This window comes from Streptomyces sp. NPDC047453 (assembly GCF_040643155.1).
Lineage (GTDB): Bacteria > Actinomycetota > Actinomycetes > Streptomycetales > Streptomycetaceae > Streptomyces.
Genome location: NZ_JBEYTS010000047.1, coordinates 1 through 55,346 on the forward strand (window position 1 = coordinate 1; position 55,346 = coordinate 55,346).

Sequence of the window (55,346 nt, forward strand, 5' to 3'; positions counted from 1 at the left end):
CAGGCTCATGGTGTCCGGCACCCGGGCCAGTTCCAGGACCTCGACCTCCAGCGACCAGCCGTCCTCCGTCTGCTCGAAAGTCGTCACGGACTCCGCGCTCAGACCGGTCAGCTCGGCGAACTGGGCCCGCGCCTCACGCAGCACCTCCAACGGCCCCGGCCGGGACACCGACTCTCCTGAACCTTGCGACTCCGCGGTGTTTTCTCTCTTCACCATGGCCACCTCTTCTTCTTCGGGTGGCCGCACGCTCCACGGTCAAACCTGTACGAACGCGGGCTTCCCGCACGTATAGTTGCGAAATCCCCAAGGAAAGCCAATGCGCACCGTAGGCGGCCCGTCACTCACCGAACGACCGCCTCCTCCACCAGCAGCCGCGCGGCGGCCGCGATCGACTCGGCGTCGATGCCCGCGGCGTGCAGCTGCTCGGCGGGTGAGGCCGAGCCCGGCATCTCCCGGACGGCGAGCCGCACCAGGCGCGGCACCGGGCGTCCGTCGGTGAAGGCGTCGAGCACGGCGTCGCCGATGCCTCCCTCGGCGTGGTGGTCCTCCACGGTGAGCAGGCAGCCGGTGTCCTCGGCGGCCTCCCGGAGCGTGTCCCGGTCGACCGGTTTGACCGAGTACAGGTCGATCACCCGGACCGCGATGCCGTCCTGGCCGAGGACGTCGGCGGCGGTGAGCGCCTCGTGCAGGGTGACGCCCGCGGCGACGACGGTCAGCCGGTCCCGTGCGGAGGAGCGCAGCACCTTGCTGCCGCCGACGGGGAAGTCCTCCTCGGGCCCGTAGAGCACCGGGCTCGCCCCGCGCGAGGTGCGCAGATAGCGGACGCCGTCCAGGTCGGCCATCCGCGCGACGAGCTCGGCGGCCTGGTTGGCGTCGCACGGGTAGAGCACGGTCGAGCCGTGGACGGCGCGCATCATCGCCAGGTCCTCCAGGCCCATCTGGCTCGGCCCGTCCTGTCCGATCGCCGTGCCCGCGTGGGAGCCGTTGAGGTTGATGCCGGAGCCGCTGACGGAGGCCATCCGTACGAAGTCGTGCGCGCGGGTCAGGAAGGCCGCGAACGTCGAGGCGTACGGCACCCAGCCGCGCCGGGCCATTCCGACGGCGGCGGCGACCATCTGCTGCTCGGCGATGTAGCACTCGAAGTAGCGCTCGGGGTGCTCCTTGGCGAAGAACTCCGAGCGGGTGGAGTCGCCGACCTCGCCGTCAAGGGCCACGACGTCGCCGCGCGCGGTGCCGAGCGCGGCGAGCGCCTGGCCGTAGGCGTCGCGGGTGGCGACCTTCTCGCCCTTGTCCCAGCGGGGCAGTTCGAGGTTGCCGTCGCCCACGGCGTGCAGCGAACGGGCCGAGCGCGGCTCGTGCACGCGGACGCGGATGTCCCGGACGCCGCCCAGTTCCTCGACCGCCTCGTCGGGGTCCTTCAGCGGCTTGCCGTGCAGGCCCTCACGGTCCTCGGCGTCCTTGACGCCCCTGCCCTTGAAAGTGCGGGCGATGATCGCGGTGGGCTGCCCCCGCGTGGAGATCGCCTCGCCGAAGGCGCGGTCGACGGCGTCCACGTCGTGGCCCTCGATCTCGATCGTGTGCCAGTCGAAGGCGCGGAAGCGGCGGGCGTAGGCGTCCAGGTCGTGGCCGTGCCGGGTGGGGCCGCGCTGGCCGAGCCGGTTGACGTCGAGGATCACGGTCAGGTTGTCCAGGTGCTCGTACCCGGCGTGCTCGGCGGCCTCCCAGATCGAGCCCTCGGCCAGCTCGCTGTCCCCGCACAGCACCCACACGCGGTAGTCGGCGTGGTCCAGCCGCTTGCCGGTGAGCGCGATCCCGACGCCGATGGGCAGGCCCTGCCCGAGGGATCCGGTGGCGGTCTCCACCCACGGCAGCCGCCGAGGGGTGGGGTGCCCTTCCAGGCGGCTGCCCAGCTCGCGGAAGGTGAGCAGTTCCTCGTCGTCGATGGCGCCCGCCGCCTTGTAGGCGGAGTACAGCAGTGGGGAGGCGTGTCCCTTGGACAGGACGAAGCGGTCGTTGCCGGGGTGCTCGGGCCGGTCGAAGTCATAGCGGAGATGGTTCGCCAGCAGGACCGCCATGATGTCGGCGGCGGACATGGAGGACGTGGGGTGCCCGGAGCTCACCGCGGCGGCGGCGCGCACGCTGTCGACGCGCAGTTGCTGGCCGAGTTCGACGAGTTCGTCGGTGTTCATGAGTCTCCTTCCGCGGGTATGTCGTCTCGCTTGACCGGGCCGGGGGCGGGGTGCGCTCCGCCGGGCGCGGCGTCGGCCGGCTCTCCCGGTCCGGAGCCGGCCGTCGTCCTCGCCTGCCACTCGGGCCCGACCGGTACGCGGGCCAGCTCCGGGGAGGCCGTGTCCAGGGGCACGGACCAGGACCGTACGAGGCCCAACTGGACGAACTGGCGCGGCAGTACGGCGTCCAGCAGCCAGTCCGCGGCCACCCGGACGCGGTTGCCGGGCATCGCCGCGAGGTGGTAGGCGCGGGTGACCACGCCGGCCACCGGCCCGGACAGCGGGACGCCGAGCGGGTCGGCGGCGGCCTGCGCGCCGCCCAGGTCCACGACGAAGCCCAGGTCGCGGTGGCGGTAGGGGCGGGCCTCGCCGACGCCGAGCGAGGCGGCGACGTTGACCGCGGCGGTCCTGCCCTGCCGCCAGGCGTGCTGGGCGGTCATCGGGGTGTACCGGCCGGGGTTGTCCAGGTCGGGCACGGCGGCCGCGTCCCCGCACGCGAACACCTCCGGCCGCCCCGGCACCTGGAGGAAGGGGTCGACGACGAGCCGTCCCCGCTCCAGCGGGTGCCCGGTGCTCTCCACGAGCGGGTCGGGCCGTACGCCGACGCACCACACGAGCGTGCGGCTGCGGACGAACTCGCCGTCCGTCAGCAGCACCCCTTCGTGCGTGGCCTCCTTCACGGAGGTGCCCATGCGCACCTCGACGCCCCGCCTCCGCAGCACGCGGTCGGCGGTGGCCGAGAGCCGCTCGTCCAGCTCGGGCAGCACGCGGGGCGCGATGTCCAGCAGCAGCCAGCGCGACCGGATGCCCTGCCGGGGCGGGTACCTGCGCGTCAGCGAGTCGGTGAACATCTTCCCGTGCGCGGCGACCTCGGTGCCGGTGTAGCCGGCACCCACGACGACGAACGTGCAGCGGGCCGAGCAGGTCTCGGGGTCGTCCTCGCTGCTCGCCAGTTCGATCTGGCGGGTCATGTGGTCCCGCAGGTACAGGGCCTCGGGCAGGCCGCGGAACCCGTGCGCGTGCTCGGCGACGCCGGGGATCGGCAGCAGCTTGTTGACGCTGCCGACGGCGAGCACCAGCCGGTCGTAGGCCAGCGTGCCCTCGCCGCCCTCGGGGCCGGTGTAGTGCACGGTGCGCGCGTCCATGTCGATGGCGTCCGCCTCGCCGAGGACCAGCCGTACGTGGCGCAGCGTGCCGGCGAGGGAGACGGCGGTCCGGCGCGGCTCCAGGAGGCCCGCGGCGACCTGGGGCAGCAGGGGCAGGTAAAGGAAGTAGTCGGTCGGGTTCAGCAGGGTGATGTCGGCCTTGCCCCGGGACATCCTGGACAGGGTCCGGGCCGTGCGGTAGCCGGCGAAGCCGGCGCCGACGATCACGATGCGGGGTCGACTCACGGTTCGCCTCCGGCGCGGTCGCGTACCTGGTGCGGAACCTTCCGCGTCCCCCTGGCCGGGGCACCCAAACGTCTCCCGGCACCGGGCCGGCCGCCCGCGACTGCCGCGGTGCGGACACGGACGGGCGCCCGCGGGCCGGGGGCGAGCGGGTGCCCGGTGTCATGTCACGCTCCAACAGGTCGGGACGCGGTTCGGAACACGACGGGGAACCCGACAGGGAACGCGACGCGGTGTCAGGCCCGGTGGCCCGTTCCCGGGTCGGTCTCGCCGGGGCGTTCCGGCCGGGTCGCTCCGGACGGAGGCGCGGGCGGCATCGGCGGCACGGGCGGGTGCGCCGCACCCACCGTCCTGCCGGCCGTGCCCGCCACCGCTCCGGTGCCGCCCGCGGGCGGGGCGCCCGGGTCGTGTCCGGCCGCGAGGTCCACGGCGCGGTCCGGGGCGGGCCGCGGCTCCGACGGCCGGGCGGCCTCGCGCAGCGCGTAGGCCGCCACGCCCAGGATCGCCGCGGTGATCAGTGCGGCGGCCCAGCCGGGCAGCCCGATCGCGAGGGCCAGCCCCACGGCGAGCGCGAGAGCCGCGCCCGCGTACAGGGCGACGGCGCCGGACGCGGCGTAGAGCGTGGCGGTGCGACGCCGCCTGCGGGTCTGGTCTCGCAGTTCGTCGCGCACCGTCTCACGCGCCACCTGCGCCAGTTCGTCGACCAGTTGCTTGTCCAAGTGCTCCAAGTGATCCAAGCCCTTCATGAACCGCGAGTACCCGCACCGGCGTACGCATAACGCCGTCCGGGGATGTCCGGGGATGTGGCGGAGGGGGTGGGCGTTGCGGGCGATCCGGTGAAACGATCACCTCCCCGGACGCCCCCAACTACGCTCGTGCGCATGGAGATTCTGGGAACCACCCTGCGCGTCTGCGTCGACGATCTGGACACCGCCGTCCCGTTCTACGAAGGTCTCGCGGGCGCCAGAGCTCTCCGCTTCGAACAGGGCGGCGTCCAGGTGGCCGCGGTCGGCTGCTTCCTGCTGATGAGCGGCCCCGAGTCGCAGCTGGAGGTGCTGCGCAAGGTGGCGGCGACGATAGCCGTGGAGGACGTCGACGAGGCCCACCGGGTGCTGACCGGGCTCGGCGCGCACATCGTCGCCGGGCCGGTCCCGACACCGGTGGGCCGCAACCTGATCGCCCTGCACCCGGACGGGACGGTGTACGAGTACATGGACCGCCGGGGCTGAGCGGGCGCGGCGATATTCCGTGGCCGGCGCGTCGCGGGCGCCGTAGAGTCGGCCGGTCGCCCCCTGTGGCCGATGGCCGAGCATGGAGAAGTACGGAGATCCGATGAGCGAGCAGCACACCTACCGGGTGATCGTCCGGGGCACCTGGGACGCACTGACCGACGAGGCACAAAAACGGCTGCGCGCGGAGGCGGACGAGCACGGCATGCTCAGCATGCGGTTCACCGAGGAGGGCTCGCTGTCGTACGAGCCGTCCCCGCTGAAGCACTTCTCGATGCGCTACGTCGTGGTGAGCGACGCGGAGGACGGCGAGGAGATGGCGGCCGCGATCGCGGAGGACCGCGCGGAGACCGCCCTGCGCGGCCTCGGATACGGCTTTCGTGACCTGCGGTCGACCGTGACGGACCTGGACACCATGAAGGTCAACTTCAAGCCCGCATCCCGGCGGTGAGCGCCCACCGCTCGTGGTCGCGCCAGGCCCCGTCGATGAAGAGCATGTCCGGCGAGAAGCCCTCCAGGCGGAAGCCGCAGGCGCGGGCCAGCGCGATCGAGGCGGTGTTCAGCGGCTGGACGTTGATCTCCAGCCGGTGCAGCCGCATCGGGCCGAAGGCGTACCCGATGACGAGGTCGAGGCCCTCGCGCATCAGGCCTCGCCCGGCAGCGTGCGCGAAGGCTCCGTAGCCGAGTGCTCCGGACCGGAAGGCGCCGTGCACGATGTTGTTGATGTTGACGAACCCGGCGAGTGTGCCCGCTTCCTTCTCGCAGACCAGGAAACCCGCCTTCGCCGGGTCCTCGATCAGTCGCCGGGCGTAGGCGGCGTACGCCTCGGCGGTGGCCGGCGGGAAGAGCCACGGGTGGTGCAGGTCCTCGCTCTCCCGGACCCGGGCGGTGAACTCGGCGCCGTCCTCCCGGGTGAAGGGGCGGATGCCCACGCGGGGCCCCTCGGCGAGGAAGCGGGCTGCGGTGTGCGGCATGCCGTCACCCTACGCGCGGCGCGCGCCCGGCCGCCGCACGTCAGCGAAGGGCGGGCTCGCCGAGCGTCAACGTCCCCTCGTCCGCGTCGAGTTCGGCCGCGACACCGAAGGGAACCGTCAACGCGCCCTCGCAGTGCCCGAAGCCGAACTCCTCGACGACGGGCACCCCGAGTCCGCCCAGCCGGTCGGCGAGCAGGGCTCGCACCCGGTCGGGGGTCTCGCAGTCCTTCCACGAGCCGAGCAGCACCCCGCGCACCCCGTCGAGCCAGCCGGCCCGCAGCAGTTGGGTGAGGTAGCGGTCCAGGCGGTAGGCCTCCTCGCCCACGTCCTCCAGGCACAGCAGACCGCCGGCCGCGCCGGGCCGCGCGTGCGGTGTGCCGAGGTCGGCGGCGAGCAGGGCCAGACAGCCGCCGAGGGTGACGCCCCGGCCCCGCCCGGGAACCAGGGCCGGGCCGCCGGAAGCGATCGTGCGGACCGTCTCGGGCGCGAACAGGGTCGCTCGCAGATGCCGTTGCGCCCGGTCGTTCTTGACGAAGTCGACACCGGCGGCCATCGGGCCGTGCAGCGTGACCAGGCCCAGGCGGGTGGCGAACGCCTCGTGCAGCGCGGTGATGTCGCTGAACCCGACGAACACCTTCGGGCCGGCCGCCCGCATGGCCTCCCAGTCGAGCAGGTCCACCATGCGCTGCGCGCCGTAGCCGCCGCGGGCGCACAGCACCGCGTCCACGGACGGATCGCACCAGGCGCCCTGGAGGTCGGCGGCGCGGTCGCGGTCCGTACCCGCCAGATAGTCGAACGTGCCGTGCCGGGCCGTCACGTGCGGCGCCACCACCGGATCCAGGTCCCAGCCGCGCAGCACGTCCAGGCCCGCCTGCAACCGCTCCTCGGGCACGGGCCCGCTGGGCGCGACGACGGCGACGCGGGCACCGGGGGCGAGCCGGGTGGGGCGGACGAGTTCCTTCACGTGCTGAGCTCCAGGGTGGGGATGCCGGCCGGGTCCAGGCCGAAGACCTGAGCGTACAGCGACAGCTCCGCCTCCAGTGCCCGCACCATGGTGTCGGCCCGGCGGAAGCCGTGCCCCTCGCCCTCGAACGCGAGGTACGCGTGCGGCACCCGCCGGCCGGCCAGCCGGGCGAGGAACCGCTCGCACTGGGTCGGCGGGCAGATCACGTCGTCCAGGCCCTGGAGCAGCAGGAAGGGCGCCGTGATCCGGTGGGCGTGCTCGGCGGGTGAGCGCTCCGCGTACCGGCCGGGCACCTCGGCGAGCGGCCCGACCAGGGACTCCAGGTACTGCGACTCGAAGTCGTGGGTCTCCCCGCTGCCCCAGCCGGTCAGGTCGAGAATCGGGTAGCTGATCGTGCCGCAGGCGTACACGTCGGTCGTGGTCAGGGAGGCCGCCGTGGTCCAGCCGCCCGCACTGCCGCCCCGGATCGCCAGCCGGGCGCGGTCGGCGGTGCCCTCGTCGGCGAGGGCGAGCGCGACGGCCGCGCAGTCCTCGACGTCGACGACGCCCCACTGCTCGCGCAGCCGGTTGCGGTACTCGCGGCCGTGTCCGGTGGATCCGCCGTAGTTGACCTCGGCGACCCCGATGCCGCGCGAGGTGAAGTAGGCGATCTCCAGGTCGAGCACCAGGGGCGCCCGGCTGGTGGGTCCGCCGTGCGCCCACACGACGTACGGCGGCAGCTCGCCGGCGGGAGGCACGCACTCGGGGTGGTGCGGCGGGTAGATGTGGGCGTGGACCTCCCGGCCGTCCGGCCCGGTGAAGGTGCGGATCCGCGGCTCGGGGTAGTAGGCGGGGTCGACCGGGTCGTCGTGGGCGGCCCCGATCACCCGCGCCCGGCCGGTGCGGGTGTCCAGCTCGACGACCTCGTACGCGCTGCGGGGGCCGGCGGCCACCGCGACGACCCGGTCGCCGTGCGCCGCCGGCGCCGCGTCGAACTCGGTCCAGGGGCCCGCCGTGTCGACGACCTCACCCGTCTCCGGGTCGAGCACGCCGAGGGCGGTGGCGCCGCGACCGTGCACGACCGCGATCAGACCACAGTCCAGCGGCGCGAACCAGCGCTGCCCCAGCTTCCACAGCGGGCCGCCGAACTCCTCCTCGCGCACGCACAGGGGCTCACCGTCGCGGTAGAGGTTCCACCAGCCGCTGCGGTCGCTCGCGTACAGCAGTGAGCCGTCGGCGGCCCAGTCCGCCTGGGCGATGGACTCCTCGGGGCCGCCGGCCACCGTCCGGGGCGCGCCGAACGAGCCGTCGGCGCGCACCTGGGCCACCAGCAGCTCCGTGCCGTCCCACGGCATCCGCGGGTGGTCCCAGGCCAGCCAGGCCGCGCGCCGTCCGTCGGGCGAGAGCCGGGGGCCGGTCACGAACCGGTGCCGGTCGTCGGTGAGTTCGCGCACCGCGGTCCGGTCCTCGGCCGCCGAGCCGTCCAGCGGTACGGCGGCCAGGACCCGCCGTACGTCGGTGGGTGCCTCCCCGGTGAACTCCTCCAGCACGCACCACACTTCGCCGTGCTCCAGGCGCAACTGCGGTTCGACCCAGCGCAGTCCGCCGCCCACCGCCGAGAGCGGGGTGAGCGGGCGGGGCTCGCCGCCGGGCTCGTACCGGTACAGGCGCTGGTCGGCGAAGTGCACGAACACCAGCAGCGGCGTGCCGTCCACGACGGCTCCCGCCCAGGGCCGGCCGCCGTACTCGATGACGCGGCTGCGCACGTTCCACGGCTCGGGCAGCACCGTGGACTGCGAGCCGTCGGCGTGCCGCCGTACCAGCGCCCGGCGTCCGCCCTCGGCGGGCCGCGGCTCGGTCCACCACACCTCGTCGCCGACGAATCCGGGGAACTCCGGCCTGCCGTCGTGCGCGGCGGCGAGGGCCGCGTCGATGGGCGAGGGCCAGGATCCGCAGGGCAGGGTGCGCACGTTTTCCCCCATCGGCTCAGGCGGTCCGCAGGAAGCGGTCCAGGACGCGGACGCCGAAGTGCAGCGCCTCGACGGGGACGCGCTCGTCGACTCCGTGGAACAGGGCGTTGTAGTCGAAGCCCTGGGGCAGCTTCAGCGGCGAGAACCCGTACCCGGTGATGCCCAGCCGGGAGAACTGCTTGGCGTCGGTGCCGCCTGGCATGCAGAACGGCACGACATGGCCCTCCGGCGCGAACTCCTCGACCGCGGCCCGCATCGCCGCGAAGGCCGGTGAGTCGACCGGCGACTGGAGCGCCACCTCGCGGTGCTGGAACTCCCAGTCCACGTCCGGTCCGGTCAGTTCGTCGAGGGTGGCGCGGAACTCCTCCTCGCCGCCGGGCAGATACCGCCCGTCGACGTGGGCGACCGCCTCCCCCGGGATCACGTTGATCTTGTAACCCGCCTCGAGCATGGTGGGGTTGGCGCTGTTGCGCAGCGTCGCCTCGACCAGCCGGGCCGCCGGGCCCAGCTTGTCCACCAGCGCGTCCACGTCCCGCAGGTCCGCCTCGATGCCGTACAGGGCTGCGAGTTCGGTGAGGGCCGCGCGCACGGTCGGGGTGAGCCGTACGGGCCATTCGTGGGCGCCGATCCGGGCGATCGCCGCGGCGAGCCGGGTCACCGCGTTCTCCCGGTTGAGCCGGGAGCCGTGGCCCGCCCGCCCGTGCGCGGAGAGCCGCAGCCAGGCGGTACCGCGCTCACCGGCGGCGATCGGGTAGATCTGCCGTCCGGCGCCATCGTGGTAGGTGTACGCACCCGACTCGCTGATGCCCTCGGTGCAGCCCTCGAACAGCCCCGCGTGATGCTCGGCGAGGAAGCCGGAGCCGTCCTCGGCGCTCGCCTCCTCGTCGGCGGTGAAGGCGATCACCACGTCACGCCGCGGCCGCATCCCCTGCCGGGCCCAGGCGCGGACCACGGCGAGGACCATCGCGTCCATGTTCTTCATGTCGACCGCGCCCCGGCCCCACACGACCCCGTCGCGGACCTCGCCGGAGAAGGGGTGCACGCTCCAGTCCTCGGCGCGCGCCGGCACCACGTCCAGATGACCGTGCACCAGCAGCGCGTCCGCCGCCGGGTCGGCGCCCTCGATCCTGGCCACGACGTTGGTGCGGCCCGGGGTCCGCTCCAGGAGCACCGGTTCCAGTCCCGCCCCGGCGAGTTGCTCGGCGGCGTACTCGGCCGCCGGGCGCTCCCGGCAGTCGCCGCCGCCCCGGTTGGTGGTGTCGATGCGGATCAGGTCGGACGTGAAACCGACGACCTCGTCCAGCGCCTGCGCGTCAGCCATACTGCTCCTCGATCGCCGACGAGGCGATCGTGGTGACCGCCTTGAAGGTGCGGATCGCCTCGTACATCGTCGCGCTGGTGTACGCCACCTTGCGCTCCCCGATGCGGCTCACTCCCGGCACGACGGTGCAGGCCATGGCGAGGTGCTCGGCGTCGAACTCGACGGCGACGGTGAACGGGCCGCCCTGCACCGGCTCGTGACGGACCGCCAGTTCGGCCGCCTGCTTGGCCGCGGCGCGGATGTCGGCGGCGGTGCGGGTCGGCGTACGGCACACGGCCGCGTACCGCGACACGTGGTCCTTCACGGCGACCTTGAGCGCCCCGGGCGCGTAACCGAGGGCGTCCTCGCAAGCCACGTCGTCCCCGGTGACCAGCACCACCGGCACCCCGTACTCGGCGACCACATGGGCGTTGAGCAGCCCCTCGCTGGCCCGTACGTCGTTCAGCCACACCCCGGTGATGGAGTTGGCGAGATAGGTGTGGGCGAGGACGCCCTCCATGCCGGCGCCGGCGTGGTAGCCGACGAAGGCGATGCCGTCGACGACGTCGTGCTGCACGCCCTCCACCATGGACAGCGACTTGTGCCGTCCGGTGAGCATCTGCGCCCGCTCGTCCAGCCGCTCCAGCAGCAGGTTGCGCATGGTCCAGTGCGCCTCGTTGACGAGGACCTCGTCGGCGCCCCCGTCGAAGAAGCCGCGCACGGCCGCGTCGACGTCCGAGGTGAACATCGCCCGGCACCGCTCCCACTGCGGCGTCCCCGGCAGCACATCGGCAGGCCAGGTGACACCGGTGGCGCCCTCCATGTCGGCGCTGATGAGGATCTTCATGGAGCGTCACGTTACGCGCCGATCAGCGAACCGGCTACGGAGAGACGGTGAAAGTCGGCGGGTGGGCGAACGGCGGAGACACACCCCTCGCACCTCCGGCGCCCCGGGCACCGGGGCGCCGGGGGCGCGGGCGGCGGGCAGTGCGGTCCTCAGCGTTCCAGGAAGTCGAAGAGGTCTTCCCAGCGCTGGGTGATGACGTCCGGGTCGAAGCGGTGGGCGCTGCGCAGGGCCTCGTCGCCCATCGTGTCGCGCAGTCGCTCGTCGGCCATCAGGCGCACAAGGTGACGGGCGAGTTCGGAGGTGTTGCCGGGGCGTGCGAGCAGACCGTTCTCCTCGTGGGCGACGATCTCGCGGACGCCGGGCGCGCAGTCGAACGCCACGCACGGCAGGCCGGTCGCCATGGCCTCCAGCAGGACCAGCGGGAAGCCCTCGCCGCGGGAGGACTGGACGAAGACGGAGGAGGCGCGCAGCGCGCCGGGCACGTCGTCGGTCTGCCCGGCGAAGTCGACGGAGTCCTCCAGGCCGAGCTCCGCGCACTGCCGCTTGAGCTGCGCCTCGGCCTCTCCCTTGCCGTAGATGCGCAGGGTCCAGCCGGGCTGCTTCGGCGCGGCCTCGGCCCAGGCGTCCAGGAGCATGTCGACGCCCTTCTCGTGGGAGAGCCGGCCGACGTTCACGACGACCTTCTCGGTGCGCGGCGAGGGGCTGTCGGGCACGATGGACAGCGGGTTGGGCATGAAACCGACGTTGTTCATGCCCTCGACCCCCCAGTGGTCGGCGTCCTCCCGGGTGAGTGCCAGCAGCCGGTCGACGTCCTTGAAGTACCTCTTCACGCGCGCGAAGCGGGACGACTTGCGGGACGTCTCGAAGGACTCGTGGGTCATGCCGATGACGCGATGTCCGGCGGTGTCCGCGAGGGCCACCCACTCCATCGCCCACACCTGGGCGACGATGATCACCGCGCCGGGCCGGGCGTCCTGGAACAGCGACGAGAGCCGGCTCGCGGCGGTCCGCATGTGAGTCTCGTGGCGGCGCACGGCCGGGTCGAAGCGGCCGAGCAGGCGGCGCGGCCTGGGCCGGCCCGGCGGGCGGCGGGCGTACAGCGTCACGGTCCGGAACGGCGGCTGGTCGCCGAGGGCCATCGGATGGTTGGGCGGGGTGATACCGACGACGGTGACCCGGTGCCCGCGCTCGGCCAGCAGCCCGGCCATCTGGATCTGCCAGCGGCCCACACCGCCGAGTTCGTTGACCTCGTTGGCCACGAAGAAGATGTCGCGCTGGGTCATCGGGTCTCTCCTGCGGGGCCGAAGAAACGGTCCACGATCTGCGCCGCGGCGTCCCCGCGGTCGTACTCGCCGTACTTGTCCACGAACTCCTTCAGCCGGGCCTCGTACTTCGACTGCATGGTGCTCAGGTCGCCGATCACGGTGAACAGTTCGTCCTCGGTGCGCGGGACGGGGCCCGGCGCCTCGGCCAGCAGGTCGAAGTAGGTGCCGCGGGTGTCCTGGGCGTACTGCTCCCAGTCGTGGGCGTAGAACACGATGGGGCGCCGGAGCAGCGCGTAGTCGAACATCACCGACGAATAGTCGGTGATCAGGGAGTCGGCGAGCAGGAGCAGCGGCGTGATGTCCGGTTCGGCGCTGACGTTGATCACGCGTCCCGCGACCGACGGCGGCAGGGTGAGCCGGTTCAGGTAGTGCGCGCGAACGAGGAGAGTGTGGTCGTCGCCGAAGCGCGCGGCGAATTCCTCGATGTCGAAGGGGAACTCGAAGTCCTGTACACGGCCGTCGGGATGGGCGCGGAACGTCGGCGCGTACAGCAGCACGCGCCGGTCCGGGGCGAGGCCCAGCCGCTCGGCCAGCCGCTGTGCGTCGGCGGGCAGCGGTGCCCCCTCGCGGACCCGCACCAGGGCGTCGTTGCGCGGGTAGCCGGTGCGCAGCAGCTTCTGCTCGGGGATGCGGTAGGCGCGGGCGAGGGTGCGCACGTCGTGCTCGCCGCGGACCACGAAGTGGTCGAAGCGGTCCAGCGCCTGCTGGTAGGAGCGCTGCTCCGGTTCGGGCAGCATCCGGTAGGTGGGCTCGTCGAAGCCCATCCGCTTCAGCGCCGAGCCGTGCCAGGTCTGGATGTACGTCGTCTCCGGGCGTTTGGCGAGCCGCAGCGGGTAGCCCTGGTTGTCGATCCAGAACTCTGCCTGGGCGAGCGCCTTGAGGTAGCGCCAGGACCAGCGGCGGACCAGTTCCACGTCCTGCGGGAAGCCCGTGGGGCGCTCGCCGGCGTACGACCAGATCGGGGTGATCGGCGTCTTGCGGCGGCGCAGTTCCTCGAAGATGGCGCGCGGGCTGTCGCTGTACTGCTTGCCGAGGTGGCTCTCGAAGACGACGGTGCCCTTGCGGACGGGCAGCCTGCGCAGCATGCGGTCGTAGACCTGGAGCTTGCGGGTGCCGGAGTTCAGGTCGCGGCGCACGGCCCGCAGCGTGCGGTAGGCGCGCTTGGCGGCCCGCGCCGGGCGCCCGTGCAGATTGCGCTCGACGGCGGCACGGCCGGTGCGGGCGAGCCGGCCCTGCTGGACGAGCCGGAAGGCCAGGTGGCCCTTGGCGGACACCTGCGCCTCGAGCCGGTCGGCCATGAGCCGGGTCAGGCGGGGCCGGACGGGCAGGGACGCGGCGTTCTCCAGGTCGACGGCGCCGACGGTGAGCCGGCTGGTGGTGCGCTTGCCGCCGGCGGTCAGGTGCAGCCGGACGTCCCACACGTCGTCGATGATGCCGAGAGGTCTGAGCCGCCGGGCCAGCGGCACCTGGGCCCGCCAGGCGATCACGTCGCCCTCGTGGCGCGGGGCGGGCACCGGGAAGCGGAAGGTCTGGAGGCTGCGGCGGCGGGCCCGGAACTCCAGCTCGGCGCTGAGCTCGGCGCCGGCATCGATGGTGTGCAGCGGGTTGACGATCTCGCCGGCGAGCACCACGTCGCCGCCGTGGACCGCGTACTCGGTGAGCCGGTTGCGCAGGGCCATCCGGTTCAGCGGCCGGGCGTGGTAGCCGAGGGTGGTGACGTCCAGGACGGCGCGCATCTCGGGGTCGTCGAGGTAGCGGTCGGTCCAGTAGACCCGGCCGCCCCGCTCGGCCAGCGGTGCGGAGATCTTGTGCCGGTTGATGAGGGTGTCGATGGCCGGCATCAGGTCGGTCCAGTCCTCGCGCAGCAGCAGCTGGGCGCAGATGGCGTGGACGCGGTCGAGCTCGGCGTAGGCCGCGTCGGGGAAGTCCTGGACGTAGCCGCGGGCCAGTTCGGCGAAGCGGTGGCGGTAGTCGTCGTCGAGGAAGGGCAGATCCCGCAGGTACAGCACCAGGTCGTGCTTGAGGAACTTGATGTCCTTGCGCAGCTTCAGCTCGTCCTGGCCCTGGCGGTCCAGGATGGCGTCGATACGGCGGTGGATCTCGACCCGGTCGGCGAAGTTACTGATCTCACCGCGCCGGTTGCTGATCGACTTGACCGCGGTCTTCTGGACCACGTTCCAGTGGTAGACCGTGTTGGGGATGAGGGTGATCCGCTGCGCGGCCAGATAGGCCTGCGCGGAGAAGAGCAGGTCCTCGTAGTGGATGCCCCGGGGGAAGACGAGGTCGTTGTCGATCAGGAACCGGCGCCGGTAGCACTTGTTGGTCGACAGGGTGTCGAAGACGAACAGGTCCGGCAGCTCGGCGACGGAGTCCAGTGTGCGGGTGCTCCGGTACAGCCAGGGGTACCAGAGCACGCGCTTGTCGTGCCGGCTGTCGGTGTGAACCCGGACACACAGGCCGGAGACAAGGTCGGCGTCGGTGCGGTCGGCGGCCTCGATCATGTTGCGGCAGGCGTTCCGCTCCAGGGTGTCGTCGCTGTCCAGGAACATCACGTACCGGCCGCGGGCCACCTTGACGCCCTGGTTGCGGGGCTCTCCGCAGCCGCCGCTGTTCTCCGGGAGCCGGATCGCCCGCACCCGGCCGGGGTGGGCCGCGGCGAGCGCCTGCGCGACCTCGTGGGAGCCGTCCGTCGAGCAGTCGTCGGCGATGATCACCTCGACATTGCGAAGTGTTTGCTCGAGGACGGAACCTACGGCTGTCGGAAGTCGCTCTTCGTCGTTGTAGACGATGACGACGACACTGACGTCCGGCTCCGGCGCGACGATCGACACGGCCACCTCTCGTCTCTGTTCCGTTCGGTCTGCGGGGGGGTTGGGTGTAACCCTACAGCGTGTAGGGGTCGGTTCGACTCCCACCCCCTTCAAATTACGCCAATGCGACAATACGCCGTCCCACTGACACGCAGAGCACGACCGCCGGGCCGGTCAGTGGGCGCGGCCTGCCACGAACCACTGCGACGGCAGCTCGATACGGGTGCCGTCGGAGGTGAACTCCGCGGTGACCAGGGGCATTTCACCGCCTGCCAGGACGGTGAGGCCGGCCGAGCCGAGATACTGCGGCACGGCGGCGTCGGCGACTTCGCCGGGCGCGATGCCGTGCCGGAGGACCGGGGCGAGCTTGGGCGGCGGACCGGCGGGGTCCCGCGCGAGTCCGCCCAGGACCAGGCGGGCGGACTCGGACGGTTCGACGAGGAAGACCCGGCCGCGCGTGCCGACAAGGGTGGCGATCCCGTCGGCGAGCGCCTGCCGGTCGTCCGGATCGCACTGGTGCAGCACGCCCCGCATGTAGACGTTCACGTCGCCCATCTCGGCGTGCAGCGTCTCCACCTCGCTCTTGTCGGCGGCGTCCAGCACCCGGTACGCGGCCCGGCCCGCGCGGTCGCCGCGCCGGGCGTGCCCGACGGCCGCCGCGGCGATGTCGACGCCGACGACGCGTCCGAAGCGCTCGGCGAGGAACCGGGTCTGTGTGCCGTTGCCGCACCCCAGGTCGACCAGGGGCAGCGCCGGGTCGGCCAAGTGCGGTCGGAGCAGCGGCAGATGGAGGCCGGCGGTCACCTCGGGCCCGGCGTCCCAGAACACCGACCCCGGCTCCTCGGGAGCCTCACTCCAGAATCCCTCCCACGCCTGCCGGTAACGGCTCGTCGCACTCATGCCGAACTCCCCTGCAAAACAGCCTTGTTCCGTCACAACCGACGGGTTCTTCCGGTCTACCGGCCAGGGCCCGGCCCCACAACCGCCGGATGCCGGAGCGGGACCGGGGGCACGGGACGCTCGAACGGTGGCGTGCCGGGGCCGGGTCAGCGGCGGGGCAGGGCGAGTTCGAACCAGACCGTCTTGCCGGTGTCCGTACGGCTCGTGCCCCACTCGCGGGCGAGGGTGCTGACCACCCGCAGGCCCCGGCCGGACTCGTCGGCCGGGCCGGCGCTCAGCAGGGTGGGCAGGTCGTGGTCGTCGTCCTCCATCTCGCACAGCAGGGTGTCGCCGCGGACGAGGCGCAGTTCGACCGGTCTGCCGTGGGAGTGCCGTACGGCGTTGGTGACCAGCTCGCTGACCATCAGCTCGGTGGGGTCGGTGAGCCGGGCCAGGCCCCACTCGTGCAGTTGCTCACGGACCACGGCGCGGGCCCGGCCCACCTCGGCGCGATCGCGGGCCAGACGCCATTCGGCGACGTCGTCCGGCTCGATGCCGTTCAGGCGGGCCATCAGCAGCGCCACGTCGTCCTTGCGGCCACCACGCGTGTTCAGGGCGCGGATGATCGTGTCGCAGGCGTCGTCCATGGACGCGGCCGGGTGGGCGGCGGACTCGCACAGTGCGGCGAGACCCACACCGATGTCCTCGCCGCGCACCTCGACCAGCCCGTCGGTGCACATCACCAGCCGGTCGCCGGTCCGCACGGGGACGCGTACCGCCTCGAAGGGCACCCCGCCGACGCCGATGGGCGCCCCCGTGGGCAGGTCCAGCAGCTCGCTGCGGCCGTCGCCCGCGCGCACCAGGACCGGCGGGATGTGGCCGGCGTTGGCCAGGTGCACCTCGCTCGCGATCGGGTCGTACACGGCGTACAGGCAGGTCGCCAGGTAGGTGTCGCCGAGCCGCTGCGCGAGGTCGTCCAGGTTGCGCAGCAGCTGGGCGGGCGGCAGGTCCAGCGCGGCCATGGTCTGCACGGCCGTACGCAACTGCCCCATCATCGCGGCCGAGTTCAGGCCGTGCCCCATGACGTCGCCGACGACCAGGGCGGTGCGGGCCCCGGGCAGCTTGACCGAGTCGAACCAGTCACCGCCGACCCGGCCGAGCAGCGTGCCGGGCAGATAGCGGGTGGCGACGTCGCAGCCCGCCATCCGCGCCGGGATGCTCGGCAGCATGCTGTCCTGGAGGGTCTCGGCGACGCTCTCCTGGTACGTGTACATGCGCGCGTTGTCGAGCACGAGGCCCGCGCGGGCGGCGAGTTCGGCACCGGTGACCCGGTCCATGTCGTTGAACTCGGCGCGCTCCGGGTGGCGCAGCAGGACCATGAAGCCGAGGACGACGTTGCGCGCCTTCAGCGGCACGACGAGCATGGACCGGTGGGTGATCAGCGGCCGGATGTCGCGCTTCTCGAACTGCGAGGCGACGGCATGGCCCATCTCCTCGCTGATCCGCGGCACGAGCACGGGCTCGCCGGAGGTCATGCACTGGAAGAACGGCGTGTGCGCCGGGAACGGCATGGCCTCGCCGACCGGTACGACGTCGTCCCAGCGGCCCGGTTCGTCGTTGTGCTCCACGGCCACCCGGTGCCACATGGTCCTGGTGTCCGGCACGCCCTCCGGGAACCCCTCCCCGGCGACGACCTGTTCGCGCAGATAGGTGCCGGCGACGTCGGTGAAGCGCGGGACGACGGCCCGGCTGACCTCGACGATGGTCCGCGCGAGGTCGAGCGAGGTGCCGATCCTGCCGCTGACCTCGTTGAGGAACTCCAGGCGCTCGCGCACGGCGGCGTACTCGAGATCCTCGCCCCCGTCGTCGGCCGGTTCCTCCGGTAAGGACAGTCCCTGGGCCGCCGCCCGCGCGGCCCGCTCGCGGCGCGCCCTGCGCTCGACCCGCCGCGGCACACCCCAGTCGGGGGTGACGGGCACCCGGTCGTTCTGGCTGAACTCCAGTACCGGGTAGCCGAGTTCGAGCACCTGCGCGACGATGCGGGCGCTCTCTCCGACGCTCATGCTGGGCAGGATCTCGGGCAGCCGGCGCGCGAGTTCGTCGGCGCCGGGGAAGTCGGTGTGCAGGGCGAAGGCCGGCGCGATGCGCTCGAACTCGCCCGCCTCCACGACCTGGTCCGCGTCCTCGTCCGCGTCCGCGTCAACGTGTCCGTCGCCGTGGCGCAGCCCGTCCGCGTCGGCGGCGAGCACGAGCAGCCGCTCCCGCCCCGGGCCGACCAGCGGGTACGCCCACCACAGGACGTCCACCCGGTCCCGTTCCGGCACGGCGAGCCGGGCCCGGCCGGCGGCTGGGTAGGACAGCCGCCCGTCCAGCGAGGACTCCAGACCGGGTCCTAGCCCGTCATAGCCGCCGTGGGACCGGTAGGGGGCACCGTCCGCCTCGTCGGGCAGGGCGCCGGAGACGGGCAGCAGGTCGGCCGCCGGAGTGCCGATCGCCTGTTCCTTGGCTCTGCCGAGCAGCCGCCGCGCGCCCCTGCTCCAGTGCGACACCAGGCCGTCGTCGTCGACCACGACCACGGCCAGCGGGACCCGTCCGGCCGGGACGTCCGCCGCCACCGCGCGGCCCCCGGCTCCGCGGCCCGGAGGTACGCCCCATTCGGTGCCACGGTCCATGACCCAGGCCCCTCTCCCCACGGCTGCGCAAGATCTGCTCCCCCGGGCACCACGGTACGGCGACGGCCCGTCACGATGTGCGGCAATACGCGAATTGGTCTCAGGGTGAGCGCACCTGCGCGCGGTGGTGCGCTCCCCCCGACGAGCTGCTCAGTCCTCGTGCCCGAGCTGGAGATCCCGTTCCGTACGTCCACCGCCCGCCACCTGCAGCACCGTGGCGACGGGCGGGTAGCCGGCCGCGATCACGGTGTACTCGCCGGAGGACAGGTCGACGAACCGGAACGTCCCGTCGGGTCCGGTGGTGAGCGTGTCGACGACGTTGCCCGCGGCGTCGAGGAGGGTGACGCGCGCATCCTCGACGGGCCGCCCGCCACCGGCCCGGACGGTCCCGCGCAGCACGGCCCCGCCCGCGAGCTCGACGTCCTGGCGGGTCTCCCGCGCGGCCTGCACGCTGACCGGCAGCGCGGCCGGGCGGAAGGCGGGCGCGCTGCCGGCGAGGGTGTACTCCCCGGCGACGAGCTCGGTGATGGCGTAGCCGCCCTCGCGCCCGCTGCGAGTGCTGGCGACGACCTCGCCGTGCACATTGGTCAGGGTGACGGTGGCGTCGCGCACGGGGCTGCCGTCGGCGGTGCGCACGGTGCCCGTGAGGCGTCCGGCGCCGCCGAGGACGACGTCGAGTTCGACGGGCCGCTCGCCGACCGTCACGGAGACGGCCTGCGGCTGGTGCCCGCCGGCCGCGGCGATCAGGACGTACGACCCGGTGCCCGGCGTGGACAGCGCGTACCGCCCGTCGTCGCCGCTCGCGCCCCGGCCGATCTGCTGTCCCGCGACGTCGATCAGGGTGAGCGCCGCGCGGGGCACGACGGTGCCGTCCGGATGCTGCACGGTGCCGCAGACGGGCACGCCGGCGGCGAAGGGTGAACGGGCCTGCGGCACGGTGGGGTTCAGCGGCGCGGTCTCCGGGTCGGTCACATGGGCGTTGTGGGACACCAGCGGTTTCTCCTTGAGGAAGAAGGCGATGAGCAGGCCGAGGACGAGCACCGGCACCAAATAGAGGAAGATCCGCGGCATGGCGTCCGCGTACGCCCCCACGTAGGCGTCGCGCAAGGCCGGCGGCAGTGCCCGCACGGCCTGCGGGGTGATCGACTCGGGGTCGGGGAGGGCGGCACCCGCGCGCGCGGGGACGCGGTCGCGCAGGGCGTCGGTGAGCCGGCCTGCGAACAGGGTGCCGAAGACGGCGGCGCCCACGCTGCCGCCGATCTGCCGGAAGTAGTTGTTGGCGCTGGTCGCCGTGCCGAGGTCGGCGGGGCGCACCGAGTTCTGCACGGCGAGCACCAGCACCGGCATCACCAGGCCGATCCCGGCGCCGAGTACGGCCATCCAGATGCTGTACTGGAGCCGGGACGTGTCGACTTCGAGCCGGGACAGCAGCCACATGCCGAGGGCGGACAGGGCGCTGCCGAGGACGGGATAGATCCGGTAGCGGCCGGTGTGGCTGATGAGCTGCCCCGAGACGATGGACGCCCCCACGATGCCGCCCATCATGGGCAGCATCAGCAGTCCGGACTCGGTGGCCGAGGCGCCGTCGACCATCTGGAGGAAGGTGGGCAGGTAGCTGGCCGCCCCGAACAGCGCGACGCCGACGACGAGTCCGACCAGGCCGCTGACGTTGAAGACGGAGTCGCGGAACAGCCTGAGCGGGATGAGGGGTTCGACGGCGAAGCGCTCGGCGACGAGGAAGAGCGCGGTGGCCGCGACGGCGCCCGCGCCCAGCCCCAGGATGACCCGTGAGCCCCAGGCGTACTCGGTGCCGCCCCAACTGGTCAGCAGCACCAGGCAGGTGGAGGCGGCAGCCAGCAGCAGGGCGCCCAGCACGTCGAAGCCGGCCCTGACCCGTGGCCTGGGCAGCTTCAGCACGACGGTGATCACGGCCAGGGTGACCAGGCCGAACGGCACATTGATGTAGAAGCACCACCGCCAGGACAGGTGGTCGGTGAAGTAGCCGCCGAGCAGCGGCCCGGCGACGGAGGCGAGTCCGAAGGCCGCGCCGATGAGTCCCATGAACCGGCCGCGCTGCCGGGGCGGCACGATGTCCGCGATGATGGCCTGCACGCCGATCATCAGTCCGCCCGCGCCGATGCCCTGCACCGCGCGGAAGGCGATGAGCTGGTCCATGGTCTGCGCCCGTCCGGCGAGCGCGGAGCCGGCGACGAAGACGGCGATGGCGAACTGGAAGACGCCCTTGCGGCCGATCAGGTCGCCGAGCTTGCCGTAGATGGGCAGGCCGATGGTGGAGGTGAGCAGATAGGCGGTGATCGCCCAGGACATCCGGTCCAGGCCGTGCAGCTCGCCGACGATCTTCGGCAGCGCGGTGGCGACGATCATCTGGTCGAGCGCTGCCAGCAGCAGCGCGAGCATCAGCCCGACGAAGACCAGCCGCACCCCGCGGGGGCCGAGCCGCGGGGCGGGGGCCGGCGGCGGGGCGGGGACCCTGGGGGGCGCCGCGACCGGCTCGTCCTGCACCAGAGTGATCCCGCCCACGTACCGCTCCCTCGTCGCACCTGCCACACAATTGCCGCGCAATGCGACAACTGTGGGCAAGACGATGAGTTACGGCGGGCCTCCAGTCCGGAGGGAGATCCACTCGAACCGGTGAGGCGCCAACGACGCTCGTCGGCAGAGGAGTTGCTCCAGAAAGGCTACTTCTCGACCTCGGTGGCGAGCTTGGCGAGCATCGCGTCGTAGATCCGGGCGAGGCCCTTGGGGGCGAACGTCCTCTCGAAGAAGCCGCCGATGCCCCCGGCCCCCTTCCAGGTGGTGGTGACCACGACGCGGGACTTGCCCTCGCCGGCCGGGGTCACACGCCAGACGGTGACCATGGAGGAGTTGCGGTCCTTCTCGATCAGCTCGCCGTCGGAGGGCTCGGACACCTCCATCAGGCAGTCGCGGACCCGCTTGCTGGTGGCCTGGAGCTTCCAGTGGACGAGGGTACCCTCGCCGTCGCCACCCTCGCGCACCTCGTACTCGCTGAAGTGCTCGGGCAGCACCTTCGGGCGGGTGCCGCTGTAGTCGGCGACCGCGTCGAACACAGTCTCCGCGTCGGCGGCGACGACCCGCTCCGTAGTGGCCTCGACCTGCGCCATGGCTTCCTCCAGGACATCCGTTCTCAGGCTTGGGGCAAGCCAATCACCCCGCTGCCCGGGGCCCCAAATCGGGGCCCGGCAAGTGATCGAAAACGGCACAGCGGGCGATCGGGAACGGCGTCCGTACGGTCACCCGCACGATCAAGGGAACATGTGTTCTATTCTGTGGGGAGCACTATCGAGGAGGCGCCATGCGCTGGGACAACCTCACCGTGGACCCGGGGAACTCCGGGGACTCCGGTCACGGCCGGGCCGACGCCGCGCTCTTCGGGGCGGACGCGGTCGTCACACGTACGTTCGACACTCCCGAGTTCCGCGGGATCACCTTCCACGAGATCCGGGCCCGCTCGATCATCAACCGGGTGCCGGGCGCCTCGCGCATGCCCTTCGAGTGGACGGTCAACCCGTACCGCGGCTGTACGCACGCGTGCGTGTACTGCTTCGCGCGCAAGACGCACAGCTATCTGGACCTCGACACGGGCATCGGCTTCGACACGCAGATCGTGGTCAAGGTGAACGCACCGGAGCTGCTGCGCCGCCAGCTGGCCTCGCGCCGCTGGCACGGCGAGCACATCGCCATGGGCACGAACGTGGACTGCTACCAGCGGGCCGAGGGACGCTACCGGCTGATGCCCGGCATCCTGAGCGCGCTGCGCGACCACGCGAACCCCTTCTCGATCCTGACCAAGGGCACGCTGATCCTGCGCGATCTGGACCTGCTCACCCAGGCGGCCGAGGTCACAGAGGTGGGCGTCTGCGTCTCGGTGGGCTTCACCGACACCGAGTTGTGGCGCACCGTCGAGCCGGGTACTCCCGCACCCGAGCGACGCCTGGACGTCGTGCGCACCCTCGGGGAGCACGGCATCGGCTGCGGGGTGCTGATGGCGCCGGTGATCCCGTTCCTGAGCGACCGTCCGGCCCAACTGCGCGACACCGTAAGGGAGATAGCGGCAGCCGGGGCCACCTCCGTCACCCCGCTGGTGCTGCATCTGCGACCCGGCGCCCGCGAGTGGTTCATGGCCTGGCTCGAACAGCACCACCCGCACCTCGTGCGCCACTACGAGCGGCTCTACTCCGAGGGCGCCTACGCCCCCAAGTGGTACCAGCGCCGGATCACCCGTCAGGTGCACGAGCTGGCACGGGAGTACGGGATCGGCCCGGCGCGCGCGGGAGCGGCCCGCCGCATCCAGCCGGCCGAGCCGACGCCGCCCCCGATGCCCGAACCGACTCAACTCACGCTCATTTGAGATCGTTCGAGCGCTTCACCCGGCCCAATTGGGTCAAGAATTGTCAGAACGCGTTCTTCCGCTAGATCTTTCCGGGACTATGCGGCGAGGACCGCGAGACCGCGGTCCGCAGCCTCTCCGTCCTGGGAGGACCTATGAGAAAAAGCGCTGCCGTGCTGTGCGGTGCCGCCGTCGTCATGGCCGGATCCCTCACGGCCGTCCCCGCCGACGCGAGCACGCCGCATCCCGCAGCCGCCGTATCCGCCGCCAAGGTCACATGGAAGAAGTGCGGCACCACCAGGTATCCGGCCCTCCAGTGCGGATCCGTGAAGGTGCCGCTCGACTACAGGCATCCGTCCGGGAAGAAGATCACGCTGGCGCTGTCCCGCGTCCCGCACACCGCCAAGACCTACCAGGGCCCCCTGCTGGTCAACCCCGGCGGCCCCGGCGGCAGCGGCCTCTCACTCGCCGGTTTCGTCGCCTCCTCCCTGCCCAAGGAGGTCGCGGCCCAGTACGACGTCATCGGCTTCGACCCGCGCGGCGTGGGCAAGAGTTCCCCGGCGCTCGACTGCAAGCCGGGCTCCTTCAAGCCGGTGCGCCCGGATTCGGTGCCGAACACTCCCGCGATCGAGAACGCCAACCTCGCACGCGCGACGTCCTTCGCCGCCGCCTGCGGCAAGAAGTACGCGAGCGTGCTGCCGCACATCAACACGGTCAACGCGGCGACCGACATGGACGCGATCCGCCGGGCCCTCGGCGCGAAGAAGATCAATTACTTCGGTTACTCCTACGGCACCTATCTCGGCGCGGTGTACGCCAAGCTCTTCCCCGAGCGGGTGCGCCGGCTGGTCCTCGACTCGATCGTGGACCCGACGGGCGTCTGGTACGAGGACAACATCAAGCAGGACTACGCCTTCGAGGGCCGCCAGCAGGCCTTCGTCGCGTGGATCGCGAAGCACGACTCGACCTACAAGCTGGGCACGGACCCGGCGAAGATCGAGGCCAAGTGGTACGCGATGCGGGCGGCACTCGCCAAGAAGCCCGCGGGCGGCAAGGTCGGCGCCTCCGAACTGGAGGACACCTTCATCCCGGGCGGCTACTACGACGGCTACTGGCCCTACCTCGCCCAGGCGTTCGCGGCGTACGCGAACGACAAGAAGACCGGGCCGCTGGTCGAGGCGTACGACAACTTCGCCGCCGTGGACGCCTCCGGCGACAACGGCTACAGCGTCTACACCTCCGTGCAGTGCCGGGACGCCTCGTGGCCGCGCGACTGGCGGCAGTGGCGCAAGGACAACTGGGCCGTGTACGCCAAGGCACCGTTCATGACCTGGAACAACGCCTGGTACAACGCGCCCTGCGCCTTCTGGCCGGTCTCGTCCAAGCGCGCGGTGAACGTCGCCAACGGCAAGCTGCCGCCGGTGCTGCTGTTCCAGGCGACCGACGACGCGGCCACCCCGTACGAGGGCGGTGCCACGGTGCACCGGCTGCTGCGGAACTCCAGCCTGGTGGTGGAGCAGGGCGGCGGCAACCACGGCATCACGCTGAGCGGGAACGCCTGCCTGGACAAGCACCTGGCGACGTATCTGACGAACGGCAAGGTGCCGCGCGGGCACGGTGTCGCGGACGCGGTGTGCCAACGGCTGGCCGAACCGAAGCCGCTGGGCGCGGCGGCGGCCGCCGCGGCCGCCTCCCCGTCCGGCGCGGCGCGCGGGGCGGCGCTGCACGACCTCGTCCGCTTCCGCGGCTGAGCGGCGGAACCGGCTCCGCCGGGCCGCCGCAAGCGGTCTGACGGCCCGTCGGGGGCGGTGACCGGATCGTGGTTGCCGGACGCATGGTCCACCATGGACGCATGAGCGAGCCAACCAGGATTCCCGCCCCCGACGGGGTCGCCCCCGCCGCGCACTACTCCCATGTCGTCATGGGCACCGGCCGTTTCGTCGCGATCTCCGGACAGGTCGCCCTGGACGAGAACGGCGAACTCGTGGGCGAGGGCGACCCGGACGCGCAGGCCCGGCAGATCTTCGAGAACCTCCGTCGCTGCCTGGCCGCCGCCGGCGCGACCTTCGACAACGTCGTCAAGTTCACCTACTTCCTCACGGACACGGCCCACCTCCCGGCGATCCGCGCCGCCCGCACGGCCCACCTGGCCGACGACCGCCTGCCCGCCTCCTCGGCCGTCCAGGTCGCGGCCCTGGTCCGCCCCGATTTCCTGATGGAGGTCGAGGCGTTCGCCGTACTGCCCGAGTGAGGTGTTCGCGCGCCCGGCCGCCGGACCCGTCCGCGTGCTCCCGCGGGTCCCGGCTGCTCACCCGGACTTCGGGATACGGGCCAGGGCGTCGACCGCCGCCTCCGCCAGGGCCGGGTGGGCGAGGGCCTCGGTGAGGACGGGGCGGGCCCGGCCGTCGCCCAGCTCGCCCAGGCCCTCCACACAGGCCAGGGCCACCCGGCGGTAGGGGTCGTGCGGGCGGAGCCGGCGCTCCAGCGTGGTGATCAGGGCGGGCACGGACTCGGGGGCCCGCAGCTCCACCAGCAGCCGTACCGGATGCAGCGCGTAGGCGACACGCAACTCGTTGGTGGCCAGGGCCGCCGCGGCGCGGGCGGTGCGGGGATCGCCGAGCCGGGCCAGCGCGTACGCGGCACCGACGCAGCGCTGCGGGTCGCGGTGGTTCAGCAGCAGCACCAGGGACTCGAAGGCCCGCCGGTCCCCCGCGAGGCCGAGGCGGAACGCGGCCAGTTCCCGGGCCCACAGCGGCTGCCCGGGCGCCGTGAGCACCTCCGCCAGCTCGCCCGGGTCCCGGGTGGCCGCCAGATGCTCGTACGCCGCCGATCCGCCCGTCTCCTGCCGTATGCGCTCCGTGAGCGATCGCAACTCTTCGTCCACGAAAACAGCCTAGGGTCGCGATCCGTCGCGCGGGACGTACATCACAAACCCAGGGGGGTGGCGCGCTCGTTACCCACCGGTTAAGCTCAGACGAGCGAGACACCCTCTCGCACCCTCTCGCAGTGGCCTGGTGACGCAGCCACCGCGAGTGTTGTCGGTTCGGTACCCCGAGTACCGCAGTACGACCCGGCTTCGGGACAGAGCCGGTCGGCTTCGCCGGCTGCCGGGCGCTCAGGCGCCCGCGGCGACCGGCACCGGGCATGTGCGCTCACGGCCCGGCGACACCCGCAACCTCTTCCTTCCGCACCTGGTGCGCCCGTCGGCGCACCAGGGACGCGTTCCCAGTCGTCACCCTCATTTCTGGAGTCCCGCGATGGCCACTCCCCTCTCCGACATCTCCCTGTCCCCGCTGAAGACGATCGCCGTCGTCGGCCTCGGCACCATGGGCACCGGCATCACCGAGGTCCTGGCCCGCGCGGGCCGCGAGGTCGTCGGCATCGACATCAGCGAGGCGGCGGCCGCCAGGTGCGTCGCCGCCCTGGAGAACTCCACCGCCCGCGCCGTGGAACGCGGGCGCCTGACCGACCGGGAGCGCACGGACGTGCTCGCCCGCGTGCGCACCTCCACCGACCTGGCCGCGGCGGCCGACGCCGACCTGGTCGTCGAGGTGGCGCCGGAGTCGTACGAGACCAAGCAGCAGATCCTCCGGGAGCTGGACGGCATCGTGCGGCCCGGGGCGATCCTGGCCACCGGCACCAACGCCCTGTCGGTGACCCGCCTGGCAGCCGACTCGGCCCACCCGGAGCGGGTGCTCGGCCTGCACTTCTTCAACCCCGCGCAGGCCATGAGGCTGGTCGAGATCGTCGCCTCGGTGCTGACCGCCCCGCAGGCCGTCGAGGCGGTCACCGACCTCGCCCTCGAACTGGGCAAGGAGCCCGTCGCGGTCGGGGACCGGCCCGGATTCGTCGCCGACGGGCTGCTGTTCGGCTACCTCAACCAGGCCGCCGCGATGTACGAGGGGAGGTACGCCTCCCGCGAGGACATCGACGCCGCGATGCGGCTCGGCTGCGGACTGCCGATGGGCCCGCTGGCGCTGCTCGACCTGATCGGCGTCGACACCGCGCGCACGGTCCTGGAGGCCATGTACGCCGAGTCGCACGACCGGCTGCACGCCCCCGCGCCGATCCTGAAGCAGCTCAGCGAGGCCGGCCTGACGGGCCGCAAGGCGGGCCGCGGCTTCTACACCTACGAGGCCCCGGGCAGCGGCACCGTCGTGCGGGACGCGCTGACCCCGCCGGCCGGTGACGTGCTCGGCCCCGGCCGCCCCGTGCGCTCCGTCGGCGTCGCCGGCTCGGGCACCATGGCCTCCGGCATCGCCGAGGTGTTCGCGAAGGCCGGGTACGAGGTCGTGCTGGCCGCCCGCAGCGCGGAGAAGGCGCAGGCCGCCAAGGCCCGTATCGGCAAGTCGCTTTCACGCTCTGTCGACAAGGGCCGGCTGACCGCCGAGGCCGCCGCGCAGACCCTGGACCGGATCACGGCGACCGGCAGCCTCGACGACTTCGCCGAGGTGGACCTCGCCGTGGAGGCCGTCGCCGAGGACCTGGCGGTCAAGCAGCAGTTGTTCGCGGCGCTGGACAAGGTCTGCAGGCCGGGCGCGATCCTGGCCACCACCACCTCCTCGCTTCCCGTGGTCGCCTGCGCCCGCGCCACCTCGCGGCCGCACGAGGTGATCGGCATGCACTTCTTCAACCCGGCGCCCGCGATGAAACTCGTCGAGGTCGTCCGCACGGTGCTGACGGAGGACGACGTCCACGCGACGGTCCGCGAGGTCTGCGTCCGGATCAGGAAGCACGCCGTCGACTGCGGGGACCGCGCGGGCTTCATCGTGAACGCCCTGCTGTTCCCGTACCTCAACAACGCGGTCAAGATGGTGCAGGAGCACTACGCATCCCTGGACGACATCGACGCGGCGATGAAGCTCGGCGGCGGCTACCCCATGGGCCCGTTCGAACTGCTCGACGTCGTCGGTCTGGACGTCTCGCTGGCCATCGAGAAGGTGCTGCACCGCGAGTTCCGCGACCCGGGCCTGGCCCCGGCACCGCTCCTGGAGCATCTGGTGGCCGCGGGCTGCCTCGGCCGCAAGACCGGCCGAGGCTTCCGCGAATATGCCCGGCGCTGACCGGTCCGGCGACCGGTTCGCGGACGGGCGGGAGTGGGGCGGCCTGCTGGAGCCGGCGGCCGCTCCCCCGTCCACCGAGGACGGAGGAACCCGGGGACGTGCGCACCGGGCTGCACGGATGCAGTACGTTCGGGTCATGCCCCAGCCCGCCAAGTCCACACGCACACCCGCCACGCCCGACGCGCCGGAGAGCGCCGCCGGCTCCCGCGCGGCCGCCCAACGGCTCAAGATGCGCCGGGAACTGGCGGCCGCCGCGATGGAGCTGTTCGCGACCAAGGGGTACGAGGCGACCACGGTCGACGAGATCGCCGCGGCGGCCGGGGTCGCCCGCCGCACCTTCTTCCGGCACTTCCGTTCCAAGGAAGAGGCCATCTTCCCCGACCACGACGACACCCTGATCCGCGCCGAGGCCGTTCTCAACGCGGCCCCCGCGCACGAGCACCCGCTCGACACGGTGTGCCGGGGCATCAAGGAAGTCATGAAGATGTACGCGGCGCAGCCGGAGATCTCGGTCGCCCGCTACAAGCTGACCCGCGAGGTGCCCACGCTGCGCGAGGCGGAGATCGCCTCCGTGGCCCGCTACGAGCGCCTGTTCACGCGTTATCTGCTGGGCCACTTCGACGAGCGCGTGCACGCCGACGACGCCAACGACGACCCGCTGCTCGCGGAGGTCGCCGCCTCGGCCGTGGTCACCGCGCACAACCACGTGCTGCGGCGCTGGCTGCGGGCCGACGGCCGGGGAGACGTCGAGGCGCAGCTCGACCACGCCTTCGCGATCGTGCGCAAGACCTTCGGCACCGGGATCGGGGCCGGCCGCGCCGCGGCGCCCGCGTCCGGTGCCGGGCCGTCGGCGGCGGTGTCCCAGCAGGGCGAGGTGCTGGTGACGGTCGCCCGCACCGACGCGCCGCTGGATGAGGTCATGCGGACCATCGAGGAGGCGCTGAAAGAGCGCTGAAGGGTCTCGCGACGAGCGAGAGCCGCGTACCGCCTCGCGACCACGAGAGCCGCGTAACCGACGGCCACCCCCACGGGGTGGCCGTCGTTGCATGTCGGAGCACCTTTTCGCCCGTCTCGGCGGGCCCCGTTCGATCGATCATCGCTCATTTGTTGCGTAAAGTTTTCGTCTGAGCGAAAATTCTGGCACTCAGTGCCTTGCCGGATGACACGCGGTGTCATACGTTGAAGGTGTCCGGGCGGCCGGCGCGCGGCAGAACCGCACGCACGCCGACTGTCCCAGCGAACCGATGGCGGCTCGCACGCCCGGACGCCTGCGTCACAGGCAACCTCCCGCGCCACAAAGCGCTGCCGAAGCCCCACCCGCCGAACCGACGGCACCCGGCCGGACCGCCGGCCCCCTCATCACCCCTCAGCAGCACCGACGTAACCCTCAGCGCCCCTCCCTCAGGGCGCTCGACGCCGGAGGCAACACCGTGACCGTGAAGGACATCCTGGGGGCGATCCAGTCGCCGGACGCCACGTCCGCCGACTTCGCCGCCCTGCCACTGCCCGAGTCGTACCGCGCGATCACCGTGCACAAGGACGAGACGGAGATGTTCGACGGGCTCGCCACCCGCGACAAGGACCCGCGCAAGTCCCTGCACCTGGACGAGGTGCCGCTGCCCGAGCTGGGCCCGGGCGAGGCCCTGGTGGCCGTCATGGCCTCCTCGGTCAACTACAACTCGGTGTGGACCTCGATCTTCGAACCGCTGTCCACGTTCGGCTTCCTGGAGCGCTACGGCCGGGTCAGCGAGCTCACCAGGCGCCACGACCTGCCGTACCACGTCATCGGCTCCGACCTGGCCGGAGTCGTCCTGCGCACCGGCCCCGGCGTCAACGCCTGGCACCCCGGTGACGAGGTCGTCGCACACTGCCTCTCCGTCGAGCTGGAGTCGAGCGACGGCCACAACGACACGATGCTCGACCCGGAGCAGCGCATCTGGGGCTTCGAGACCAACTTCGGCGGCCTCGCCGAGATCGCGCTCGTCAAGTCCAACCAGCTGATGCCCAAGCCCGGCCATCTGAGCTGGGAGGAGGCCGCCGCCCCCGGCCTGGTCAACTCGACCGCCTACCGCCAGTTGGTCTCCCGCAACGGCGCAGGCATGAAGCAGGGCGACAACGTGCTCATCTGGGGCGCGAGCGGCGGACTCGGCAGCTACGCCACGCAGTTCGCCCTCGCCGGCGGCGCGACCCCGGTCTGCGTCGTCTCCAGCGAGCAGAAGGCGGACCTCTGCCGCGCCATGGGCGCCGAGGCGATCATCGACCGCACCGCCGAGGGCTACCGGTTCTGGAAGGACGAGCACACCCAGGACCCCAAGGAGTGGAAGCGCTTCGGCAAGCGCATCCGCGAACTCACCGGCGGCGAGGACGTCGACATCGTCTTCGAGCACCCCGGCCGCGAGACCTTCGGCGCGAGCGTGTACGTCACCCGCAAGGGCGGCACCATCGTCACCTGCGCCTCCACTTCGGGCTACACCCACGAGTACGACAACCGCTACCTGTGGATGTCCCTGAAGCGCATCATCGGCTCCCACTTCGCCAACTACCGCGAGGCCTGGGAGGCCAACCGCCTGATCGCCAAGGGCAAGATCCACCCGACGCTGTCCCGGGTCTACTCCCTGGAGGACACCGGGCAGGCGGCGTACGACGTGCACCGCAACCTGCACCAGGGCAAGGTCGGCGTGCTGTGCCTGGCGCCCGAGGAGGGCCTGGGCGTGCGCGACGAGGAGATGCGCGCCCGGCACATCGACGCCATCAACCGCTTCCGGAACATCTGAGAGGCGCACATGAGTGAGCGTCAGACACCGCGGGCGCACGCGGACAGAGACCGGCCGTGGCTCATGCGCACCTACGCCGGCCACTCCACGGCCGAGGCCTCCAACGAGCTGTACCGGCGCAACCTCGCCAAGGGCCAGACCGGTCTGTCGGTGGCGTTCGACCTGCCGACGCAGACCGGTTACGACCCCGACCACGTCCTCGCCCGCGGCGAGGTCGGCCGGGTCGGCGTGCCGGTCGCGCACCTCGGCGACATGCGCCGGCTGTTCCAGGACATCCCCCTGGAGCAGACGAACACCTCGATGACGATCAACGCCACGGCCATGTGGCTGCTGGCGCTCTACCAGGTCGTCGCGGAGGAGCAGGGCGCGGACATCACCAAGCTCCAGGGCACGACCCAGAACGACATCGTCAAGGAGTACCTGTCCCGCGGCACGCACGTCTTCCCGCCGGGCCCGAGCCTGCGGCTGACCACGGACATGATCGCGTACACGGTCTCCCACATGCCCAAGTGGAACCCGATCAACATCTGCAGCTACCACCTCCAGGAGGCCGGGGCCACGCCGGTGCAGGAGATCGCGTACGCGATGTCCACCGCGATCGCCGTCCTGGACGCGGTGCGCGACAGCGGCCAGGTGCCGCAGGAGCGCATGGGCGATGTCGTCGGCCGCATCTCCTTCTTCGTCAACGCGGGCGTCCGCTTCGTCGAGGAGATGTGCAAGATGCGGGCGTTCGGCCGCGTCTGGGACCGGATCACCCGCGAGCGGTACGGCATCGAGGACCCCAGGCACCGCCGCTTCCGCTACGGCGTCCAGGTCAACTCCCTCGGCCTCACCGAGGCGCAGCCGGAGAACAACGTCCAGCGAATCGTCCTGGAGATGCTGGCCGTCACCCTCTCCAAGGACGCACGCGCGCGTGCCGTGCAGTTGCCGGCCTGGAACGAGGCCCTCGGCCTGCCCCGGCCCTGGGACCAGCAGTGGTCGCTGCGCATCCAGCAGGTTCTGGCGTACGAGTCCGACCTGCTGGAGTACGAGGACATCTTCGAGGGCTCGAAGGTGGTCGAGGCGAAGGTGGCGGAGCTGGTGGAGGCGGTGCTCGCCGAGATCGAGCACATCCAGGAGCTGGGCGGCGCGATGGCCGCCGTGGAGTCCGGTTACCTGAAGTCGCAGCTGGTCGCCTCGCACGCCGAGCGCCGGGCCCGGATCGAGTCGGGCCGGGAGAAGATCGTCGGCGTCAACATATTCGAGGGCACCGAGCCGAACCCGCTCACCGCCGATCTGGACACCGCGATCCAGACGGTCGACCCGGCCGTCGAGGCCCGCGTGACCACCTCGCTCCGGCACTGGCGCGACACCCGCTACCAGCCGCCGTTCAACCACCCGCGCCCCTGCAAGGCACTGGAGCGGCTGAAGGAGGCGGCCAAGGGCTCCGGCAACCTCATGGAGGCCACGCTGGAGTGCGCCCGCTCGGGTGTCACGACCGGCGAGTGGGCCGGGGCCCTGCGCGAGGTGTTCGGCGAGTTCCGGGCGCCGACCGGTGTGTCCTCCGCTCCGGTGGCCGTGACCGCCGAGGAGGGCTCGGCCCTGTCCGAGGTGCGGCGCAAGGTGGACGCCACCGCCCGAGACCTGGGCGTGGGCAAGCTGCGCTTCCTGGTCGGCAAGCCGGGCCTGGACGGGCACTCCAACGGCGCCGAGCAGATCGCCGTACGTGCCCGCGACGCCGGGTTCGAGGTGGTCTACCAGGGCATCCGGCTCACCCCCGAGCAGATCGTGAACGCGGCCCTCGCCGAGGACGTGCACGCGGTCGGCCTGTCCATCCTGTCCGGCTCGCACGCCCGACTGGTGCCCGACGTGCTGGAGCGGCTGCGCCAGGCCGGCGCGGCCGACATCCCGGTGATCGCCGGCGGGATCATTCCGAACGGTGACGCCGAGCAGCTCAGGGCCGCGGGAGTGGCCGCGGTCTTCACCCCGAAGGACTTCGACATCACCGGGATCATCGGCCGTATCGTCGACGAGATCCGGAAAGCGAACAAGCTCGACCCCCTGGAGGTCCCCGCATGACCGCCCGCCCGTCGCCCGCCACCACCCCTTCAGCGAGCGGCTCCGCCGCGCCCCTTCCTGATCCCCAGGTCGACCGCCTGCGCCCCCGGCGCTCCTGCCTGGCCGTACCGGGCTCGAACCCCCGTTTCCTGGAGAAGGCTCAGGGACTGCCCGCCGACCAGGTGTTCCTCGACCTGGAGGACGCCTGCGCGCCGCTCGCCAAGCCGGAGGCGCGGCACACCATCGTCAAGTTCCTCAACGAGGGCGACTGGACGGGCAAGACCAGGGTGGTGCGGGTCAACGACTGGACGACCGAGTGGACGTACCGGGACGTCGTGACGGTGGTCGAGGGCGCGGGCCAGAACCTGGACTGCATCATGCTGCCGAAGGTGCAGGACGCCCAGCAGCTCGTCGCGCTCGACCTGCTGCTGACGCAGATCGAGAAGACCATGGGCTTCGAGGTGGGCCGCATCGGTATCGAGGCGCAGATCGAGAACGCGCGGGGCCTGAACAACGTCAACGAGATCGCGCAGGCCTCCGAGCGCATCGAGACGATCATCTTCGGCCCGGCCGACTTCATGGCGTCGATCAACATGAAGTCGCTCGTCGTGGGCGAGCAGCCGCCCGGCTACCCGGCGGACGCCTACCACTACATCCTGATGAAGATCCTGATGGCCGCGCGCGCCAACGACCTCCAGGCGATCGACGGCCCCTACCTTCAGATCCGCAACGTCGACGGCTTCCGCGAGGTGGCGGGGCGGGCCGCCGCCCTCGGCTTCGACGGCAAGTGGGTGCTGCACCCTGGCCAGGTGGAGGCCGCCAACGAGGTCTTCTCACCGTCCCAGGAGGACTACGACCACGCGGAGCTGATCCTGGACGCGTACGAATACTGCACATCCGAGGCGGGCGGCAAGAAGGGCTCGGCGATGCTCGGCGACGAGATGATCGACGAGGCCAGCCGCAAGATGGCGCTGGTCATCGCGGGCAAGGGCCGCGCGGCGGGCATGCGGCGCACCAGCACGTTCGAGATCCCGGAGGGCTGAGCGGCATGCAGTTCGGACGGACCTTCGAAGAGTTCGAGGTCGGGGCGGTCTACAAGCACTGGCCGGGCAAGACGGTCACGGAGTACGACGACCACCTGTTCTGCCTCCTGACCATGAACCACCACCCGCTCCACATGGACGCCAACTACGCCGAGAAGACGACCGACTTCGGCAAGAACGTCGTCGTGGGCAACTACATCTACTCCCTGCTGCTCGGCATGTCCGTCCCGGACGTCTCCGGCAAGGCCATCGCCAACCTGGAGATCGAGTCGCTCAAGCACGTGGCGCCGACCTTCCACGGCGACACGATCTACGGCGAGACGACCGTGCTCGACAAGTGGCCGTCGAAGTCGAAGAGCGACCGCGGCATCGTCCACGTCGAGACCAGGGGCTACAAGCAGGACGGCACGCTGGTGTGCACCTTCCGGCGCAAGGTGATGGTGCCGACCGAGACGTACACCAAGGAGCGCGGCGGCGAGCAGCCGGGCCGCCCGCCCGTCTCCCACCACCACCCTCAAACGACGCCCCTGCGGGGCGACACATCCAGTTCCGAACCCAGGGAGCAGGGGAAGTAGGCCATGGCCCGACTCGCCCAGACCGCCGGTCTGACGGACGTGCAGCAGGAGATCGTCTCCACCGTCCGGGACTTTGTCGACAAGGAGATCATCCCGGTCGCGACCGAGCTGGAGCACCGCGACGAGTACCCGCAAGCGATCGTGGACGGCCTGAGGGAACTGGGCCTGTTCGGTCTGATGATCCCCGAGGAGTACGGGGGCCTGGGCGAGTCGCTATTGACGTACGCGCTGTGCGTGGAGGAGATCGCCCGCGGCTGGATGTCGGTGTCCGGCATCATCAACACGCACTTCATCGTCGCGTACATGCTCAAGCAGCACGGCACGCAGGAGCAGAAGGACCACTTCCTGCCCCGAATGGCGGCCGGCGACGTCCGCGGCGCCTTCTCGATGTCGGAGCCGGGCCTGGGCTCCGACGTGTCGGCGATCACGTCGAAGGCGGTGAAGGACGGCGACGAGTACGTCCTGACCGGCCAGAAGATGTGGCTGACGAACGGCGGTACGTCGTCACTCGTGGCGATCCTGGTCAGAAGTGACGAGGGCCACCCCGAGGGCACCGCGCCCCACAAGTCCATGACGACCTTCCTGGTGGAGAAGGAGCCCGGCTTCGGCGAGGTCCGCCCCGGACTGACCATCCCCGGCAAGATCGACAAGATGGGCTACAAGGGCGTCGACACCACCGAGCTGATCATGGACGGGCTGCGCGTCCCGGCCGACCGGGTGCTCGGCGGCGCCACCGGCCGCGGCTTCTACCAGATGATGGACGGCGTCGAGGTCGGCCGGGTGAACGTGGCGGCCCGCGGCTGCGGCGTCGCCCAGCGCGCCTTCGAGCTGGGTGTGGCCTACGCCCAGCAGCGCCACACCTTCGGCAAGCCGATCGCCCAGCACCAGGCCATCCAGTTCAAGCTGGCGGAGATGGCCACCAAGGTCGAGGCCGCCCACGCCATGATGGTGAACGCGGCCCGCAAGAAGGACTCGGGCGAGCGCAACGACCTCGAGGCCGGCATGGCGAAGTACCTGGCCTCCGAGTACTGCAAGGAGGTCGTGGAGGACGCCTTCCGCATCCACGGCGGCTACGGCTTCTCCAAGGAGTACGAGATCGAGCGCCTGTACCGTGAGGCACCCATGCTGCTCATCGGTGAAGGCACCGCCGAGATCCAGAAAATGATCATCGGTCGCAGGCTGCTCGAAGAGTATCGGTTCCAGGGCTGAATGTCCGGCTACGGGGTGTTTTCTTCGAGAAGAAGATCACACCCCGTCAACGGTGTTCGGCTGCCGACTCGGCAGCTCGGCTTACCCAGTTGTGGCCCTTAACCGCTACGATCGCGGAAAGCCGCCGTCCCCCGTCGAAAGCGCGGCATCATCCGCTACGAAGGTCATCCATGCCCCACAGCCAAACCTCTGCACATCGTGACAGCCTGGCCGGCGTACGCCTTGCGCGCGGAGCATCGCCGTGGCTTCTTCCGACCGTCGCCACCGCAGCCGTCAGCCTTCTGCGCGCCCGCCGCTCGGGTGCAGCCAAGGCCGTAGCCGTTCCCGCCACCGCGCTGGCGGCGGGGATGCTGTGGTTCTTCCGCGACCCCGCGCGCGAGATCGCCCAGGGCCGGGTCATCTCGCCCGCCGACGGTGTGGTGCAGAGCATCATGCCGTGGAAGGACGGCCGCACCCGCGTCGCGATCTTCATGAGCCCGCTGAACGTCCATGTCAACCGCGCCCCGCTCTCCGGCACGGTCACCTCGGTCGAGCACGTCCCCGGCGGGTTCGTTCCGGCTTTCAACAAGGAGAGTGAGAACAACGAGCGGGTCGTCTGGCACTTCGACACCGAGCTCGGCGACATCGAGATGGTCCAGATCGCCGGCGCGGTGGCCCGCCGCATCGTCCCCTACATCCCGTCCGGCACCAAGGTCGAGCAGGGCGAGCGGATCGGTCTGATCCGTTTCGGTTCGCGCGTCGACCTGTACCTGCCCGAGGGTGTGGACGTCGCGGTCGAGGTCGGCCAGAAGACCGTGGCTGGGGTGACTCGCATTGACCGTCATTGATCCCGAGACCCAGGCCGGCTGGGTGCCGGAGGCGGACGAGGTGGACGAAGAGGAGGAGATGCCCCTCTCGTTGCGCCTGTCGATAGCGGACACCCTCACCCTGGGCAACGCGACCTGCGGCTTCATGGCGGTGTACTTCACCACCACCGGCATCCTGATCCCGCACCTGACCGGCAACGACGAGTCGGCCGGCATGGCCCGGCACAGCGCTGCCACGGCGGTCATCCTGATGCTGTGCGCGGCGGTCTTCGACCTGTTCGACGGCCTGGTCGCGAGGAAGCTGCGCTCCTCCCCCATGGGCGCGGAACTGGACAACCTCTCCGACCTGATCAGCTTCGGCCTGGCCCCGGCGTACTTCGTCCTCGTGTACGGCATGGTCGCGGACGACGCCCACCAGAGGGTGGCGGCCCTCGGCGCGATTGTGGTCCTGCTGGCGGTGGTCCTCCGGCTCGCGAGATTCTCCTGCGTCACGCTGAAGGACGGCATGTTCCAGGGCATGCCCTCCCCCTTCGGCGCATTGACGGTGGTCTCGATCGTCCTCCTCGAGCTCCCCTTCGTGGCGACGCTGCTGGCGATCGTCGGCACGGCATGGCTGATGGTGAGCCGAGTGGAGTACCCGAAGCCGAGGGGCCGCCTGGCGGTGGCCATGCTGTCCTGGATCGTCCTGTCCATGGGTCTCCTGGCAGCCTGGGCCTTCGACGCCCCGAGCGGCCAGCTCCTCCTCCAGACCGGCTGCGCCCTGCAACTCGTCATGGGCGCGGTGATCCCCCTGTTCGCCACGGCCCGCCGAGTGAACAACTTCCGCGACAACCGCCGCGAGGCACGGGCGGCCCAGCCGTAGCGCTCCGCTGCGTCCGCCGAACAGGAAGGGCCCCGAACCGTGAGGTTCGGGGCCCTTCCCGTGTCGCGGGCCACTGCCGGGGCGCGAGGGCGCGGGGAGACGTTGAGGATCCCGGTGGGGGTGCAGGTGCAGGGGGCATTCCAGCCGGGGCCGCGAGGGCACGTCGCGGCGGGGGCCGCAGCCCAGGCGGGGCGCAGGGGCAGAGCCCCGCTGGGGTGCAGGGGCGAAGCCCCGCGGGGGTCTGGGGCGGAGCCCCAGGGACGGCCACCCCTTCCCCACCGAGTCGGGCGGGCGGGCCAAGCATCCGGGGCGAAGCCCCGACGGGGTGCAGGGGCACAGCCCCGCCGGGGTCTGGGGCGAAGCCCCAGGAACGGTCACCCCTTCCCCACCGAGTCGGGCGGGCGGGCCAAGCACTCGGGGCCGACACGGCAGGGGCTGGGGCGGCGCCCCAGGGACGGCCACCTCACCCCCACCAAGCCAGGCGGGCTGGCGGGGGCTGGGGCAGAGCCCCAGGGAACGGCACTCTCGCACCCACCCAGCCGGAAAGGCCCCGGGCAAAGACCGACCCGTCACGCCAGCCGGTCGCGCCCGATCCGCTCAGCCACCTGCTCAAGGATCCGCCCCGCATCCGCAATGCACGTGGCCACGTCCGGCTCGACCTCGGTCAGGGCATACGCCCGCCGGATCCCGGCACGCTCCAGAGCCTCCGGCTCCAGCGCCAGCCGCCCGCACACCGCGACCACCTCCTTGCCCGCCGCCCGTGCCGCCGCCGCGACCCCGGCCGGAGCCTTCCCGTGCAGCGTCTGCTCGTCCAGCGAGCCCTCACCGGTGATCACCAGCGAGGCCCGCTCCAGCGCGGGAGCGAACCCCAGCACGTCGAGCATGACCTCGATCCCGGCCCGGAACCGCGCCCCGAGCAGCATCGCCCCGAACCCGATACCACCCGCCGCACCCGCCCCCGGCGACGCCGCGTACTCGGCCGCCCGGTTCCCGATCCCGCCCACGCCCTCCAGCACCTTCGCGAAGTGCGCGAGCGCAGCGTCCAGCGTCGACACGTCCTGCGCCGAGGCCCCCTTCTGCGGCCCGTAGACCGCCGGAGCACCCTTCGGACCGGTCAGCGGATTGTCGACGTCGCTGGCGAGCACCAGGTCCACCGCGGCGAGCCGCGGGTCGAGCCCGGTCAGGTCCGCCCGGACGAGTTCCGCCAGTCCCCCGCCACCGGGCGGGATCGGCTCCCCGTCCGCGTCCAGGAACCGCGCCCCGAGCGCGGCCAGCATCCCCGCGCCCCCGTCCGTCGTCGCGCTCCCGCCGACGCCGAACACGATCGTGCGCGCCCCCACGTCCAGCGCGGCCCGCAGCAGCTCCCCGGACCCGTACGTGGACGCCGTGAGCGGCGCGAACACACCGGCAGGCAACCGCTGCAACCCGCTGGCCTCGGCCATCTCCACGACCGCCGTGTCGCCGCGCAGCGCGAACGCGGCCGTCACCTCGTCCCCGAGGGGACCCGCGACCCGTACTTCCCGGCGCTCGAACCCGGCCGCGACCGCCGCGTCCACGGTCCCGTCGCCGCCGTCGGCGACGGGCAGCGCCTCCACCTCCACGTCCGGCACGACCCGGCGCAGCCCGGCCGTCACGCGCTCGGCGACCTGCACGGCCGTCAGCGAGCCCTTGAACTTGTCCGCGGCAACCAGCACCCTCCGGGTGCCTCGCACTGCAGCGTCCGCCACCTTGACATCCCCTTGCTCTCCGGGCCCCGCACGTCAGGGCCAGTCGCGCCGCTGCGACCTTAACCGCCGACCACCCCCGCCGTCATGCCCCGCCCGGACCCTGAGAAGCCCCTGACGTGCCCGTGGGCCCCGAGGACGTACCGATGAACCCCGAGCGGCCGCCCCCGGAATCCGGTAGACCGGTTCCCATGACCGCTGTGGACGCCGCCGTGGGCACCGGACCGGCGCTCGCCGACCGTATCCTCGGCGGCTGGCTGGGCCGGATCGCCGGCAACATGCTCGGCAAGCCGGTGGAGCAGGGCGACGTGTGGACGCGCGACCGCATCGACCGCTACCTGCGCGCGGCCGACGCGCTGCCGCTCACCGACTACCTTCCCGAGCCGGCCGGCGACGACGGCCCGCCGCTGCGCCCCGAGTGGCGGAGCTGCGTCCGCGGCCGCGTCCACGGCAGCTGCCGCGACGACGACGTCGACTACGCGATCCTGGGCCTGGACCTCCTGGAGACGCACGGCTTCGGCTTCACCACCGAGCAGGTCGGCGAGCTGTGGCTGCGGCGCCTGCCGTACCTTCAGACGTTCACCGCGGAGCGGGCCGCGTACCGCAATCTCGCGAATGGCCTCAAGCCACCGCTGACGGCCACGTACGACAACCCGTACCAGGAGTGGATCGGCGCCCTGATCCGCGCCGACATCCACGGTTGGACCAGTCCCGGCGACCCAAGCCGCGCCGCCGCACTGGCCCGCCGCGACGCGGTCCTGTCGCACACCGGCAACGGCGTCTACGGGGCCATGTGGGCGGCGGCGCTGATCGCGGCGGCCTTCACCGCGCCGACCGTCCGCGCCGCCGTCGACACCGCGCTGACGGTGATCCCGGCCGGCAGCCGTCTGGCCCGCACGGTACGCCGGGCCCTCGCCCTGCACGAGGCCGGCCTGCCCTGGGAGGACGCGCTCGACACGCTCGCGGAGGAGACCGCCGGTCTCGGCTGGATCCACACGGTGCCGAACGCCGCCGTCATCACGGCCGGCCTGCTCTACGGCGGGGGCGACTTCACCCGCACCATCGCGCTGACCGTCCGCGCCGGCCTGGACACCGACTCCAACGGCGCGACGGCCGGCTCGGTGGCCGGCGTCATGACGGGCGCGGCGGCCGTCCCCGCCCAGTGGAAGGACCCCCTCGAGGACAGGGTCCGCAGCGCGGTCTTCGGCTTCGACGGCGTCCACGTCAGCGAGCTCGCGGAACGCACCCTGCGTCTGGCCCTCCTCGACGCCTGACAGGACCGCACCCACAGCACCCTGCTCCCGCCGGCGCCCGCTACGGCATGGTGCGTTCCGTCCGCCCTTCTCCACAACATGAACACACCGCGGTCACCAATCCGCACCACACGCGGACTCTCGCCCCGCGAGCCGGGATCCTGGTCCGGCAACGGCCCCACCAGCCCTGACGGTCGGCAGAACCACAGAACCGCAGAGACACAGAGACACAGAAACCAGGAGAACACCATGACTCTCAACCGTGTGCGCCAAGGTTCGGCCCTGCTGTCCACGACCCTGCTCGCGGTCCTCGGCCTGGCCGGCTGCGGCGGCTCCGGCGAGAAGGCGCCCACCGCCGGCTCCGCGCCTTCCGCGACCGCTTCACAGGGGGGAGCCGCTCCCTCCGCTCCGCCGAAGAAGGCCCCGGCGAACCCGTGTGCGCTCATCTCCCTTCAGGAGGCCCAGGAGCTGGGAGGCACGTCCGTCGAGGGGAAGAAGAGCGAGGACACCCCGGGCGGCTGCAGATACACCCACGAGGGGGTGCCGATCGCGTCCACCATCCAGGGGGACGAGGCCAAGCAGTTCATGGACGACATGCTCCGGGCAGCCGACCGCAAGCCGCTCACCGGTATCGGCGACGAGGCGACCGCCTACGACGACAAGGACCACGGGACGTTCGGGCTCCTGTTCCGCACGTCGGGCACCTGGGTCGCGATGACCGTGGTGGCGGACCGGGCCGACAACGACCGGCGCCTGGAGGAGCTGGCCCGCAAGGTCGCCGCCCGGATGTGACCGCGCCGGACGCCGGTCCCGGTGCCTCGGGTACGGGACCGGCGACGCGGTGCGTCGCACCGGTTGTCACGAGGCTCGTTACCCTTTTTGGATGACCACCGCGGACTATGCCACGTACATCGCCGGCCTTCCCCGGGTCCTCGTCGCTGCCGCCTGCGTCTTCCGTGACGCGGACGGCCAGGTGCTTCTCGTCGAGCCGAACTACCGGGACGGATGGACGCTGCCCGGCGGCACCGTCGAGTCCGACGACGGGGAGACTCCGCGCCAGGGCGCGCGCCGCGAGACGCTGGAGGAGATCGGGCTCGACCGCGAGCCGGGCCGGCTGCTCGTCGTGGACTGGGTGCCCGGCACCGCACGGCCTCCGCTGGTGGCGTACCTCTACGACGGCGGGGTCCTCACCGACGACGACCTCAAGGCGATCCGCCTCCAGGAGGAGGAGCTGCTGTCCTGGCGCCTGGTCGCCCGCGACGCACTCGCCGCCCATCTGCCGGGCGCCCTGGGCCGCCGCGTACTGACCGCCCTCGACGTCCTGACCGACGGCACGGGCACGGCGGAACTGGAGAACGGCCACCGCCCCGGATGACCCCGGCCCGGCACAGGCGAACATCCGTTCGCCCACCCCGCACCTCCGCCCTGACCTCGGCCCCATGACCGAACCCCCGAAGACGGCAGCACGCTGATCGCGTGCACCGGCGTGCGGCAGACACACGACGACTGACGGGCCATCGCTTCTGCTTTGCACCAGCAGCCGTCAACGCACGCTCAGGACCATCAGCTTGGGAAGCTGGGGTCCTGCGGAGGCGCTAGCCCCACTGACCTGCGGAGGAGAGACTACGGGGCCTGCCAGGCCAGCGGCTTCATCCCCGCCATTCCCCGTGGTTCCCCGCACGATCCGGCACGTCTCTGGCACAGCCTCTTCATCCCGAACTATCGGCTGGGCAGCCAGTTGCGTGTACTCCGCGGCTGTGCAGCAACCGCCGGCAGAGGCCCGTGCGCTCTTCGGCTGCATCAGGAGGTGAGGATGGAGATGCTGTCCCCGAGCAGCTTCAGTCCGAGGACGAAGAACAGGACGGCCATCACGGCGGCATTGTGCTGAGCTGCCCACTCCTTCCAGTCGCCGAGCGTGGTCTTGGCTCGCTCTCCCCCGAGGAGGAAGACTCCCAACGGAGCCAGCAGGCCGAGGGTCGCGATCAGGATCCGGCCCCAGCCCAGCCCGAACCGGCGATGGCCGGCGCCTGCAGGCCGAGCCAGCGAGGCAGGGTGACCGCGTCGTCCTTGGCCGTCCACACACGCTCTGGCGGCTCCTGCGCCATCCGGTCGGGCGGCACCGGGCCACGCAGCCGCAGCCGCTCCCGGCCGGGCATGCACCCCCGCGTCTGTCAACACTGACCGGGATCAGCCAGGCGGTGCTGTACCAGCGCTTACCGATGCGCACTTCCGGGATCCGGGCCCTGACCGGGGGGGATCCGCCGCGACCACTCCGCGACGACGACGCGGTCCTCAGTAGAGCTGAGCTCGTTCTCGAGAGGATCGGGGGCGCCAAGAGGGTCCGAACCCGATACCGCGCGAGCTTCCCCCGCCTCTCCCTCTTGTCAGGTCGACCAGCAGGATGACTCATGAGGACCCCGTCACTCTAGGTAGCCACGCGGAGTCGGCGCAGGCCACCGAGCAGGCTGTCCAGTAGGGCGCGCGGCGTGGCCGGGCCGGGCGGTGCGTGCCTGCCCCTGGTTGCGTGCCGCCGGGGAGAGTATCCGCCGTCCTGGGAGTGCGGCGGCATCCTGAAGTCGGCGACCGTGATGTTCGGCGAGCGACTCGATCCGCAGGTGCTCGGTCAGGCGGTCGCCATCACCAAAGCTGCCAGGTGTTCATCGCGGTCGGCACCAGCCTCCAGGTCGCCGACCGACACCGTACGACGACATCGCCGACGAGCTCGTCGCGAGTCGATCGGCACGGCGCTTCCCACGCTGCTGCGCGGGCTGCGACGGCTCGTACAGCGGCTAGAAGAGGGCCGTTCCCCGTTCGAAGTCCAGCAGGCGTCGCTTTCTGGGCAGGCCGCCGCCGTAGCCGGTGAGGCTGCCGCCCGCGCCGATCACACGGTGGCAGGGGACGATGATGCCGATGGGGTTCTTGCCGTTGGCGAGGCCGACCGCGCGGGAGGCGCCCGGATTGCCGAGGGCGGTGGCGAGTTCGCCGTAGGAGCGGGTCTCGCCGTAGGGGATCTTCCGCAGTTGGTCCCAGACCGTGCGCTGGAACGGGGTGCCGTGCAGGCGCAGCGGGACGGTGAACTCCTTCAGTTCGCCCGTGAAGTAGGCCTCCAGTTGGTCGACGGCCTCGCCGAAGGGGCCGTCGTCGGGCTCGCCGAAGGACTCCTCGGGCGGGCGGTGGCGCTGGTCGGTCATGTAGAGGCCGCACAGGACGCCGTCGTCGGCGACGAGGGTGAGCAGGTCGTAGGGGCTGTCGATCACGGTGTACTGCTTCATGGCGGAACGTCCTCAGACGGGAAGGAAGTTGATCGGGTGGCTGTCGGTCGCCCACAGGTACTGCACGGCGTACGCCCGCCAGGGCCGCCAGGCCGCCGCGCGGGCGGTGAGCGCGGCCGGGGTGGACGGCAGGCCGAGTTCCTGTGCGGCGCGCCGGATGCCGAGGTCGGTGGGGAGGAAGGCGTCCGGGTCGCCCAGGGCGCGCATGGCGATGACGTCGACGGTCCAGGGGCCGAATCCGGGGAGTGCCAGGAGGCGGCCGCGGGTCTCCTCCCAGTCGCTCTCCACGCCCAAGTGAAGTGTTCCATCGGCGAGTTGACCGGCCAGCGTGAGCAGTGTCGTGCGCCGGGTGCGGGGCATCGCCAGCGACTCGGGGTCGAGGGCGGCCAGTGACCCGGGGGCGGGGAAGAGGTGGGTGAGGCCGCCTTCGGGGTCGTCTACGGGCTCGCCGTGCGCGGCGGCCAGGCGGCCGGCGTGGGTGCGGGCTGCGGCCGTGGAGACCTGCTGGCCGAGCACGGCCCGCAGCGCGAACTCGCCCTCGTCCACGGTGCGCGGCACGCGGCGGCCGGGGGCCTTGTCGACCAGGGGCGCGAGGAACGGGTCGGTGCGCAGCTGGTCGTCGATGGCGACCGGATCGGCGTCCAGGTCGAGCATGCGCCGGCAGCGGCTGATGGCGACCGGAAGGTCCCGCAGGTCGCCGAGGGTGAGACGACAGGCGATGTGGTCCGGCTTCGGGGCCAGCGTGGCGATCCCGTGGCCGTAGGGCAGGCGCAGGGTCCTGCGGTAGGCGCCGCCCCGCCACTCCTCGACGCCGGGTACGGCGGTGGCCGCCAGGTGGCCGAAGAGGTTGTCCGGGTTGAGCGGGGCGCGGAACGGCAGGCGCAGGGAGAGGGCGCCGGGGGTGCCCGGGGCGCCGGGGCGCGTGCCGGGCTCGGCGGGCCGCCCGGGGGCGCGGGTGCGCAGTCCGCTGGGCGACAGGGCGAACACCTCGCGCACGGTGTCGTTGAAGGTGCGGATCGAGGAGAAGCCGGCGGCGAAGGCGATCTCCGCCATGGGCAGGGCGGTGGTCTCGATCAGCAGCCGGGCGGTCTGGGCGCGCTGGGCGCGGGCGAGCGCGAGCGGTCCGGCGCCGAGTTCGGCGCGGAGCTGGCGTTCGATCTGGCGGGTGCTGTAGCCGAGGCGGGCGGCGAGTCCGGGCACGCCCTCGCGGTCGACGATTCCGTCGGCGATCAGCCGCATGGCGCGGGCCACGGCGTCGGCGCGCTGGTTCCACTCCGGTGAGCCGGGGCTGGTGTCGGGGCGGCAGCGCTTGCAGGCCCGGAAGCCGGCCTGCTGGCAGGCGGCCGCGCTCGGGTAGAAGGTCATGTTCTCCGGCTTGGGCGGCACCACCGGGCAGCTGGGCCGGCAGTAGATGCGGGTGGTCAGGACGGCGGTGAAGAACCAGCCGTCGAACCGCGCGTCCTTGGACCGTACGGCGCGCACACAGCGCTCCCGGTGGGTGTGCATCCCTTTCTGCATGCGTCCAGCATCCGGCACCGGGCGGGTCGGGGCTGGCGGGAATCCGACATCGACCTCGCGTGTCCTGGGTCCGCGGCGATCGCCCACGGACCGGACGAGGTCCTCCGGCGCTCCGGAGGCATGAAGGCGATCCTGGAAGCATGGAGCAGCAGCCGCTCGTCACCTTCGGACACGGTACGGCGGACCGCGAACGCCTCACGGAGCTGATCCGCGGGGCGGGGATCGCCGCCGTGGTGGACGTCAGGACCGCGCCCGGAAGCCGCCACAACCCGGACGTGGGCCGGGAGAGGCTGCTGGAGTGGCTGCCCGAACGCGGGACCGCCTACCGCTGGGAACCGCGACTGGGCGGCTTCCGCAAGGTGCCTCCGGACTCGCCCGACACCGTCTGGCGCAACGAGGCCTTCCGCGGTTACGCCGCACACACGCGCACGGACGAGTTCCTCGACGCGGTCACCCAGCTCCTCGACGAGGCCGCGCGGCGGCGGACGGCCGTCATGTGCGCGGAGGCGGTCTGGTGGCGTTGCCACCGCCGCATCATCGCCGACTTCGTGGTGCTCGCCCGCGGACGGCCCGTCCTGCATCTGATGCACGACGGCCGGCTCGTCCCCCATCGGCTCGGCGAGGGAGTACGTCTGCGCGAGGACGGACTGCTCGTCTACGACGGTCGGCGGTCCCCGGACCGGCTCGGAGAGGGACGTGCACGACCCGACGAGGGAACCTCGGGGCGCACTAGGGTGGGTGATGCAGGTCTGTGGGGGTGGGGAGGGACCAAGGACGGTTCTGAACCATGAGCGATGTACATCGGCTCGAGCCCGTCTCGGCGAACCTGGGCGGCGGCACCGTGCTCGCGGCGTGGGAGCGGTTCGTGCAGGGCGAGGACCACGTCCCGGACGTCCGGCCCCTGGTGGCGATCTCCTGGCATCGCTGCCGGGAGCAGTACCGGGTGGATCCGCACCTCACCCGGGCCCCGGTGGCCGTCGCGGAGCCCGGCCACACGCCCGAACACGACGTCGTGTTCGCCGAGCTGGGTTTCCGTGCCGCCTCCGTCGCCCATGAGGTGGGCGGCCTCGGTGGTGTCGTCACCGTCACCGATGCCACCGGCCGGATCCTCGCCGAGTGGGGTGACCAGGCCACGCTCGCCCGGGCCGGCGAGTCCAATCTGGCCCCCTGGTTCTGCTGGTCCGAGTGCGCGGTCGGCACGAACAGCATGGGCACGGCGCTGGAGACGTACGGACCGGTACCGATCAGGGGCGCGGAGCACTGGTGCCAGGCGTTCCACGACTGGGTCTGCGCGGGCGTCGCGGTGCGTGACGTGGTGACCAAGGACCCGCTCGCGGTCATGAGCATCTGCTGCTGGCGCAGCCCGCTGCCCGCGTCCGCGAGCGGCTGGCTGGCGAACGCGGTGACCATGACCCAGTACCCGCTGAAGAGGCGCGCCCGGGACAGCGGCGCCGAGCTGGTCGCGGCCTGCACGCAGGCCAGGGCGCACTCCGGTGCGGCGCTGGCCGCGGTGGACACTGCGGGCAAGGTGGTGATCGCCGACGCCATGGCGAGCGTGCTCCTGGGCGTACCCGCCTGCACCCCGGCGGTCGACCCCACGCTGCGCTGGAAGCCCGGGCTGCCGGAACTGATCGCGGCCGCCCGGTACGCCACGGGGCAGGCGGCCGACAATCCCGACTGGGTCGGCTCGACGCAGATCTTCGCCCATCTCGCCGACGAGCCGACGTCGATCGGCATCCGCCCCGTCTTCTCGTCGGGGCGCCTGATCGGGCACCTGGTCTCGTTCGGCGCCTCCGACGGGGCGCAGGTGCCGCAGGTGGAGGCGTCGGCGCATCCTCGAATGCTGCCGCGCCGGCTGGTCGCGGTGCGCGACAACCGGCTGGTGCTGCTGCGGCTGGCGGAAGTCTCCTTCGCCGAGTCGCGGGGCAACGACGTGTGGCTCTCCACCGATCAGGGGCGGTTGCGGGCCGCCTCCGTGAGCCTGGACAAGCTCGACGGTGAGCTGGCGGATGCCGGCTTCCTGCGGGTGCACCGCCGGTACGTGGTCAACCTCGGCCGCATCCGGGAGATCGAGCGCGGGCTCAAGGGCGAGCTGTCCCTGGTCATGGACGGCCGGACCAAAGAGATGGTGCCGGTCTCCCGGCGGAACGCGCCGGCCGTGCGTCGCGCGCTGGACCTCTGAGTCCCTCAGCACAACCTCTGTTCCGGAAGGAGGTTCCCGTGACGGACGGTCGGGACGCCGTTGTCGGCGCGATGAACGCCGGGGGCGCGAGCAACCGCGACTGGTGGCCGAACCGGCTCGACCTGGCGGTCCTCCGGAAGCACCCCGCCATGGCCGACCCCCTGGGCGAGGGCTTCGACTACGCCGCGGAGTTCCGGACGCTCGACCTCGGCGCCCTGGCGCGGGACGTCGACGAGGTGCTGACGACGTCGCAGGAGTGGTGGCCGGCCGACTTCGGCCACTACGGGCCGCTCGTGCTCCGGATGGTGTGGCATTGCGCCGGGACGTACCGCGTCGACGACGGCCGCGGTGGCGCGGGCGCCGGCATGCAGCGTTTCGCGCCGCTGAACAGCTGGCCGGACAACCGCAACCTCGACAAGGCGCGCCGGCTGCTCTGGCCGGTGAAGAAGAAGTACGGCCGCAAGATCTCCTGGCCCGATCTGATGGTCTTCGCGGGCAACCGCGCCCTGGAGACGATGGGCTTCACGACCTTCGGCTTCGCCGGCGGCCGGGCGGAGGTCTGGGAGCCCGACGAGGACGTGTACTGGGGTCCCGAGCGCGCGTGGCTCGGCGACGAACGCCACGGCGGCGTCCGGAAGCTGGAGAGCCCGCTGGCCGCCGACCAGATGGGCCTCATCTACGTCAACCCGGAGGGTCCGAACACTGTCCCGGACCCTCTCACCGCCGCCCGGGACATCCGCGAGACGTTCCGGCGCATGGGGATGGACGACGAGGAGACCGTCGCGCTGATCGCGGGCGGTCACACGTTCGGCAAGACCCACGGCGCGGCCGACCCGGACACCTACCTCGGCCCCGAACCCGAGGGCGCCCCGCTGGAGCAGCAGGGCCTGGGCTGGAAGAGCGGCTTCAGCACCGGAAAGGGCGCGGACGCCATCTCCAGCGGGCTGGAGGGTACGTGGACGCCCACCCCGACACGATGGGACAACGGCTTCCTCGAGACCCTGTTCGGCTACGAGTGGGAGCTGGAGCTGAGCCCCGGCGGTCTGTGGCAGTGGATCCCGCGGGACGGCGGCGGGGCCGGCACCGTGCCGGACGCCCACGACCCGGCGGCGACCCACGCCCCGACGATTCTGACGACGGACCTCGCGCTGCGGTCGGACCCGGTCTACGGGCCGATCGCGCGGCGTTTCCTGGAGCATCCGGACCGGCTCGCGGACGCGTTCGCCCGCGTCTGGTTCAAGCTGACGCACCTCGACATGGGCCCGATCCGGCGCTACCTCGGACCGCTGATCCCCCGGGAGACCCTGCGCTGGCAGGACCCGGTCCCCGCCGTGGACCACGAGCTGGTCGGGGCGGCGGACATCGCCGCGCTCAAGGACCGGATCCTCGCCTCCGGGCTCGGTCCCCCAGCTCGTCGCGACGGCGTGGGCGTCGGCCTCGACGTTCCGCGTCAGCGACAAGCGGGGCGGGGCGAACGGCGCGCGCATCCGCCTGGAGCCGCAGCGGAACTGGGAGGTCAACGAGCCCGACACGCTGGCACGGGTGCTGCGCACCCTGGAGGGGATCCAGGAGTCCTTCAACAGTGCCCAGAGCGGGGGCAAGAGGATCTCGCTGGCCGACCTCATCGTGCTCGGCGGAGCGGCCGCGGTCGAGCAGGCCGCCAGGACCGCCGGCCACGACGTCCGGGTCCCCTTCGCTCCGGGCCGCACGGACGCCACCCGGGAGTGGACCGACGCGGAGTCCTTCGCCCCGCTGGAGCCGGCCGCGGACGGGTTCCGCAACTACCGCGGCAAGGGCGGCCGGCTGCCGTCGGAGCACTCGCTGGTCGACCGCGCGAACCTGCTGGACCTGAGCGCGCCCGAGATGACCGTCCTCGTGGGTGGCCTGCGCGTGCTGGGCGCCAACCATCGGCAGTCGCCGCTGGGCGTCTTCACCTCGGAGCCCGGGTCGCTGACCAACGACTTCTTCGTGAATCTGCTCGACACGGGCACGGAATGGAGGCCGACGTCCGCGACCGCGGAAACCTTCGACGGCCGCGACCCCGCCACCGGCGAGGTGAAGTGGACCGGCAGCCGTGTCGACCTCGTCTTCGGCTCGAACTCCGAGTTGCGGGCTCTCGCGGAGGTCTACGCGAGCGACGACGCTCGGGAGAAGTTCGTGCGGGATTTCGTCGCCGCGTGGAACAAGGTCATGAATCTCGATCGGTACGACCTCGCCTGATTCCTCCGCCTCCTCCCAACGGCGGCACCTCGGGTACGAACGGCGGCTCGTCGCGGACGAACGGCATGCGCCGCCCGGTGTGATTCCTCCGGCGTAGCGTGCTCTTTGCTGACCAATTTTTCACCCTTTACCTCGTGAATTAAATAATTCGCGAATTCAGGGTCACTGCGGATTCGGGTGAGGAGAGTGAAGCCCCGATGACAACCGCGCAGGAACGATCCAACCTGCTGGACACGATCGGGTTGGCCGGACAGAACAAGGCAGCGCTGGGCCAGGTGCTGGGGACCGGAAGCATTGGGCAGGCCACCGTGAGGCCGGACGGCCGCATGGAGGCCACCATCCGCATCCACCCGGACGAGCTGGCCTGGGATCCCTCGATTCTGGTCATGCCCCATGGAGGCGATATCGAGCTCGAAATCGTCAACGACGACCGGAACACGCACTGTGCGCTCCTGCCCAGCAATGGCGACCGGAAATTCATCTGGCTGGTGAACCATTCGCGGGGACGGGCGGCCCTCAACCTCGACGGACCGGGCTACTACTGGTTCGGCTCGCCCACGGGCAATGACGAGGGCCGGGGTCTGACCGGGGCCATCGTCGTCATGGGGGACGCCCCGCCGGAGGCCCGCCTCGACCGTCCCGAACAGCCGCGGCCGTAGGAAGAGAAGGAGGTGGAGCACATGGCCGTCGAGTACGTGGACGCGGGCTGGGCCGTCGACCAGGGAAGCCTGAGCGGCAAGGTCGCGGGCGGGGACATCGCGCCGCCCGTGGTGGCCGGCGTCGACTACGAACGCCTGCTCAACGCCCGCGAGGAGCCCCAGAACTGGCTCACCTACTACGGCGCCTACGACGGGCAGCGGTACAGCACGCTGGACCAGATCAACACGGAGACCGTCAAGCGCATGGTCCCCGCATGGGTCTTCCAGGCGGGCACGACCGGACTGATCGCGGGCGCGTCGACCTACTCGTTCGAGGCCGCCCCGATCGTCGTCGACGGGGTCATGTTCCTCTCCGGCTGGGACGGCTGGGTCTGGGCCCTCGACGCGAAGACGGGTGTGGAGATCTGGCGGTACAAGCACGCGGTGCCCTTCGACGTGTCCCTGTGCTGCGGGAACGTCAACCGCGGGGTCGCCGTGGCACAGGGGAAGGTCTTCTTCGTCACGGCGAACGCCCGTGTGCTCGCGCTCGACGCCACCACCGGCAAGCGGGTCTGGGACAGGACCTACGGAGACGTCCGCGCCGGGGAGAGCGCCACCCTCGCCCCGCTGGTCGTGAAGAACCTGCTCATCGTCGGCAGTTCCGGCGGCGAGTTCGGCGTACGGGGCCACCTCGACGCGTTCGACCTCGAGACCGGCGAGCACCAGTGGCGGTGCTACACGGTGCCGAAGCCCGGGGAGCCCGGCTCGGAGACCTGGCCCGCCGACGGCGAGGCCTGGGCCCGGGGCGGGGCGAACTGCTGGGTCACCGGCACCTTCGACCCGGAGACCAACCTGCTGTACGTCGGCACCGGCAACCCGGCACCCGACTTCGACGGAGCCGTCCGCGAGGGCGACAACCTCTTCACCGACTGCATCATCGCCGTCGACGTGGACAGCGGTCAGATCCGCTGGCACTACCAGTGCACCCCGCACGACGTGTGGGACTACGACAGCATCGCCGAGTGCATCCTGTTCGAGCGGGACGGGCGCAAACTGCTCGGGCACTTCGACAAGAACGGCTACTTCTTCGTCCTCGATCGCACGAACGGCGAGAGGGTCGGGATCACCCCCTTCGTGGACCGCATCACCTGGGGAGCGATCACGAGGGACGGCCAGGTGACGGCGAAGGCGTACCCGGACAAGGAGGGAGTGCCGGTCCACTTCTACCCGGGTCCGGCCGGTGCCAAGGAGTGGACGCACGCGGCCTACAGCCCGAAGACCGGGCTCTTCTACGTCCCGGTCCAGGACACCGGGGCCACGGCCACCCGGCGGCGCCGGGAGTTCAAGGAGAGCATTCCGTACTGGGGCGCGGGCGTTCAGGTGGACATCGAGGACATGGCCGGGTCCATCAGCGCGTTCGACGCGAGCGGCGAGGAGAAGTGGCGGTGGCGCAACGAACTCCCGATGTGCGCCTCGGTGCTGGCCACCGGCGGCGACCTGGTGTTCGCCGGTGAGGCCTCCGGGGAGTTCAACGCGCTCGACGCCCGCACCGGCGAACTGCTCTGGCAGTTCCAGTGCGGAAGCGGCCACCACAGCAGCCCGACCACCTACATGGTCGACGGCAGGCAGTACATCGCCGTGCCCGTCGGCTGGGGCGGATGGGCCGAGGGATTCCTCCCCGGCATGCTCGGCGCGGGGCACGGAAGCGCCCTGATGGTCTTCGCCCTCCCGGAATCGCCGTAGCGCGCGACCGGAGCCTGCCCGTTCGGGCGGAGAGGAGGTGAATCCATGGAGTCCCAACTCGAAGTGCTGGAAGTGCTGGAAGTGCTCGAAGTGTGGGAGACGCCCGAGTTCGAGGAGATCGCAATCGCGGCCGAGGTGACCATGTACGTCGCCCGGTTGGAGGACTAGCGGACTGACGGACCGGCCGGACGGACCGGCGGACGTGGGACGGCACCGGACCCGGTCCGGCGCCCTCCGACGGCTCAGGACGGCCGCGGACGGCCGGGCCGGCGACGGACCCGGACCCCTTCGACGAACGGAGTGCCGGCGTGTTGCTGCGCGTGCTGGGCTCGGCGGCCGGGGGCGGCTCCCCGCAGTGGAACTGCGGCTGCCCGGTGTGCGCCGCGGTCCGCTCCGGGGCCGGCCTCGCGCGCACCCAGTCGTCGGTCGCGGTCAGCGCCGACGGCCGCGGATGGTTCCTCGTCAACGCCTCGCCCGACGTCCGCGCCCAGATCGAGGCCTTCCCCGGACTGCACCCGCACGACGACCGGACGACGCCGCTGGAGGCGGTGCTGCTCACCGACGCCGAGCTGGACCACACGCTGGGCCTGCTGCTGTTGCGCGAGGCCCGCGCCCTGCGGCTGTACGCCACGCCGGCGGTGCGCGAGGCCCTGTGCGTCGGCTCGGGAATCCTGCGCACGCTGGAGCGCTACTGCCCGGTCGAGTGGCGGGCGGTGACCCCCGGCGCCGGCCTGGCCCTGGCGGACGGGCTGTCCTGCCGGGCGTTCGACGTGCCCACCGGCAAACGCGACCGGTTCGGAACCGGAATGGACCACGGCCGCGTCGTGGGCTACCGGCTGACCGACGAGCGCAGCGGCGGGACGCTGGTGTACCTGCCGGGGGTGCAGTCGCTGGCGCCGGCGCTGCGCGGGGAGATCGAGGGCTGCGCATGCCTGCTGATCGACGGGACCTGCTGGCGCGACGACGAGCTCGTACGGCTCGGCCTGGCCGGCAAGACGTCCAGGGAGATGGGCCATCTGCCCATCGACGGCCCGGACGGCAGCCTGGCGCAGCTCCCGTCGCTGGGCGTGCGGCGGACGATCTTCGTGCACATGAACAACACCAACCCGATCCTTCTGGAGGACACTCCCGAGCGTCGTATCGTGGAGAAGAGCGGCATGGAAGTGGCCACGGACGGCCTAGAGGTCCAGGTGTAGAGCCGTGACGGCAACGACCACGAGAACCGGCGCCGACGACTTCGTCGAGGCGTTGCGGGCTCACTCGCGGCGATACCACGACCAGCACCCGTTCCACGTCCGGATGAACGCCGGCCGGCTGAGTCGCCGGCAGATCCGGGGCTGGGTGGCCAACCGCTTCTACTACCAGGAGAACATCCCCCGCAAGGACGCCGCGATCCTCTCCAACTGCCCAGACCTGGAGGTCCGGCGCCGCTGGATCCGGCGGATCACCGACCACGACGGCACCGCCGCCGGCGAGGGCGGCATCGAGGCGTGGCTGCGCCTCGGCGAGGCCGCGGGGCTGACCCGCGAGGAGGTCCGGGACCACCGGCACCTGGTGCCCGGGGTGCGGTTCGCCGTAGACGCCTACGTGAACTTCGCCCGGACCCGCCCCTGGGTGGAGGCGGTGGCGTCCTCGCTCACCGAGCTGTTCGCGCCCGATCTGATGGCGGCGCGGCTGACCGCGTTCGAGCGGTGGTACCCATGGATCGACCCCGAGGGCCTCGCCTACTTCCGTGCCCGCCTGGAGCAGGCGCCCCGCGACTGCGAGCACGCCCTCGAGGTGGTCACGGCGCACTGCCTCTCCGCCGAGTCCCAGGCACGCGCCGTCGACGCGCTGTCGTTCAAGTGCGACGTCCTGTGGAGCCTGATGGACGCCGTCGACCAGGCCTATCCGGAGTGACCACCATGGACCCGACCCCTTCCGGAACGACCCGGACCACATCCAGGACCCGCCCCGGCGTCGAGGTGTCCGGCACGGACCGGCCCCGCCTGGCTCGCCATGTGCGGCTGGCCTACTCCCGGACCAGGCAGCGTCCGATCCTGCTGCACCCCGAGACGGTGGTGGTGCTGAACGGCAGCGGCGCGGAAATCCTCAAGCTGTGCGACGGGCGGCGCACTGTCGCGGAGATCATGGCCGAGCTGGGCACGCGCTACGAGTCCGTCCCCGACGACGAGGTGCGGCGGTTCCTGTCCCGGCTCGTCGCCCGGCGCTGGGTGGAGCTCGCCGATGGATAGCCCGTTCGGGCTGCTCGCCGAGCTCACCTACCGCTGCCCGCTGGCCTGCCCGTACTGCTCCAACCCGCTGAATCTGGGCGACTACCGGGACGAGCTGACCACCGGCGAGTGGCGGCGGGTGCTGACCGAGGCCGGGGATCTGGGGGTGCTCCAGTGCCACCTGTCCGGCGGGGAGCCGCTGCTGCGGCGCGACCTGGTGGAGATCGTGGCGGACGCCCACGACCTGGGTCTCTACACCAACCTCATCACCAGCGCCGTCGGGTTCTCGCGGCCGAGGGCCGAGCGGCTGCGGGCGGCCGGCCTGGACCACGTGCAGGTCAGCATCCAGGCCGACGAGCCGGCCGTGTCCGACCGGATCGCCGGGCTCCCGTCCTTCGAGCGCAAGATCGAGGCGATGGGCGTGGTCAAGGAGCTGGGCTGGCCGCTCACCGTGAACGTGGTGCTGCACCGCTACAACATCGACCGCGTCGCCGACGTGCTCGGGCTGGCCGAGGAGGTGGGCGCCGACCGGGTGGAGCTGGCCAACACCCAGTACTACGGGTGGGCCTGGCGGAACCGTGACGCGCTGCTGCCGAGCCGGACCCAGCTCGAGGCGGCCGAGGCCGTCGTACGGGCCGCCCGCGAGCGGTTGCGGGACCGCATGGACGTCATCTACGTCCTCCCCGACTACTACAGCCGCTATCCGAAGCCCTGTATGAGCGGCTGGGCCTCCCGGCAGCTGACCGTGACGCCGAACGGCGACGTCCTGCCCTGCCCGGCCGCCCAGTCCCTGCCGTTGCCGCGGGCCAGCGTGCGGGAGGAGTCGCTGGAGCGGATCTGGGCCGAGTCCCCGGTGATGACCGCGTTCCGGGGGACCGACTGGATGCCGGAGCCGTGCCGGAGCTGCCCCCGGCGAGAGGTGGACTTCGGCGGGTGCCGCTGCCAGGCGTTCCTGCTCACCGGCGACGCCGCCCGCACCGACCCGGTCTGCCATCTGTCGCCCGACCACGACCTGGTCGCCCGGGCGGTCGAGGCCGCCAACGCCGGCTCGCGCGCCGAGGCCCTTCGGCTGATCCCCCGCTCACACCGGGGCCGCCGGCCGGACCGCCTGCCGGACCGAGTGGGCCGGCCGGCTTCCGGGGCCGAGTGAGCGGGCCAGCGCTGTGGCCGGAAAGGTTCACCGGCTCGCGACGCCCGGCACGCTCCCCCGAGCTCTTCGAGCAGGGGGGACCCCCACTCGCCGCACCGGCCGAAAGCCCAAGTACGTCCAGTACGAGGAC

General features: G+C 71.8%; 47 protein-coding genes and 2 pseudogenes. 28 read left to right on the plus strand and 21 right to left on the minus strand.

Translation table 11 applies throughout. The features are described 5' to 3' along the window. The 4 genes from gvpO to ABZ818_RS29960 form a co-directional block, all read right to left on the minus strand. A partial coding sequence (gene gvpO / locus ABZ818_RS29945) for a gas vesicle protein GvpO (protein WP_361421316.1) occupies positions 1–216 on the minus strand: 216 nt, incomplete at its 3' end. Positions 217–341: 125 nt separating this feature from the next. Further along, entirely contained in the window at positions 342–2,189 is a 1,848-nt protein-coding gene (locus ABZ818_RS29950; protein ID WP_361421319.1) for a transketolase, read from the minus strand. Further along, positions 2,186–3,619, minus strand: a complete 1,434-nt coding sequence (locus ABZ818_RS29955) for an NAD(P)/FAD-dependent oxidoreductase (protein WP_361421322.1) — start codon at positions 3,617–3,619, stop codon at positions 2,186–2,188. The genes ABZ818_RS29950 and ABZ818_RS29955 overlap by 4 nt, the downstream gene beginning before the upstream one ends. 233 nt (positions 3,620–3,852) lie before the next feature. Continuing rightward, the gene (locus tag ABZ818_RS29960) at positions 3,853–4,362 is read right to left on the minus strand and encodes a phage holin family protein (protein WP_361421325.1); all 510 of its coding nucleotides are present in this window, start codon (positions 4,360–4,362) and stop codon (positions 3,853–3,855) included. 135 nt (positions 4,363–4,497) lie between these two features. Between ABZ818_RS29960 and ABZ818_RS29965 the strand changes: the two genes are divergently transcribed. Continuing rightward, positions 4,498–4,845, plus strand: coding sequence for a VOC family protein (locus ABZ818_RS29965; protein WP_361421328.1), 348 nt, complete (start codon positions 4,498–4,500; stop codon positions 4,843–4,845). A 103-nt stretch (positions 4,846–4,948) separates the two neighbouring features. Beyond that, on the plus strand, positions 4,949–5,296 hold the full coding sequence (locus ABZ818_RS29970) for a DUF6204 family protein (RefSeq protein ID WP_361421331.1): 348 nt from the start codon (positions 4,949–4,951) through the stop codon (positions 5,294–5,296). Here ABZ818_RS29970 and ABZ818_RS29975 read toward each other — a convergent pair. The 11 genes from ABZ818_RS29975 to ABZ818_RS30025 all read right to left on the minus strand — a co-directional run bounded on the left by ABZ818_RS29975 (position 5,274) and on the right by ABZ818_RS30025 (position 21,708). Next, a complete protein-coding gene (locus tag ABZ818_RS29975) occupies positions 5,274–5,819 on the minus strand; it encodes a GNAT family protein (protein ID WP_361421333.1) in 546 nt (181 codons plus the stop codon). The genes ABZ818_RS29970 and ABZ818_RS29975 overlap by 23 nt on opposite strands. 40 nt (positions 5,820–5,859) lie before the next feature. Then, a complete protein-coding gene (locus ABZ818_RS29980) occupies positions 5,860–6,783 on the minus strand; it encodes an LD-carboxypeptidase (RefSeq protein ID WP_361421336.1) in 924 nt (307 codons plus the stop codon). Continuing rightward, a complete protein-coding gene (locus tag ABZ818_RS29985) occupies positions 6,780–8,744 on the minus strand; it encodes an LpqB family beta-propeller domain-containing protein (RefSeq protein WP_361421339.1) in 1,965 nt (654 codons plus the stop codon). The genes ABZ818_RS29980 and ABZ818_RS29985 overlap by 4 nt, the downstream gene beginning before the upstream one ends. 4 nt (positions 8,745–8,748) lie before the next feature. Next, complete coding sequence (locus ABZ818_RS29990; RefSeq protein WP_361421342.1) at positions 8,749–10,053, minus strand: M20/M25/M40 family metallo-hydrolase; 1,305 nt, start codon at positions 10,051–10,053, stop codon at positions 8,749–8,751. After that, positions 10,046–10,879 (minus strand): M55 family metallopeptidase, encoded by an 834-nt coding sequence (locus tag ABZ818_RS29995; protein WP_361421344.1) that lies wholly within the window; start codon positions 10,877–10,879, stop codon positions 10,046–10,048. Before ABZ818_RS29995 ends, ABZ818_RS29990 begins: the two co-directional genes overlap by 8 nt. A gap of 149 nt (positions 10,880–11,028) precedes the next feature. Next, complete coding sequence (locus ABZ818_RS30000; RefSeq protein WP_361421347.1) at positions 11,029–12,162, minus strand: glycosyltransferase; 1,134 nt, start codon at positions 12,160–12,162, stop codon at positions 11,029–11,031. Next, complete coding sequence (locus tag ABZ818_RS30005; protein WP_361421350.1) at positions 12,159–15,035, minus strand: bifunctional glycosyltransferase family 2 protein/CDP-glycerol:glycerophosphate glycerophosphotransferase; 2,877 nt, start codon at positions 15,033–15,035, stop codon at positions 12,159–12,161. Before ABZ818_RS30005 ends, ABZ818_RS30000 begins: the two co-directional genes overlap by 4 nt. A 153-nt stretch (positions 15,036–15,188) precedes the next feature. Further along, positions 15,189–15,914, minus strand: coding sequence for a class I SAM-dependent methyltransferase (locus ABZ818_RS30010; protein WP_361421353.1), 726 nt, complete (start codon positions 15,912–15,914; stop codon positions 15,189–15,191). A gap of 146 nt (positions 15,915–16,060) precedes the next feature. Continuing rightward, a complete protein-coding gene (locus tag ABZ818_RS30015) occupies positions 16,061–18,565 on the minus strand; it encodes a SpoIIE family protein phosphatase (protein ID WP_361421356.1) in 2,505 nt (834 codons plus the stop codon). 150 nt (positions 18,566–18,715) lie between these two features. Next, positions 18,716–21,106: an MFS transporter gene (locus ABZ818_RS30020; protein WP_361421359.1), complete on the minus strand. Its 2,391-nt coding sequence runs from the start codon at positions 21,104–21,106 to the stop codon at positions 18,716–18,718. Positions 21,107–21,264: 158 nt separating this feature from the next. Further along, positions 21,265–21,708 carry an SRPBCC family protein gene (locus ABZ818_RS30025; RefSeq protein ID WP_361421362.1) on the minus strand — a complete coding sequence of 148 codons (444 nt, stop codon included), beginning with the start codon at positions 21,706–21,708 and terminating at the stop codon, positions 21,265–21,267. Positions 21,709–21,899: 191 nt separating this feature from the next. Between ABZ818_RS30025 and ABZ818_RS30030 the strand changes: the two genes are divergently transcribed. The 3 genes from ABZ818_RS30030 to ABZ818_RS30040 all read left to right on the plus strand — a co-directional run bounded on the left by ABZ818_RS30030 (position 21,900) and on the right by ABZ818_RS30040 (position 25,185). After that, the gene (locus tag ABZ818_RS30030) at positions 21,900–22,955 is read left to right on the plus strand and encodes an Rv2578c family radical SAM protein (RefSeq protein ID WP_361421365.1); all 1,056 of its coding nucleotides are present in this window, start codon (positions 21,900–21,902) and stop codon (positions 22,953–22,955) included. 134 nt (positions 22,956–23,089) lie between these two features. Continuing rightward, entirely contained in the window at positions 23,090–24,685 is a 1,596-nt protein-coding gene (locus tag ABZ818_RS30035) for an alpha/beta hydrolase (RefSeq protein WP_361421368.1), read from the plus strand. A gap of 101 nt (positions 24,686–24,786) precedes the next feature. Beyond that, positions 24,787–25,185, plus strand: coding sequence for a RidA family protein (locus ABZ818_RS30040; protein ID WP_361421371.1), 399 nt, complete (start codon positions 24,787–24,789; stop codon positions 25,183–25,185). A gap of 57 nt (positions 25,186–25,242) precedes the next feature. Here the strand turns inward: ABZ818_RS30040 and ABZ818_RS30045 are convergent, their stop codons facing one another. Then, positions 25,243–25,818 (minus strand): adenylosuccinate lyase, encoded by a 576-nt coding sequence (locus ABZ818_RS30045; protein WP_361421374.1) that lies wholly within the window; start codon positions 25,816–25,818, stop codon positions 25,243–25,245. Positions 25,819–26,191: 373 nt separating this feature from the next. Between ABZ818_RS30045 and ABZ818_RS30050 the strand changes: the two genes are divergently transcribed. From ABZ818_RS30050 to pssA, 9 genes are all read left to right on the plus strand, one after another. Next, a complete protein-coding gene (locus tag ABZ818_RS30050) occupies positions 26,192–27,997 on the plus strand; it encodes a 3-hydroxybutyryl-CoA dehydrogenase (protein WP_361421377.1) in 1,806 nt (601 codons plus the stop codon). 136 nt (positions 27,998–28,133) lie between these two features. Further along, a complete protein-coding gene (locus ABZ818_RS30055) occupies positions 28,134–28,952 on the plus strand; it encodes a TetR family transcriptional regulator (RefSeq protein ID WP_361421380.1) in 819 nt (272 codons plus the stop codon). Between the two features lie 481 nt (positions 28,953–29,433). Continuing rightward, complete coding sequence (gene ccrA, locus ABZ818_RS30060; protein WP_361421437.1) at positions 29,434–30,771, plus strand: crotonyl-CoA carboxylase/reductase; 1,338 nt, start codon at positions 29,434–29,436, stop codon at positions 30,769–30,771. A gap of 9 nt (positions 30,772–30,780) precedes the next feature. Further along, entirely contained in the window at positions 30,781–32,829 is a 2,049-nt protein-coding gene (locus ABZ818_RS30065) for a protein meaA (RefSeq protein WP_361421383.1), read from the plus strand. Beyond that, entirely contained in the window at positions 32,826–33,851 is a 1,026-nt protein-coding gene (locus tag ABZ818_RS30070; protein WP_361421385.1) for a CoA ester lyase, read from the plus strand. The genes ABZ818_RS30065 and ABZ818_RS30070 overlap by 4 nt, the downstream gene beginning before the upstream one ends. Positions 33,852–33,856: 5 nt before the next feature. Beyond that, a complete protein-coding gene (locus ABZ818_RS30075; RefSeq protein WP_361421388.1) occupies positions 33,857–34,426 on the plus strand; it encodes a MaoC family dehydratase in 570 nt (189 codons plus the stop codon). 3 nt (positions 34,427–34,429) lie between these two features. After that, the gene (locus ABZ818_RS30080) at positions 34,430–35,635 is read left to right on the plus strand and encodes an acyl-CoA dehydrogenase family protein (protein WP_361421391.1); all 1,206 of its coding nucleotides are present in this window, start codon (positions 34,430–34,432) and stop codon (positions 35,633–35,635) included. A 170-nt stretch (positions 35,636–35,805) separates the two neighbouring features. After that, the gene (locus ABZ818_RS30085) at positions 35,806–36,462 is read left to right on the plus strand and encodes a phosphatidylserine decarboxylase (protein ID WP_361421394.1); all 657 of its coding nucleotides are present in this window, start codon (positions 35,806–35,808) and stop codon (positions 36,460–36,462) included. 22 nt (positions 36,463–36,484) lie between these two features. Beyond that, positions 36,485–37,303, plus strand: coding sequence for a CDP-diacylglycerol--serine O-phosphatidyltransferase (gene pssA, locus ABZ818_RS30090; RefSeq protein WP_326806356.1), 819 nt, complete (start codon positions 36,485–36,487; stop codon positions 37,301–37,303). 569 nt (positions 37,304–37,872) lie between these two features. Here the strand turns inward: pssA and ABZ818_RS30095 are convergent. Beyond that, positions 37,873–39,015 (minus strand): glycerate kinase, encoded by a 1,143-nt coding sequence (locus ABZ818_RS30095; RefSeq protein WP_361421441.1) that lies wholly within the window; start codon positions 39,013–39,015, stop codon positions 37,873–37,875. A 203-nt stretch (positions 39,016–39,218) separates the two neighbouring features. On the opposite strand from ABZ818_RS30095, the gene ABZ818_RS30100 reads away from it, so the two are divergent. From ABZ818_RS30100 to ABZ818_RS30110, 3 genes are all read left to right on the plus strand, one after another. Next, on the plus strand, positions 39,219–40,301 hold the full coding sequence (locus tag ABZ818_RS30100; RefSeq protein WP_361421397.1) for an ADP-ribosylglycohydrolase family protein: 1,083 nt from the start codon (positions 39,219–39,221) through the stop codon (positions 40,299–40,301). Positions 40,302–40,529: 228 nt separating this feature from the next. Then, positions 40,530–41,072: a DUF3558 family protein gene (locus ABZ818_RS30105; protein WP_361421399.1), complete on the plus strand. Its 543-nt coding sequence runs from the start codon at positions 40,530–40,532 to the stop codon at positions 41,070–41,072. Between the two features lie 91 nt (positions 41,073–41,163). Continuing rightward, entirely contained in the window at positions 41,164–41,655 is a 492-nt protein-coding gene (locus ABZ818_RS30110; protein WP_361421401.1) for an NUDIX hydrolase, read from the plus strand. A 425-nt stretch (positions 41,656–42,080) separates the two neighbouring features. Here the strand turns inward: ABZ818_RS30110 and ABZ818_RS30115 are convergent, their stop codons facing one another. Together ABZ818_RS30115 and ABZ818_RS30120 are read right to left on the minus strand one after the other, a co-directional pair. Next, a complete protein-coding gene (locus ABZ818_RS30115; RefSeq protein WP_361421403.1) occupies positions 42,081–42,236 on the minus strand; it encodes a hypothetical protein in 156 nt (51 codons plus the stop codon). Between the two features lie 26 nt (positions 42,237–42,262). Continuing rightward, positions 42,263–42,436 (minus strand): hypothetical protein, encoded by a 174-nt coding sequence (locus ABZ818_RS30120; protein WP_361421405.1) that lies wholly within the window; start codon positions 42,434–42,436, stop codon positions 42,263–42,265. A gap of 402 nt (positions 42,437–42,838) precedes the next feature. On the opposite strand from ABZ818_RS30120, the pseudogene ABZ818_RS30125 reads away from it, so the two are divergent. Continuing rightward, positions 42,839–43,051: pseudogene (locus ABZ818_RS30125) on the plus strand (Sir2 family NAD-dependent protein deacetylase); the annotation flags it as partial. A gap of 18 nt (positions 43,052–43,069) precedes the next feature. Here ABZ818_RS30125 and ABZ818_RS30130 read toward each other — a convergent pair. Both ABZ818_RS30130 and ABZ818_RS30135 read right to left on the minus strand, forming a co-directional pair. Beyond that, a complete protein-coding gene (locus ABZ818_RS30130; RefSeq protein WP_225078215.1) occupies positions 43,070–43,552 on the minus strand; it encodes a methylated-DNA--[protein]-cysteine S-methyltransferase in 483 nt (160 codons plus the stop codon). A gap of 12 nt (positions 43,553–43,564) precedes the next feature. After that, positions 43,565–45,070 (minus strand): AlkA N-terminal domain-containing protein, encoded by a 1,506-nt coding sequence (locus ABZ818_RS30135; RefSeq protein ID WP_361421408.1) that lies wholly within the window; start codon positions 45,068–45,070, stop codon positions 43,565–43,567. A gap of 140 nt (positions 45,071–45,210) precedes the next feature. Here ABZ818_RS30135 and ABZ818_RS30140 point away from each other — a divergent pair, with 140 nt between their 5' ends. From ABZ818_RS30140 to pqqE, 10 genes and pseudogenes are all read left to right on the plus strand, one after another. Beyond that, the gene (locus ABZ818_RS30140; RefSeq protein ID WP_361421411.1) at positions 45,211–45,861 is read left to right on the plus strand and encodes a DUF488 domain-containing protein; all 651 of its coding nucleotides are present in this window, start codon (positions 45,211–45,213) and stop codon (positions 45,859–45,861) included. Next, complete coding sequence (locus tag ABZ818_RS30145; protein WP_361421413.1) at positions 45,858–47,252, plus strand: LytTR family transcriptional regulator DNA-binding domain-containing protein; 1,395 nt, start codon at positions 45,858–45,860, stop codon at positions 47,250–47,252. Before ABZ818_RS30140 ends, ABZ818_RS30145 begins: the two co-directional genes overlap by 4 nt. A gap of 71 nt (positions 47,253–47,323) precedes the next feature. Continuing rightward, positions 47,324–49,472: pseudogene (katG, locus tag ABZ818_RS30150) on the plus strand (catalase/peroxidase HPI). A gap of 197 nt (positions 49,473–49,669) precedes the next feature. Continuing rightward, the gene (locus ABZ818_RS30155; RefSeq protein ID WP_361421416.1) at positions 49,670–50,131 is read left to right on the plus strand and encodes an MSMEG_3727 family PQQ-associated protein; all 462 of its coding nucleotides are present in this window, start codon (positions 49,670–49,672) and stop codon (positions 50,129–50,131) included. A 21-nt stretch (positions 50,132–50,152) separates the two neighbouring features. Further along, positions 50,153–51,853, plus strand: a complete 1,701-nt coding sequence (locus tag ABZ818_RS30160; protein ID WP_361421419.1) for a PQQ-dependent dehydrogenase, methanol/ethanol family — start codon at positions 50,153–50,155, stop codon at positions 51,851–51,853. 45 nt (positions 51,854–51,898) lie between these two features. After that, positions 51,899–52,021: a pyrroloquinoline quinone precursor peptide PqqA gene (pqqA, locus tag ABZ818_RS30165; protein ID WP_361421422.1), complete on the plus strand. Its 123-nt coding sequence runs from the start codon at positions 51,899–51,901 to the stop codon at positions 52,019–52,021. A 140-nt stretch (positions 52,022–52,161) separates the two neighbouring features. Then, positions 52,162–53,049, plus strand: a complete 888-nt coding sequence (gene pqqB / locus ABZ818_RS30170; protein WP_361421425.1) for a pyrroloquinoline quinone biosynthesis protein PqqB — start codon at positions 52,162–52,164, stop codon at positions 53,047–53,049. Between the two features lie 4 nt (positions 53,050–53,053). Next, positions 53,054–53,752 carry a pyrroloquinoline-quinone synthase PqqC gene (pqqC, locus tag ABZ818_RS30175; RefSeq protein WP_361421428.1) on the plus strand — a complete coding sequence of 233 codons (699 nt, stop codon included), beginning with the start codon at positions 53,054–53,056 and terminating at the stop codon, positions 53,750–53,752. 5 nt (positions 53,753–53,757) lie between these two features. Next, on the plus strand, positions 53,758–54,087 hold the full coding sequence (gene pqqD / locus ABZ818_RS30180; protein WP_361421431.1) for a pyrroloquinoline quinone biosynthesis peptide chaperone PqqD: 330 nt from the start codon (positions 53,758–53,760) through the stop codon (positions 54,085–54,087). After that, positions 54,080–55,216 (plus strand): pyrroloquinoline quinone biosynthesis protein PqqE, encoded by a 1,137-nt coding sequence (gene pqqE, locus ABZ818_RS30185; protein ID WP_361421434.1) that lies wholly within the window; start codon positions 54,080–54,082, stop codon positions 55,214–55,216. The genes pqqD and pqqE overlap by 8 nt, the downstream gene beginning before the upstream one ends. Positions 55,217–55,346: the final 130 nt, after the last annotated feature.

Bases quoted from the DNA above. Each gene is read 5' to 3' on its own strand.
- ABZ818_RS30035 (WP_361421368.1), top strand. From the start codon at position 23,090: ATGAGAAAAAGCGCTGCCGTGCTGTGCGGTGCCGCCGTCGTCATGGCC.
- pqqE (WP_361421434.1), top strand. From the start codon at position 54,080: ATGGATAGCCCGTTCGGGCTGCTCGCCGAGCTCACCTACCGCTGCCCG.
- ABZ818_RS30155 (WP_361421416.1), top strand. From the start codon at position 49,670: ATGACAACCGCGCAGGAACGATCCAACCTGCTGGACACGATCGGGTTG.
- ABZ818_RS29970 (WP_361421331.1), top strand. From the start codon at position 4,949: ATGAGCGAGCAGCACACCTACCGGGTGATCGTCCGGGGCACCTGGGAC.
- ABZ818_RS30100 (WP_361421397.1), top strand. From the start codon at position 39,219: ATGACCGCTGTGGACGCCGCCGTGGGCACCGGACCGGCGCTCGCCGAC.
- ABZ818_RS29995 (WP_361421344.1), bottom strand. From the start codon at position 10,879: ATGAAGATCCTCATCAGCGCCGACATGGAGGGCGCCACCGGTGTCACC.
- pqqA (WP_361421422.1), top strand. From the start codon at position 51,899: ATGGAGTCCCAACTCGAAGTGCTGGAAGTGCTGGAAGTGCTCGAAGTG.
- ABZ818_RS30110 (WP_361421401.1), top strand. From the start codon at position 41,164: ATGACCACCGCGGACTATGCCACGTACATCGCCGGCCTTCCCCGGGTC.
- ABZ818_RS30160 (WP_361421419.1), top strand. From the start codon at position 50,153: ATGGCCGTCGAGTACGTGGACGCGGGCTGGGCCGTCGACCAGGGAAGC.
- ABZ818_RS29965 (WP_361421328.1), top strand. From the start codon at position 4,498: ATGGAGATTCTGGGAACCACCCTGCGCGTCTGCGTCGACGATCTGGAC.
- ABZ818_RS30055 (WP_361421380.1), top strand. From the start codon at position 28,134: ATGCCCCAGCCCGCCAAGTCCACACGCACACCCGCCACGCCCGACGCG.
- ABZ818_RS30050 (WP_361421377.1), top strand. From the start codon at position 26,192: ATGGCCACTCCCCTCTCCGACATCTCCCTGTCCCCGCTGAAGACGATC.
- ABZ818_RS30000 (WP_361421347.1), bottom strand. From the start codon at position 12,162: ATGACCCAGCGCGACATCTTCTTCGTGGCCAACGAGGTCAACGAACTC.
- ABZ818_RS30015 (WP_361421356.1), bottom strand. From the start codon at position 18,565: ATGGACCGTGGCACCGAATGGGGCGTACCTCCGGGCCGCGGAGCCGGG.
- ABZ818_RS30080 (WP_361421391.1), top strand. From the start codon at position 34,430: ATGGCCCGACTCGCCCAGACCGCCGGTCTGACGGACGTGCAGCAGGAG.
- ABZ818_RS29960 (WP_361421325.1), bottom strand. From the start codon at position 4,362: ATGAAGGGCTTGGATCACTTGGAGCACTTGGACAAGCAACTGGTCGAC.
- ABZ818_RS30085 (WP_361421394.1), top strand. From the start codon at position 35,806: ATGCCCCACAGCCAAACCTCTGCACATCGTGACAGCCTGGCCGGCGTA.
- ABZ818_RS29975 (WP_361421333.1), bottom strand. From the start codon at position 5,819: ATGCCGCACACCGCAGCCCGCTTCCTCGCCGAGGGGCCCCGCGTGGGC.
- ABZ818_RS30140 (WP_361421411.1), top strand. From the start codon at position 45,211: ATGGAGCAGCAGCCGCTCGTCACCTTCGGACACGGTACGGCGGACCGC.
- ABZ818_RS30030 (WP_361421365.1), top strand. From the start codon at position 21,900: ATGCGCTGGGACAACCTCACCGTGGACCCGGGGAACTCCGGGGACTCC.
- ABZ818_RS29950 (WP_361421319.1), bottom strand. From the start codon at position 2,189: ATGAACACCGACGAACTCGTCGAACTCGGCCAGCAACTGCGCGTCGAC.
- ABZ818_RS30040 (WP_361421371.1), top strand. From the start codon at position 24,787: ATGAGCGAGCCAACCAGGATTCCCGCCCCCGACGGGGTCGCCCCCGCC.
- ABZ818_RS29985 (WP_361421339.1), bottom strand. From the start codon at position 8,744: ATGGGGGAAAACGTGCGCACCCTGCCCTGCGGATCCTGGCCCTCGCCC.
- ABZ818_RS30025 (WP_361421362.1), bottom strand. From the start codon at position 21,708: ATGGCGCAGGTCGAGGCCACTACGGAGCGGGTCGTCGCCGCCGACGCG.
- ABZ818_RS29990 (WP_361421342.1), bottom strand. From the start codon at position 10,053: ATGGCTGACGCGCAGGCGCTGGACGAGGTCGTCGGTTTCACGTCCGAC.
- ABZ818_RS30135 (WP_361421408.1), bottom strand. From the start codon at position 45,070: ATGCAGAAAGGGATGCACACCCACCGGGAGCGCTGTGTGCGCGCCGTA.
- ABZ818_RS30070 (WP_361421385.1), top strand. From the start codon at position 32,826: ATGACCGCCCGCCCGTCGCCCGCCACCACCCCTTCAGCGAGCGGCTCC.
- ABZ818_RS30145 (WP_361421413.1), top strand. From the start codon at position 45,858: ATGAGCGATGTACATCGGCTCGAGCCCGTCTCGGCGAACCTGGGCGGC.
- ABZ818_RS30075 (WP_361421388.1), top strand. From the start codon at position 33,857: ATGCAGTTCGGACGGACCTTCGAAGAGTTCGAGGTCGGGGCGGTCTAC.
- ABZ818_RS30130 (WP_225078215.1), bottom strand. From the start codon at position 43,552: ATGAAGCAGTACACCGTGATCGACAGCCCCTACGACCTGCTCACCCTC.
- ABZ818_RS30065 (WP_361421383.1), top strand. From the start codon at position 30,781: ATGAGTGAGCGTCAGACACCGCGGGCGCACGCGGACAGAGACCGGCCG.
- ABZ818_RS30105 (WP_361421399.1), top strand. From the start codon at position 40,530: ATGACTCTCAACCGTGTGCGCCAAGGTTCGGCCCTGCTGTCCACGACC.
- ABZ818_RS30010 (WP_361421353.1), bottom strand. From the start codon at position 15,914: ATGAGTGCGACGAGCCGTTACCGGCAGGCGTGGGAGGGATTCTGGAGT.
- pqqD (WP_361421431.1), top strand. From the start codon at position 53,758: ATGGACCCGACCCCTTCCGGAACGACCCGGACCACATCCAGGACCCGC.
- ABZ818_RS30120 (WP_361421405.1), bottom strand. From the start codon at position 42,436: ATGCCCGGCCGGGAGCGGCTGCGGCTGCGTGGCCCGGTGCCGCCCGAC.